The following is a 40,506-nucleotide window of genomic DNA, read 5'->3' as shown; positions in this document are numbered from 1 at the left end:
GGACCCATTCTTGCGCCAATCAATCATTTTTTGGCAAATGATACCGCGGCGAGAGCGATTCACCCGAACGGTGATTGTAACATGGCAACCGGCGCTGACTGCAAGATGCGGAGACGCTGCCAGGCAAAATTACTCAAGATGATTGTTATACCTAAGGAACCAAAAAGCGGGAGACAGCAATCTTAATGTGGCAGCAACTCTAAGGTTTCAGTTCACTCGTAGGGACCGAGTTTACATATTGCTCAATGGCGGATTGTGTGAGTTCTGAAACTGTGGAGAACTCCAGGCCCATGAATACGCCGGGAACGATGTGGGCGACCCGCGCTTCTGCTTGAATCCGCGTGGCATGGCCGGGCAGGAAAAACGACACAGCCAGCACCTTGTCTTCGCTGCTCTGCTTTTCACTGCGAATCAGCAAACCAGTGACGCTAATGTTTTCCGCCTTACCCTGATAGACATCAAATCCATCCCGACACTCGATGGAAGCGCCCAGCGCAACTCGGCGGGCTTTGCGCTGCTCAGGTCCCGACCAATCACCCACTCGAACGGCGCACATGGTTTGATTACTCTCCGGTTCGGCAATTGCCGAATCCCGATTTTACTGCTTCTTGCGAGATAGTGAGCGGTAATACTCTTCAACCAGTGAGCGATACTTTTCCGGCACCCGCTCCTGCCCGCTAAGCCGTACCGCTTCGGGCTCCCCCATCTGCATTTCGCGGCGCAGGCGCAGCTCCAGTTCCTTCCATTTATCGGTCAACTCGCTGCGTAGACGGTCCAGCTCCGCCGGATCGCCAGGGAAGTTGCCCGCGTCCAGATTCTGCATGGAGCGGATCAGGTCCATCACCATTTTGCCAAACTCCGTATCATTACCCATCAGTTCGCGCAGCTCGCCGGCCTCGCGCGAAAGCTCGCCGAATTGACGATCCATCTGCCGCATCTGCTCGGGAGTATACTGGCCCGGATAAAACCCGCCGGGATTGTAGGACTCGCCAACATTTCCGCCCGCGAAGGATCCCGCGCGACCATCGCCTCGACCGCCGCCTATCTGACCGGGGTTACGCTGGCCAGACATCTGACCCTGACCATCACTCATTTGGCCATTGCCACCCTGACTACCCTGACTGCCCCCCTGTCCCTGTCCCTGGCCCTGGCCTTGCCCTTGTCCCTGTTGGCCGGACTGGCCCGGTTGTTGGCCCTGACCTTGTTGGCCTGGTTGCTGGCCTTGGTTGCCGGGTTGATTACCATTTTGATTTCCGCCGCGCTGGCCCTGCTGTTGTCCGGATTGTTGACCGGGCTGTTGACCCTGCCCCTGTTGGCCGGGTTGCTGGCCACCCTGTCCGGGCCGCTCCCCGGGAGGTTGACCGCCCATTGCTTCGAGACCCTGGCGAACGCGCTCCGCCGTTTCCAGCGCACGCGCCAGCTTGTCGCCTTCGCTCGCGCCGTCCTGCTGCGTGGCGCGCTGCGCGCCATCGAGACGGCGCGCTAATTCATCCAGATTCCCGCTCAACTCATCTTCCACCGGCGCAGCCGCTGGCCACAATCCGCGTTGAGAGAGATACGCGCCCTGCCGAATTTTGTCGCTGAGCCGCTCTTCCTGCATGTGCGAAGACGCTCCACGAAGTTGCTCGGACGTCTCGCGCTGACTGCCAGCCATGCGGCCGGCGGCGGCGTTGATGTCACGCTCCAGTTGCCGCAATTGCTCCAGCAGTTGAATCTTATCGTTGATGGTCTCCGACAGCGCCTGCCGCTCCTCCGGCCCCGGCGAGCGATTCTCGCCACGGGCGGCCATGCGCCGCGTCTCTTCAGCGATCCCTTGCTGGAGGTTGGCGATATCCTTGGCGCGATTGGACATTTCGCTCAGGCGCTGACCCTCCATGCTGCTACGCTGTCCAGCCAGCGCGTTGCTCGCCTCGCGCAGACGCTCCAGCGCTCGCTCGCGTTCGCTGCCGCCCCGTTCGCCGCCCTGCTGATTGCGCGCGTTCTGCTGATCGCCCTGCTGACCAGATTGTTGGCTCTGCTGCTGACCTTGCTGGCCTCGACTCTGCTGGTTCTGCTGATTCTGACTATTCTGCTGCTGCCCGCCCTGGCCCGATTGTCCGCCTGGCTGACCTTGTTGTCCGGCCTGCTGCATGTCGCGCGCGGCCTGCGAGAGTGAGCGACTAGCCTGCTGCATCTGCGAAGAGTTCGACTGACGCGAGAGCTGCTCCAGCTTTCGCGCCAGCTCCTCCGTCTCGCGGCGCAGCATCTCCTGCTCCCAGCGATTGGCCGAGCGCATCGAGTCCTTCTGATTCTCCTGCTCGCGGCGCGCGATCTCCTGTTGACGGCGGGCAAGCTCCTGCAGCTTGCGCATGATCTCGTCCATCTCCTGACCGGGCATGGCTCCGCCCGCGCCTCCTGCGGCCATTTGCTGTAGCGTCTCGTACTGATTCTTGTCGGTGTCGAGTTCCAACTGGAACAGGTCGCTCAGGTCGCGGCCCGCGCTGGCGCCGCCGCCACCGCCACCGCCCTGCTGTCCGAAGGCAACTTGAATGTCGCGATAAGTGGCCTCGGCGCGCAGCAAATACTGGAGCGCGGTTTGTTCCGGCGTGAGCGCATCCTCAAACTTCTTCCCCTTGAGCATCGCAATGGCCGGGTCCATGGACTCGACCGCTTTCTTGAGGTTTTCCGCCAGCGCGTTGAATTCCTGGTTGACACCGGTAAGCTCGCGCCGCCCGATGCGTGTTTGCAAAGTCTCGGCTTGCTCCTTCACGGTCTGCTGCACGGTCGAGAGGACTTCAGCGGCCTCGGCTAGTTGGTCGGCGCGCTGCTTGTCTTTGCCGCGCAGCACATTCCACGTGGCGGAGATCACTTCTTTCTGGCGCTCGGAAAGGAAACTATCTTCCTGCCCGCCGCCTCCACCGCCACCACCGCCGCCCTGCTGGCTTTGCGTGTAGTTGCGCTCAAAGGGACGCACCTGCAGGAAGAACATATCCGTCGGGGTGGCGTTTCCGGCGGCGTCTTTCGCTTCGGCATAGTAGGAGATCAGGTCGCCGGGTTGCAGCGTATAATTCTCCAGCGCGATCAGGTGAGATTCAGTTACCTGCTGCGTCTTTCCATTCTTCACTAGCGCGACGGTCTTCTTTTCTTTGCCGTTCACGATGTATTGCAGGTCGAGGTTAGAGAGCCTCACGTCGTCCTGCGCCTCGAAGTTAATAATGACTTCCTCGACCGGAGTCGGCTTCAGATCCTTGCCAGGACGGACCAGGCGCACCGTGGGCGCCATGTCGTTGACGGCCTGCATCAGATATTCTTCGCTGGCCCGCGCTTCGCGGCTCTGCGGGTCTTGCAGACGCACGTGATAGAGAGCGTCCTTGGATAGCTTGAAGACGGCCTGCAATTGTTTCTCGCCCGTCTTCTTCAATTCAATGGCGGAGTTGTCATCCAGCACCAGCCTTCCGCCGGGCGCGGGCGTGTCGGTGTGGACGGTGAGTGTGATCTCCGTGCCCTTCAGCGCGATGATGTCGCCGCCAGCCTGCTCGGTAACGTCCTCCATGCCGGCGTAGGGCGGATAGTGAAACTTCACTTCCAGGCGATCTACGCGCGGCACGGCGATCACCGAGATGGTGTGCTGCGCGGTGCGCACGCCGTTGGACTCAACGTAATACTGGATCGGCTCCTGAATGTTCATCAACAAAAAATGGAATCCCGCGCCCTTGTCGCCGGGCAGCATGGAGGCTTCTTCCCAAGCGGCATTTTTGCCGTAGAGCACGTGCAACTTCATGTCGGCGGGCAGGAAGCCCTCGGCGGTGGCCAGAATTTCCTGATCCGCGTCGCGACCGACGGTAACGTCGCCGGGAGTCAGGTTAATCAGATACAGCGGATTGTTCTTGGCCTGTGCCCAGCCGATCCAGAGCGTCTTGGTCCCATAGCGAAACACGCCCGGCCCAAATAATCCTAGAAATAAAATGATGGCTACCGAGCCCAGGCCCCAAGTCAGCGGCTTCCAGATGCGTTTGGGATCGACCAGCGAGTTGGGCGGAGCAGTCGGCGTTTTGCGCATCGCTTCTTCCGCAAGGATGCTTTGGAAAATCTGTGATGAGGCATTGGTCGCGGCGTTTTGCTGCAATTCGACAGCGGTTACCAACTGATCCTTGAACTCGGGATGCTTCTCCTCGACGAAGCGGGCAATACGCGCGTCGGTGATGCGCTGCAGCAGCGGACGCACCAGAAAGTAGGCGCCGGCGGCGAGCAGCGCGGTCCACAGGAAAATGGATCCCATCGTGACTGCCGACTCCGAAAAACGCCAGTGATTCACGGCCAGAACGGTACCGACGGTGGCAACGAGGGCCACCACGCCGCAGACACCCAGGCCCTGCGCCGCCGTCTGCCATTGCAGGCGACGCCGCACATCGCCGAGGTAACCGGCGATCTGCTCGTTGGGGTGCCCACCCGTTTGCCTGGATCGCTCCGGCGGTTTTGAAAACGACTGGAAAGTCTGCATTAGATTTCCTCGCCTTCCATCGCGGGCTGGGATTCAACATTCGCCAGCACTCGCTGCTTGGTCAGGAACGGAAACGCCAAAACCATTTCGATCAGCGCTGCCGCCAGCGCCATTACCATTAGTATCCACCAAAACGACTGCTTTTTCTCAGATTCCGGGGCGCCGGTTACAGCGGCGGGACCTTGCGTGTCGGTTGCAGGAGCGAGCAGTTTGCGGTCTTCTTCCGGCAGCGGTTGCAGATCGGACTCCGACGGGTCAATATTGGCCGCGATCAGATGCTTCTCGGCGCGTTGCGTGATCTCGTAGAATCCCGGTTGACGCAGCAGCAGGAAGTCGGCGCGGTTCTCCTGAGCAAAGGCGACTACGCGCTTGCCGTCCGGACCAATTGCGTCCCAGGCCTGCCCGGCTTGCCCGGCGCGAGCAAAGTTTTGCAGCGACAGCGTGCTGGGAATTCGATAGGCCGGCGGGTCGGAGGGATAGCCTCCGGCGTAGCGCATCATCTGATGCACGAAGGGAATGAACACGGGATGCAGCGGAAAGTCATTCCAGATATTGTCGAGCGCGGTGGCCAGCAGCAGCACACGCCCGCCCATGTATTGCCGCTCGACCAGCGCCGGATCGGCATTGGCAAAGCGCATCAATACTTTCGACTCTGGACTCCCATCGGTCTGAAGGCTTAGATACCCGTAGGCTTGCACGGCGCGCAATGATTCGCCACCGGCGTCTTCCAGATCGCGGAAGATGGCGTGGCTGCGCTCGTACTCGCCGAGCAGGATCAGGCGCTCGGCGTCGCGTGTGAGCAGGCGCTTCTGCGTGGCGTGCGCCGGCCAGAAGGCGGCGAGCTGCTGCTCCAGCTCCGGAGCGGGGAAGCGATTGCCCGCGGTGATTATGATCCCGCCGCCGCGTTGCACCAGCGCGCGCAGGCCATCAGCCAATTCGTTGGGAATGCGCGGCACGTTGCTAAGAATTACCAGCGCGTATTGATTCAGCGGATGCGTGGTGTCGTCGCCCGGAGTGCGCACTTCCAACTGCCACGGCGAATTGGCCTCGGCGGCCAACGCGTTGCGAAAATAGAACAACTCGCCTTCATCGCCCGTGTTGCGCAGGAAGAGGACTCGAAACGGCTCGCGGCGCTCCAGAGAAAACTGGAAGACATCGTCGGCGGGCAGCTCGTCGGCGGTTACGGCACGCACTTCGCCGCGATTGATTCCCTGCGGGACATCGAATGGATCGAAGCTGACCAGCGCCATTCCAGAGGCCGGCACCGTAACCGTTTTGCGCTGGATGACTTTTCCCGTGACGGAAAGGGTGAAGTCCCGCGTCGCGACCTCGGTGCCGAAGCCCCGCACTTGTGCCACCAAGCGCTCCGGGTAGCGACCGCCAAAGACCAGCGGGCGCACGCGCACGTCCGAGACCGCAAAGTTCGGCGTGGCCGCCGAGCCCACATCGACTACCTTGAACTCAGCGACGGGAGGCACGGACAACCCTTGCGCGTTGCCACCCGCGCCGGACTTCTGCAGATCGGAAATAAAAGTTACGGCCAGCGCGCGGCCGGAGTCTTCCTGAATGCGCTCAATGGCGCGGAAGGCATGTTCGTAAGAGGTGGTTCCAGCGGTGGGTTGCAATCCCGCGAGCGTGGCGCGCAACGCGGCGCGGTCGGCGGAGGGAAGATTTTGAATTTCAAAGTCGGAGGAAAACGTAACGATCTGGCCGACGTCGTTCTCACTGACATCGTCAATCACTTCGCCAGCGGCCTGCGTGGCGCGCTGCCAGCGGTCGCCGATCTGCATACTTAAGGAAGTATCGAGTAAGATGACGCGATGCCGGCTGCCGGAACCGGTCAGCAGCGACGGCGCGCCTCCCGGAAAAAATGGTCGCGCGAAAGCCAGCGCCAGCAGGACCAGCAAAGCGGTTCGCGCCGCCAGCAATGCCAAGTGCTTCAGCTTCTGCCGCGAGGCGGATTTCAAGGGCACCTTGCGCAGAAACATCAGCGAGCTGAAGGCAATGCGCTGCGCCTCTTCACTGCGGATGAGATGCACCCAGATGGGCACGGCCACCGCAAAGGCTCCCAGCAAAAACCATGGCGAAAGAAATTGCATTGTTTTAGCAGCCTCGTTAACAGAGCCGCGACCGGAAGGGAGCGGTCACGCTCGACGATTATCGGTACCCATTAAGGACCGCTCCCTTCCGGTCGCGGCTCTGTCACGCTCAGCCTCGGCGCTGTCGCGCGGACAGGTAGTGGAACAGCGCATAGTCAAGCGGGCGCGACGTGGGCACCAGCTCATAGTCAATGCGCGCGGACCGTGCATCCTGGCCAATGCGCCCGATGTGTTCCTCAATCAGCTTGCGATACTGCGGCCCGGCGTACTCTGGATTCACTTCCATGCGGTCGCCCGTCTCGAGGTCTTCCAGCAGCACCGGCTCGTCCAAATTAAATTCCAGTTCGAGCGGGTCCATCAGATGGAACAGGATCAAGTCGTTGCCGCCGAAGCGCAGACGTTGCAACGAGTCGGAGATCTTTTCCGGCTGTTCGTAGAAGTCCGAGATCAGCACGATCACGCCCCGGCGGTGCAACATGCCAGCCAGCTTGTCGAGCGCTCCCGCCAGATTAGTCGTCTGGCCCGGCTTGGCATTGTCCAGCGCGTGCAGGATGCGCGGAAGCTGACCGCGCCTCATGCGCGCGGGGATGCGCTCGCGAATCTCCGAGTCAAACAGAATCAGCCCGGTGGCGTCGCGCTGCTGGCTGGCAAAGTAGGCGAGCGAGGCGGCGAGATAACATCCGTACTCATACTTGCTGATGGCCGGCGCGTCCTCCGCCCCATTCACATTTTTGTAGTTGCCGCCGAAGCCCATCGACGCGCTGACGTCCAGCAGGATGGTCAGCTCGGTATTGGTCTCGCCGTGATACTTCTTCTGATAGTGGCGGTCGCTGCGAGCAAAGACGTTCCAGTCGATGGAGCGCGGATCGTCGCCGGGCGTGTACAGGCGGTACTCGGCGAACTCAATGGAGACGCCGGTGAAGGGCGAGCGGTGCAGTCCGGTGAGGAAGCCCTCGACCACGCTGCGCGCGACCAGTTGCAGATCGGAGATGCGGCCCAGTATGCGCGGATCAAGGAAGCGCGTCGGCCCGGTGGTGGAGCCGCCCGCAGGCCCTCCAAACCCGGCCTTGCGCGCGGCCTGCTCAACGTTTGATTGTAGATTGCCCAGGAAGCTCATGCGGCCTCAACTCGACTCGAACGCCCGGCGAACCTTGCGTGTTGCTGTCATGTTTCTTAATGAGGTTGTCATTCCGAGCGCAGCGAGGAACCTGCTGTTCACAGCGCACGATAGAACAGCAGGTTCCTCGCTGTGCTCGGAATGACGACTTCAAAAACAATCAACCGGCTTATGACAATCCGACTTCCGCGACTTCTTACGACAAGCCTGATTTCGGCACGGGCACTGCCTCGATCAGGCGGCGCACCAGCTCGTCGGTGGTGATGCCGTCGGACTCGGCGTGGAAATTAGTCAGGATGCGGTGGCGCAGAATGGGCGCGGCCAGCCGCTGGATATCCTCGACGGAAACGTTGAAGCGGCCATCGAGCACCGCGGAGGCCTTGCCGGCCAGCGTCATATATTGCGCGGCGCGCACGCTCACTCCATAGTTCACATACTTCTTCACAAAGTCGGGCGAGGAGGGGTCCGTGGGTCGCGTGGCGCGCGACAACTGCACGGCGTAGCGCGCGACGCTGTCGGCCACCGGTACTTTGCGGATTAACGCCTGAAAGAGGCGGACCTCTTCGGCGTTGGTCATCGGCTCAATCTCCACTGCCAAGCCGGAGGTGGTGGCGTTGACCACGTCCACTTCCTCCTGCTCGCTCAAATAGCCAATCACAATGTTGAACATGAAGCGGTCGAGCTGCGCTTCGGGCAGCGAGTAGGTGCCTTCCAGCTCGATGGGGTTCTGCGTCGCCAGCACCAGGAAGGGCCTGTCGAGATTATAGGTCTTGCCCAGCACTGTAACGCTGTACTCCTGCATGGCTTCGAGCAGCGCCGACTGCGTCTTGGGCGGCGTGCGATTGATCTCGTCCGCCAGCAGCACCTGCGTGAAGATGGGGCCGGGGACAAACTTCCAGACGCGGTGCCCCGTGGCCATGTCTTCTTCAATGATGTCGGTGCCGGTGATGTCGGCAGGCATCAGGTCGGGAGTGAACTGAATGCGCTTGAACATCAGGCCCAGCGCGGAGGCCACGGACTTCACCAGCAGCGTCTTGGCCAGACCGGGCAGGCCGGTGATCAGCGTGTGTCCGCCGACCAGCAGGACGACCAGAACCTGGTGCACGGCCTCGTCCTGGCCGATGACCATCTTGCGAATCTGTTTGGTGATTGACGTGCGGTATTCGTGCAACCGTGCGAGGTGCTCGCGTACATTGCTTTCGGTGATCTGTGGTGTGCTCGTCAGCGACATGCGTGGTCCGTCCCTCTCGTGTAAAAGTGCGGTGATTCAGTCAATGCTAAAGCCCATGCCCGAGCCAATGTCCAAGTAAGTTCGATGCTACTCGGCTCCGGCCAATTCTAAAAGCAATTTTTGCGCCGGGCGATACCCGGGCGCGATCTCCAGCGCGGCCAGCACCTGCTCGCGGGCTTCGGCGGTCTTCGATAATTTCATGTATGCCGTGGCAAGCTTGTAGTGCGCGGCGGCCTGGTCGGGAGGATTCAGCGCCAGCACGCCTTGAAAAGCGCGGATCGCGGTGGCATTGTCGCCTTCTTCCAAACTCCAGTCGCCCAGACTCTGATGCGACTTAATATCGTACATGGCCACCTGGAGCGAGTCTTCCACCACCTGCATGGCTTCCTTGCGACGGCCTTGCTCGTGCAGCAGATTGGCCAGCTTGCTGAAGGCCTCGGGATTGCGTCCGCGATGGCGCCGCCACTCCAGCAACTCCGCCACGGCCTTTTCTTTTTGGCCCTGCTCAATGTAGATGTCGGCCAGCAACTCGTACGCGTTGCCATCCTCTGTGTAAGGGGGCAGCATGGCCTTAGCTTCCTCGGCGATCTGGATCGCTTCCTTCAGCTTCTTCTCTTTGCGCAGCCGGGAAGCCGTGCGCAGCTTGCCGATGAAGTCCTGCGAAGTACCCTGCGCCTCTTCAAGTAGACCTTTCACGAAGGCTTGCGGATCGCCCTCTTCTTCTTCCTCACCCTCTTCTTCGCCCTCTCCGCCCGTTCCTGGAGGATGGACAAAGCGAGCCTCGATCGACTGGTCCTCCATCTTTGAGAAATCGACTGCTTTGCCGAAGTCGTAGGTTTTCTCCCGCGCATATTCCTTGAAGAGCTTGTCGAACTCTTCGAGGCTCACGCCAAGTTTTTCCTGGAATACCTGCGCGTCCGTCTTGGCCTCGCCATAGGCCCGCAGCATTTCGTTGATCTTGGCGAAACCGTGCTTGTCGATGATGTATTCACAGATCAGCCCCGACTGGAAGTAGGCGAAGACGACCTGATTGGGATACTTGGGCCGGACGAACACACCGTTCAGTTCGTTCATGGCCACCAGGCCATATTTCTGCAAGGCATGGAATGTCGTAAGGCTCAGAGGATCGCCCCAGCCCAGCTTCGAGTGCGCCTCTTCATAGACCGAGAGGCCTTCGGTGAACCAGCGCGGCACGCGGTTCTTGGTGATGCCCAGCGTGATGACGTGGGCCAGCTCATGCCATAGCGTGCTGCCCCAGTGGAACTCTCCCGTCGGTCGCGCCGAAGGTGCGTCCATCGCCACCACCGGGCCAAACGACGCGCCTAGCGCGCCTAGTCCGGGGATGCCGAGAGTACGCACGGCGAAGTCTTCATGGTCCGGGAACATCTCAAACACTACTTTTTGAGTCGGCGTGTAATTATATCTTTTTGTTATTGTTTCAAGACTTTCTTTAAGTATTGATTCCACATATGGCCGCAGCAGAGCGGACTCTTTCTGGTGCAGTCTGACGCGAAACTTGTCCGTCTCGAACGAGTCAAAGCGCGAGTAACTGTCCATCAGCCGCAGCGTGTTCACGGTCCAGATGTTGAAGCGGTCGCGCTCGTAGGCCGCCTCTAAAGTGCGTTTGGCCTCCTCTTCCTTGCCGAGGCGAAACAGGTTGATGCCCAACGCCGAGCGCGCCGCGTCGAGCCGCTCGTTCTTTTCGAGCGCACGTTTATAGTAGCCAACCGACTCCTCATACAGGCGATGCGTAACGCCGAGATCGCCGAGCAACTCGAACACTTCTCCGTAGCGCGGATTTTCTTTCAGGATGCGCGGCACCCAGGTCTGCTCCACTTCGCTGGTCTTGTCCTGAAGGAAGGCCAGCCCCGCGCGCAGCGCCCAGCTTTCGAGCGAACGAGGGTTTACCTTGTCCACTTCGTCCAGTTCTTTTGACGCCTCTTCCCATTTTTCCTCTTCCAACTTCATGCGCGCCGCCAACAGCCGCGCCTCGGCCAGATTCGGATTCACTTCCAGCAGCTTGGCGATCAGCTCGCTGCCTTTGCTACCGAACGCATCGGCAATCTGCACGCCCATGCCCACCATCGCCACGGGATGATTGGGGTTGATCTGCAACGCTTCGCCGAACAATGCCCCGGCAGCGGAGGGATTATTCTTCGCCGACATCAGTTCGCCCCAGCGCGCCTTCACTGTGGCGTTTTCGGGAAACGCCTTTTCCAGCGCCTGAAAAACTCCATTGGCGTCCTGATAGCGACTCAACTCGACCAGAGAGTCGGCAACCGTAAGCTGGTCGGCTGAGCTGGGAATGGTGCTGCGGGCGGCGCGGGCGACGACCTCTTCAAAGTCGCGGTCGGACTGGTCCCACTTGCCACGCCGCGCGGCCAACTTGCCGCGCATCCAAAGTCCGCCGATGGTAGTGGGATTGGCCACGCGCTGCTCGGCCTTCTCGTATTCTCCCACCCGCGACCAGGCCTCGGCGACCGCCACCATCACGGGTGGTTCGGCGCGGCGCGCTAGATACTCCTCGCCGCGCTCGGAGGCTTTGCGATATTCGCCTGTTGCCAGCCACGCTTCCATCAGCAGCGGCATGGACTCGGTGGGACTGGTGTTCTTCGCCAACAATGCTTCGAGCTGCTCGATGGCGGTTTTGTACTCGCCTTTTTCCACGTTCTGGCGCGCCGCTTCGAGCGGGGTCGAGGGCGGGGCAGCCTGCGTCGCGGCAGCAGGCGCGGGAGTGGTCCCCTGCGCAGGATTCACTAGAACGCGGGGAGTCTGCGCGAGGCAGGGAATCGCCAACACGCAGAGGATGGCGATCGTGGCGAACATTCCAGGCCAAAGTTTGCTTACATTGCGCAACATGTTTCTTAACTTTCTTAACCACCCACCACTTTCTTAACTACCCACCACTACAAACCGTCGTCATTCCGAGCGTAGCGAGGAACCTGCTTTGCTCCGTCACCGCGCCAACGCAAAAGCAGGTCCCTCGCGGCGCTCGCGATGACGACAACAAAACTGGAGCGTTAATAACTTACTTAGCGCCCGCGCCGGCCGCTTCTTCCAATTTGTCCAGCGCCGCCTGGGTGCGCGCCAGCTCCACCAGAAAGCCTTCCAGCTTCTTCAAATATTCCTTGGTGTCGAGCGACGCCTTAGTGTATTTCAATTGCTCGATGGCCTCCTCGATGCCGCGCTTCCTGGAGCGAATCGCACGAATTTCCGGCGTCTCCAGAGCTTCGCTCGCCTTGCCTAGCCGCCGCACGGTTACGGCCGCGGCCAGAAGACCCTGGCCATTTTCAGCGGTCGGCTCGCGGACTCCGTCGGTGTCGCCCTTGTCCTCAATAATGGCGTGCTCGGTGGCGATGCGCTTGGCAGCCTCATAGTAGCGGGTTACTTCCCGTATCGCGTAGCGATAGGCCTCCAGGGCGGAGATGGCCTCGTTCTTATCCGCATCGGCGGCGGCGTCCTGCACGCCGGCGACGAAGTAGCGTGCGAAGACGGAGAAGTTACGCTCCTGTCCGGCGGTAGTGGAGGAGATTAGCGCGCGGCCCTTGCGCCGCAGGTCATGGATGGAACCGCCGCTGGCGGAGGTCATATTAACAACGAGCTGGCGTTCGGCCTTGATGGGCGCAAGCAGCGCGGCAATTTCACCGGAGGTGAGATCGGGTCCCGGCAGATTGAACCGGTAGTCGTAGTCGTCGTGGCTGCCATGCCCGATCAGATACAGACTCAGCACATCTTGCTGACGCAGTCGCCCTGCGAGCGAGCCCATTAGCTTGGTGATCTCCGCCTTGGTCGATTCCGCGTAGGCGCCTTCCTGCTTCTTGCCCGCCAGCCAGAAGAGATTGGCATTGTTCACTCCGCTGAGGCTGGTGGTCATCCCGCTCGCGCTGAGCGTGCTGTAGAGATCTTTGCCCCAGCCGTCGATGATCTTTTCGTAATCGGCGTCACCCCCAATGCCGGATAGTATTACCGCCACGGTCTGCGGGTTGGCGGCGTCGGACGCAGCCGTTGGCGCTTGCGCGCGGGCGGTCTGAGCGGCGCCCATGGCGAAAAGCACCAGCACCGGAAACATCCGTAGCGGCCATTGAAGTCTAAACTGCCTTGAAGCTGACGCCATCGTTTTACATGCCTCAACCAATACTGGGAAAAAACCTAAAACGTCGTCATTCCGAGCGCAGCGAGGAACCTGCTTTTCCTGCCGTCACCCCAAGATCAAAAGCAGGTTCCTCGCTGCGCTCGGAATGACGACCCCATTAATTTTTCATCTCCTGTTTACTGCTACACCGTGCGCCAGCGCTTGCGCATCATCCACTCAATGCCCTTCGCCATCAATATCAGTAGGAGCCACAACGGCATGTCCCAGAGATCGCGCACTTCCGGCACCGACACTCCGGCGGGCGAATAGGTGAGCTGCTCGGGAAGCTTCCCAGCCTCCGCCAGCGGATAATACTTTCCGCCGGTCTGCTCGGCCATGCGCGACAGAAACGGCGCATTTAGTTCCGGGGAGAAATGTTCCACCACGCCGTCGGCCCGCTGGAAATATGCCGAACTGGTTCCAATCTGTTTGTCCGCTAGTTTAGCGCTTAACTCCACATTGTAGATGCCCGCCGGCGCGGCTTTCATCTCGCCATAGAAGACTCCATCCTCTTCCACCGAATGAGTCATGAGGACTTCCTGCTTCGAGCCGTCCGGGAAATTCACCGTGGCCACCGCCTCGGCGGCATTGACAGGCTCGAACTGCTCGTCATAGACATGGCCCACCAGGCGAACCGTTTCTTCATCGGCGTAGAGCGGCTTCTCCGGCATAACGCTGACGAAGCGCGGCGTTTCGGTGACCATGGAACTCAGTAACTGCCGCCAGAAGAATTCGTGCGAGTGGTCCTCCGAAGGCATCTGCATCTGCCAGCGCCAGGAACTGTCAGTGGCAAACAGCGCCGTGCGACCGCGCCCGAAATGCTCGGCGATCAGCAGCGGCACTATATCTCCGCCCTCGTTCACGCCTTCGCCCAGGACCACCGCGCCGGGCTTGGGCTTGCCTGTGGTCTGATAGTTGGCTAGCTGCGGAAGTTTGTCCCAGGCAAGCTGCGAGGCTGTATCATCGCTGGCCGTGCCGGTGTTGATCTGAATTTTCTCCATGCCACGCGCAGTCAGGCGAAACTTCGCTGGCAGGCGATGCAGCGTCGAAGTAGCTCCACGATTGTCCAGCTCCACGGGCAGCAGGTCGGCCAGCGTGGAAGCTTGATAGCCGCCGTCGGCGAAGGCCATGCGTCCGCCCAGCATTAAGAGTCCGCCGCCGCGCCTGCTGACGAATTCGTAGATGCTGCGCTGCTGCTCCGGCGAGAAGAATGATGCCTGAATGCTGCCCAGTATTAAGCCGTCATATTGAAACAGTTCCTTCATGCTGGGAATGCCGGTGGCCAGTTCCTTGGGATTCTCGATTCCCTGACGATAGAATTTGTTCTGCGAAGTACGCAGCACGCTGGCGATCTGGAAACTCTTGTCCTCCTCCATGGCGCGGCGCAGGAACTTATACTCCCAGCGCGGCTCACCTTCTATATAGAGGATCTTAGCCACGCGGTCCTGGACCTCCACCACGCGCGATTGCGCGTTGTTCTCCATGATCGGCTCGGGACCGCCAGCGGGAGAAACGACCACGGTGTACTCGCGTATGCCCTTGGTCTCAGGCGTGAAGTTGATGTTGACCGTCTCCACGGGCGAGGGGCCGAACTCCACGGTGCGGCTCTTCAAGAGGCGGTTGCCTTCGCGCAATTCCACCTTCGCTGCGCGCCCGATGTAGCCATGCTGGCGCAGAGAAACGGCAGCCGTAACCGTAGAACCGGGCAGCGCCGTGCGCGGCAGCACAATGTCGGTTACTTCAATGTCGCGCTCCATCTGAGGATTACCCACGCCCAGCGTGTAGATAGGAATCTTGCGCGCCAGCATCTCCTGCAAATTTTCCGGCGAAGGCTTGCCGGCATTTTGCGCGCCGTCGGAGACCACCACGACGCCCGCCAGCGGCAGGTGGCGCAACTCGCCATAAATCTGTCCCACGGCTTCTTCCACGCGGGAGGACTTGCCGGATGCCTGCAAGTCGGCGGCGGTAATTAGTTTGCGGGGTTGATTGGAGAAGGAGTATGTGCGGACCTGAAATTTTTCGCGCAGTTCGGCGAGCAACGCGCCATCGTCGGCAAAGGTCTGGCGAACCTGCTCGACGCGCGGGATTGTGCCTTCATCGGTGAGCGCCATGCTGGAAGAGTCATCCACCAGCACAGCCAGCACGTTGCGCTGCGGAACTAATGAGGATAACACCAGAGCCGGTCGCCACAGCAGGAGCAGCAGAATCGCCAGCGTAATCGACTGCGCGCCCCAGACCATCAGCTTGCTGGTAAGCGGGAGCCGCGACTTTTGCCGCCACAGGAAATATCCCAGCGCCGCCGCGCCGCCCAGCGCGAGGATTATCAATAGCCAAACGGGCCAGCCGGAGGCCAGCGTCACCCGCCCGCGCTCGAAGGCGATCGGCGGATATTTAAACAGAAATCGGAAGATGGCCTCGCCCATCCGTGCTCCTCAAGCGCCAGTCAAAACTTTCCCACCTAATGCTCCACCAACTTGCCGTTGGATGCAATTCTGACCGCAACGGTGGCCGCGCGCAATGCTTTTCTGCGCATCACGGCGCCACCCCGTCGCAGCCTTGCAGCCGCTTTCTTCCAATTGTCAATTATTTTGTTGAACGGCCCTCGGCAAAACGCGACTCTGTGACGCGACGGCGCGCAATTACTGCACCGGCATGTTCTGCATCAGCTCGGCATCTATTCTGCGTGGCCAGTTCTGCACCACGTTGATCTTGGTGGAAAATTCATCTAGTCGTAGCCAATGCCCGCTTCAGTTCGTGGATGTCTTCGGTGGCCGTGCGCCAGACGATCTCCAAGTCCACATCCAGATAATCGTGGATCAGGAAGTCTCTCATGCCGGTGATTCGGCGCCAGGGAAGGTTGGGATGAGCGTTCTTGAATTCCAGAGACAGTCGTTTCGACGCTTCTCAAACGTAATTTTGCATTCCAGCGCGCGCATCAAACCCCAAACCCAGGCGGCCGCAGCGTATGGTTCCATAGGCCCGCTCGCTCACGCGCGCGGCACTGTGACGTGGTTCAGTGGGTGAGGGCGTAGACGATGTAGTTCACACCGAGGCGGTAGGCTTGCGAGGTGTAGCGCTCGGGGTATTGCGGCAGGTCGGCCCACTCCCAGGCATCGCCCATGTCGACGTTGTGGTTGATCATCACCAGGATGCGGCCGGTGGCATCGCGGATGGCGGCGTAGCGCGGCGCGCGGCCGTCCTTCTCGAAGATGCGTCCCGAATATAAAAATTGCAGGCCTGGCAGCTCGAACAGCTCCTCGATATTGAAGAAGCAATGGAAGATGGGGTCGGAGACGTTGATGTCCTCGATCTCATATTCCGGGAAGACCTTCTTCATCTGCGCTTCGAAACTGTCCCACTCGCGGGTGCCGTGGAAGTCGTCGACCATCATGAATCCGCCGCGCAGCAGATATTGGCGCAGGCGCTGGGCTTCGTCGTTAGAGAGCTGCATGTAACCAACCTCGACGGCATAGACGAAGGGGAAGTCGTACAGCTCATCCGCAGTGGGCCGCACGACGTGCTCCTGCTTGCGGCCTTCGATGGCGGTGTAGCGCAAGAGGCCTTGCAGAAACTGGCGATCCGCTTTGGGGTAGTCGGTGGGCCAGGCCTGGCCATCGTTGCTCAACTGGAATCCCGGCGAGTAGTGGGCCAGGCGGGTGAACAGAAATTCGTAGTCGGTGGTCGGACCGTCGGTAGTCATGTCGAGGGGAGTTTCATCTTCCGGAGGGAGCAAAGGAGGCGGCACCTGTCGAGACCCGGGAGAGGGTGGGGTCTGGCTCCAAATTTGGAATGCTCCGCGCCCGGCGACAGCTCCCGCGCAAATTACCAGACCTAAGGCAAGCGCCAGACCCATGCCGTACTTTGCCCTTGCTCGGTCCGACTTATACATGAACCTTCCACGATTACTGGGATGACTTCCACCCAGCATACCAGTCCAGACCATTCCGTGGCCAGTCCGGGCGTCTCGCGGGGAGGGTGCAGGGAAAAATCAGCGGGAGGCGACATATTTGGAAAATTCCGTGAAAGTGTGCAATTTGTGCACAACCGCAAATTTGGAATATTTGGGCAACTGAATTTGTCGCGTTGCCGCAAGGATTCCTCGACACTGGAGGCACCCTTCCGTATGATGGTTAGATAATGACATCTGGAACAGTTAAGCGTGTCCGCGCGCGGTCAGTGAATTTTCCCAAGATATGCATTGCGGCGACCGGCACAACCATCAACGAGCTGATGGTGTGCGCACGTCGCGCGCTGGCGCACAGTCCCTTCGTGGAGCTGCGTCTCGACTGGCTCACTCGGCCCTCCGATGCGATTCCGCAAATCGCCAATCTAATTGCATCCTCGCCCGGAGCGATTCTCCAGGCCACCTGCCGGCGCGAACCCAATGGCGGCAAGTTCTCCGGAACAGTGGACGAGCAACTCCGTCTGCTGATCAGCGCCGCCGAGGCGGGCTGCCGCCTGGTCGATGTGGAGATTGAAAGCGCCGAGGCGGCCCAATCAAGCACGGCCGGCGCGGCGGGGGACTTGCTGGAAGCCTTGAGAAAAAAGGCCGCCGTCATCCTCTCCTTTCATGATTTCAAGAAGACTCCTCCGCTCGGCCCGGTGGTCAGCAGACTACGCAAGATACCAGCCAATATATATAAGATCGTTCCCACGGCCAAGGGTCAGAGCGATGTCGTGCGCCTGCTGAATGAATTGCAAGAACAAGCGAAGGTAAATGACGCCCAATGGGTGGGGTTCTGCATGGGCGATGCAGGCATCCCGAGTCGTGTCCTGGCTCTTTCGCGCGGCAGCGCCTTTATCTACGCGGCGCCCCCCGCAGCCGAGGAATCTTTCGTTGCAGCTCCCGGCCAAGTGGACGCGGAGCTGTTGCGGCGGCGGTATCGCGCGGACAAGTTGAGCAGTAAAACGAAACTCTATGGCGTGCTCGGCAATCCGGTGAAGCATTCCATCGGCACTGCGGTGCATAATGCGTCCATCAGCGCGCTGGATCTCGACGCGGTATATCTGCCGCTGCAGTCCGATGATGTGCGTGAATTTCGCCAAGCGGCTCTCGACTATCCGCTGGCGGGTTTCAGCATCACGCTACCGCATAAGCAAGCCATATTGCGCTACATTGATAGTCCGGATAAATTGGTCCAAGCCGTCGGCGCGGCCAACACTGTTCGGGTTCGCCGAGGTAAGTGGGAGGCCATCAACAGCGATGTGGCGGGGATCATTGAGCCCCTGAAGGTGCGCTACGAATTGACCGATAAGCAGAAATTGCCGGCTGATTTCTCTGCGATCATACTGGGCAATGGGGGTGCTGCCCGTGCCGCAATCGTTGGCTTACGAAGTCTAGGTTGCCGTCGTATTCTGATCGCTGGCCGTAATCCGCTGAATGTAAGCAAACTGGCCAAAGAGTTTCGTTGTGGGGAGATCGCTCTGAAGGATTTAGGCGATGCCAAGGCGGACCTGTTGATTCAGGCCACCTCAGTCGGTATGTGGCCGCAGCGCGATGCGTCGCCGCTGACGCCGGTTCAGATCTGCGCCGAAACTGTTTTTGATTTGATCTACAATCCGCATGATACCAAACTGCTGCGCATGGCTCGGGCCAAGGGATGCCAGACCATCTCCGGCATTGAAATGTACCTGGCGCAGGCTGCGCGGCAGTTTGAATATTGGACGGGCCACGAAGCACCGTTGACCAGAATGCGGCGGACCGCGGCGGAAGAGCTCGATCGCATGCGTCAGCAGCAGCATAAGTAGCCGCCTTACATCAACTCGCATTGAAATAGATTCCAACAATCGCGATGCCCATTGCCTCAGACCTGAAAACTTTTCACCAGCTTGCCCGGCAGGCTAACTGGGTGCCCGTGTGGACCACGGTGTCAGGCGATCTGCTGACACCCGTCTCCGCGTATTGGAAGCTGACCCATTCGGAAGCGAAGGCGCCGACCTCCAGCAGGAACCGTTTCAGTACACTCAGGGACGGCAATTACTCGTTCTTATTCGAGAGCGTCGAGGGTGGCGAGAACATAGCCCGCTATACATTTCTTGGGGCGGGCCAAACCGCGAGCGCGTCCCGCCATGCGGCACCCTTGCTTATCTTAAAGTTTTGGTTGAAGGAAAACGACTCAGCCAATTCAAAAAAGAATGGCTCGACCAGCGGCAGTGGCCGCATCGAGATTTGGGAAGGCGGCCAGCGGAGGGAAGTGTCAGGCGATTTCCTTTCCTTTGCCCGCCGCATGTTTTCCCGCTTCCGCCCGGCTCGCATTGAGGGATTACCTCCATTGGTTGCGGGAGCGGTCGGGTACATGGGTTACGACTTGATTAGTCTTCAGGAGCCCATAAAACTTCCAGCGCGTGAGCGCGTGACTGGCAGTGAAACACCCATGCCGGATGCCGTGCTGATGCTGTTTTCAACCTTGCTGATCTTCGATCATGTGAAGCACCAGATTTGGATCGTGCGCAACGCTTTTCTTCCTGATGGCTCAACGAAGAAGCAGATTGATGCGGCCTATAAGGACGCGCAAGAGGATATCGCCAGAGTCGTGAAGGCGCTGGAATCGCCAGCGGTTCCTTCGGTGAGCACGTCAGCTACAGCGACAACTTCGAAGCGGCTCAACCTGAAGGTGCGCTCCAATACTTCACGACAAAAGTTCCTGAATGCTGTCGTCCGGGCCAAGGAGTACATCCGGGCCGGGGACATATTTCAGGTGGTTTTGTCGCAGCGATTGGAAGTTGCAATCCATTCGCATTCCTTCGAGATCTATCGAGCGCTGCGACGCGTGAATCCCGCGCCTTATCTTTTCTATATGCAGTTAGGAAAGGACTGTGTGCTGGGATCCTCGCCGGAGATGCTGGTGAAAGTGACTGGTGAAGATATTGAGTACCGGCCCATTGCCGGCACTCGCCACCGCGGCGCCACGCCCGAACAGGATGACGCACTGGAACGGGAACTTCTTGCCGATGAAAAGGAACTGGCCGAACACACCATGCTGGTGGACCTGGGCCGCAATGACGTTGGCCGTGTCGCCCGTTACGGCACGGTGAAACCTGCGCGTCTGAAGTTCATTGAACGCTATTCCCATGTGATGCATCTGGTGTCGAGCATTGAAGGAAAACTTCGTCCGGAACTGGATGCCTGGGACGCGCTGCTGGCCTGCTTTCCCGCCGGCACGGTAACCGGCGCGCCGAAGGTTCGCGCCATGCAGATTATTTCAGAGCTGGAACCCACGCGGCGCGGTATCTACGCCGGAACGGTCTTGTACTATGACCTGACGGGGAATCTCGACTCCTGCATCGCCATCCGCTCGATTGTGGTGCGCAACGGAAAAGCCAGCGTGCAGGTTGGCGCGGGCATCGTGGCCGACTCAGTGCCAGAGAATGAATACGAAGAAACTATGAATAAGGGCCAGGCCATGTTGGCGGCAATTGACATTGCCGAACAGCAAGCAGCCGGGGCGGCTGCCCAGCGGAGACGCAATCGAAAATGATCTTCGTTCTCGATAACTACGATTCCTTCACGTATAACCTGGTTCAGATGCTGGGCGAACTGGGCGCCACGCTGGAAGTTCGCCGCAACGATCAGGTGACCGTGGAGCAGATTGCGGCTATGCGCCCGCAGGCCTTGGTCCTTTCGCCGGGGCCGGGACGGCCCGAGGATGCTGGCATTCTGGTGGAGTGCATCCGCCATTTCGCGGGCAAACTGCCGATGCTCGGTGTCTGTCTCGGACATCAGGCGATGGGCATGGTCTTCGGCGGACGCGTGATCGCGGCACCTTCGCTGGTTCATGGCAAGGCCACGAAGATTCATCATGACGGCAAGGCGCTCTTTCACGGCCTTCCCAACCCATTCGATGCGGGCCGATATCATTCCCTTGTGGTGGAGCCATCCACGATGCCCAACGTTCTGGAGGTATCCGCATCCACTCCGGACGGCATCGTCATGGGCATGCGCCATCGCTCGCTGCCTATCGAGGGCGTGCAGTTCCATCCTGAGTCCATCCTCACTCCCACCGGCAACACACTTCTCAAGAACTTCCTCGCCTGGGCAGGACAGCCCGCTGCGATTCTTTGATCGCTTCCAGTAGATTCGCTTTTTATTCGTATTACTTTTCAGATTGATTTGCGGGTCCGATGATATATAATGCCCGTTCGCGCTTTAACTTACGATTAGCACTCATTCTTTGAATTGTCCTCAGGGGGAATCATGGCCGAGAAACCGGCGGATAAACAGTCGGAACGAACACGCGCCGTTGATTTGGCGCTGGCGCAGATTGATAAACAGTTTGGCAAAGGATCGGTCATCCGGCTGGGCGCGAAAGACGTGGTGCCGGTTATGGTGATTTCCAGCGGCTCCATCGCCCTTGATGCGGCGCTGGGCGTTGGTGGAGTTCCGCGCGGTCGTGTGGTGGAGATATTTGGCCCGGAAGCGAGCGGCAAGACGACTCTCGCGTTGCAAATTATTGCAGAGGCCCAGAAACTGGGCGGACTGGCCGCCTTCGTGGATGCCGAGCATGCGCTGGACCCCGGGTACGCCAAGAAGTTAGGCGTGGATGTGGACAATCTTTATGTCTCGCAGCCGGATTACGGCGAGCAAGCGCTGGAGATTGCCGAGGCCATGGTGCGCTCGGGTGGCATGGATGTGGTCGTGGTGGATTCGGTGGCGGCACTGGTCCCTAAGGCTGAGTTGGACGGCGAAATGGGCGATTCGCACATGGGCTTGCAGGCGCGGCTGATGTCCCAGGCGCTGCGCAAACTAACGGGCATCGTTTTCAAGTCGAATACCTGTCTGATCTTTATCAATCAAATTCGCGAGAAGATTGGAGTCATGTTCGGCAATCCGGAGACAACTACCGGAGGCCGCGCGCTGAAATTCTATTCCTCCGTTCGCATTGATGTCCGCCGCATAGCAGCGATTAAAGAGGGCGAGAAGGTCGTCGGCAACCGCACCCGCGCCAAGGTGGTCAAGAATAAAGTGGCTGCGCCATTCCGAGAAGCTGAGTTCGATATCCTCTACGGCGAGGGCATCTCCAAAGAGGGCGAGCTGCTGGACATGGCCGCGGACAAAAATATCCTTGAAAAGAGCGGGGCGTGGTACTCCTATAAGGGCGAGCGGATCGGGCAAGGAAGGGAAAACGCCCGCACCTATATGAAAGAGAATCTTGCGGTCCGCGATAAGCTCGAAATCGAGCTGCGCGCCGCCCTTGGATTACCGTCCAATAATTCCGCAGCAGCAGCGCCGGCTGCGGTGGCGGAGGCCGCTCCGGCCAAAGGCCGCGGATAATCGGTCCCTCAGACGCGGGCAAGTGTTTACGAAAATGGCACACCCACTTAGGCGAACTGTCCAATCCCCTTTGATTCTGGGGCTAACACATCGAAGTTGGATTCAACCATTCAGTGGGCAGCTCTTTTTCTATGGACGAGATGGGCGGGTATCCGATAACAATAGAGGGTACCCTCTCGATTCTCCTGAAGTTCGTTAGGTGTTTCGCACTGGAACCAAAGGAAGGCAAAAGCAGGATGAGGATGGCGAAGAGAACCCGAGCCTCAATAGTTTTGACGACCGTACTCATTGTGTGTTTGACGCAATGGCAGGCCCGTGCCAGCGAAACGATCCTTGCCAGAACGGGAACCGCCGCGCCTGTAACTGTCAAGTCGAAAGTTATTAAACCAAAAATTACGGCACAAAAAAAGCAATCAAAGAAAGTAGTGGCCAAGACGGGCGCTGCTTCGGCGACCAAGCCTAAAGCTGTTACTCGTAAGAAAACTACAACCATAGCCCGCCGCACGCTGCGGCGAGTGCGCCCCACGCCAGTCGGCAAAATACCGACCTATGGTGTCCCCAGTCAGGATGATGATCCCAGCCGGGATGATCCAATCGTGCGCGCCGCTGCGGTTGAGGCGCTGGGCAAGCTGATGGGCGCCGTGGTCGTGGTGAATCCTGAAAACGGGCAGATTCTCTCCATCGTCAATCAGAAACTCGCGCTCGAATCAGGTTACCAGCCGTGCTCAGCATTCAAGCCCGCCGTCGCGCTGGCTGCGCTGGGAGATGGCATCATCAACAGTGAAACCAACCGACTGAAGCTGGGGCGCAAGTGGTATCTGACGCTGGAGCAGGCGCTGGCGAAATCCAACAACCTGTATTTTGAAGAATTGGGCCGTTCCCTCGGCATCGAGCGGTTGCAGTACTATGGCAGACTGTTCGGATTTGGGGAAGCAGCCTCCTTCGGGATTAATCCCGAATCGCAGGGCGCATTTCCCGAGAAGGCACCCGCGAAGAGTGCTGGCGGTGTTGGCAAAGTTGCCAGCTTTGGTCAGGGAATTTCCATGACGACCTTGCAACTGGCATCGTTCACCAGCGCCATGGCCAACGGTGGCAGACTTTACTATCTGCAGTATCCAACTGCCGGAGAAGAATTTGTTCCCATGCTGAAGCGCGAACTGCCGATCAGCGAAACGATTGATTCTGTCCGCAATGGCATGGAAAGCGCCGTTTTGGCCGGGACCGCTCGTCGCGCGAATATTCCGGATATTCACATTCTCGGCAAGACTGGCACCTGTTCGCAGGATGGTGCGCGGCTGGGATGGTTTGCCGGCTATAGCGATTCGCCGGCGAAGCTGGCCGTGGTGGTCCTGTTGCGTACAGGAGTAAAGCTGGGCGGCGGCCCGAAGGCCTCTGAAGTTGCAGGCCGGATGTTCCGCAAACTCGGCGAAGGAGACTACTTCGCCAGCCTTGTCCAGAAAACCAAGACAGCTCGGATTTTGCCTGCTGCCATTACTTTTCCTTCCATTAAATAACCAAAGTTTACCGTTCATTTCCTGAACGATTCCTCTAAGGATGGCATTCCTATTTGGATGCCACCTCCGGCATCGGTATAATCATCTATTGTGATTACCAACAGCGGGGAGAACCGTATGCAGTGGCAAGAGTTGGCCGTGCAGGCACTCGGCGGCAAGCTGATCTCGCGGGAGGACGCCCGCGCCGTGCTCAGCGTGCCAGAGGAAGAATTACTCGATCTGGTTTCAGCCTGCTACCGCGTGCGGCGCCACTATCATGGCAAGCGCGTCAAGCTCAACATGCTGATCAATGCCAAGAGCGGCCTGTGCCCCGAAGACTGTGGCTATTGCTCCCAATCCGTACTGGCGCAATCCGGCGTGGATCGCTACCCGCTGCAATCGAAGGAGACGCTGCTCGAAGGCGCGCGTCAAGCCATGGAAGTAAAAGCTCATACCTATTGCATCGTCATCAGCGGTCGCCGTCCGTCCTCTCGCGAACTGGAGCACGTGGCCTCGGCCGTGCGCGAAATCCGGGCGACTTATCCGCTGCGCATCTGCTGTTGCATGGGGCTGCTCAATGAGGATGAAGCCCGCATCCTGCAAGAGGCTGGTGCTGAGCGCATCAACCACAATCTGAACACATCCGAGGAGCACTACGGCGAGATCTGCACCACGCACACCTATAAAGACCGGGTCGATACGTTGGGAGCAGTGAAGAAAGCGGGAATGTCTCCCTGTTCCGGCGGCATCCTCGGCATGGGTGAAACGGACGATCAGATCATTGACCTCGCGCTTTCGCTGCGTGCGCTGGATGTCGATTCCATCCCGCTGAACTTCCTCATCCCAATCGCCGGAACTCCGCTAGGGGGGGTGGAAACACTCACGCCGCAGAAGTGCCTGGCCATACTCTGCCTGTTCCGGTTGGTGAACCCATCAAAAGAGATTCGCATCGCAGGCGGGCGCGAGTACCATCTGCGCTCTCTGCAACCGCTGGGCCTGTATGTGGCCGACTCGATTTTCATCGGCGACTATCTCACGACTCGCGGCGAAGTTCCTGCAGCCGATCTGCAGATGCTGGAAGATGCAGGCTTTGTCGCCGCGACGGCGCCACGCGAACCGACCAGGAAATTTCAGCCGGATTACGCACCTGGACTCGCCCCGGCTTTGAGCGGCAGCGCGGCAGAAGCGGTTATAGCCGAAACCACCGTAGGCGGGAACCCGTAGGCCCGCCAGTTTGTTTGTTCGTCTGTTTATTGCGGCCTTTGATCATAAAAGCCGCAGATAGTCCATTCACGTGATGGCTTCCACATTGTTCCGCGAAGAATTGATCGCTCTGCGCAAGCAGGGCATGTTCCGATCCCTGCGCGTGTTGCGCGGCGAGCCCGGCCCGTTCATTAAAGTGGGCGCGCGGCAGGCCCTGCTACTTTGCTCGAACAACTACCTCGGACTCGCTCATGACGAGCGAGTCAAGAACGCCGCCTGTCAGGCGGTTCATCGCTATGGAACCGGGTCCACCGGGTCTCGACTAATCAGTGGAAACATCGAACCACACATCGAGTTGGAACAGGAATTGGCGAGCTTCAAGGGCACTGAGGCGGCGCTGGTTTTTGCTTCAGGCTATCACGCCAATATCGGGACCATCCCTGCCTTGGTCGGACCGGGCGATGTCATCTTCAGCGACGCGCTGAACCATGCCAGCCTCATCGATGGCGCGCGATTGTCGCGCGCGGAGATCCGCATTTATCGCCACGCCGATGCCGCCGATCTTACGGATCAATTGCAGCGGCAAACCTCTGCGCGGCGGAAGTTAATCATCACCGAATCGATATTTTCCATGGACGGAGATCAGGCCCCGCTCACTGAAATCGCAAAAATTGCGCGCGCGCATGGAGCCATGACGATGGTGGACGAGGCTCATGGCACCGGAGTGTTCGGCCCCAGCGGTGCGGGTCTGGTGGAGGAGTTGGGATTATCGCGCGACGTGGATGTCCAGATGGGCACTTTCAGCAAAGCGCTCGGCAGTCATGGCGGGTATGTCGCTGGAAGCCAGGGACTGATCGAAATTCTCGTGAATCGCGCGCGCAGTTTTATTTTCACTACGGGCTTGCCACCGGCCGTCCTGGCGGCATCTGCGGAGGCGATCCGAATCATTCGGAGTGAACCACAGCACAGAGTCCAACTTTGGCGCAATGTTGGCTTGCTCCGAGAAGGCTTAATTGATTTGGGATTCACCACGGGCCCTACGAAGAGCCAGATCATTCCTGTCATAATTGGCGACGAGCGTCGTACCATGTCAGCTTGCCGATTTCTTTTGCAGCAAGGAGTATTCGTGCAGGGAATCCGTCCGCCGACAGTTCCCTCGGGGACGGCGCGGCTGCGTCTGGCACCGATGGCCACGCATACGGAAGCTCAACTCCAGAAAGCGCTCCGCGCCTTTGAAAAAATGGCGCAGCTGATGAATGCCCCAAAAAGAAGAAGGAGTGGACCGTAGCCTTCATGCCAACCTCCGAATCGCCGCAGCCCTGGAAGCAATGGGACCATGAGCATTCCTGGCATCCATTCACGCAGATGCGCGAGTGGATGGCCGAGGACCCGCTCTTCATTGAACGAGGTGATGGCAACTATCTTATTGCCAGCGACGGACGTCGATATTTCGATGCTACATCCTCGCTGTGGTGCAACCTGCATGGGCACGGCAGGCCGGAAATCGTTGCTGCCATCGCCGGACAAGCCGCGCAATTAGCGCACTCCACGATGTTGGGCCTGTCCAATCTTCCTGCTACGGAACTGGCCAAGCGCCTGATCGATATCGCGCCCAAGGGACTCACTCGGGTTTTCTATTCCGACTCCGGAGCCACCGCTGTCGAAGTGGCGCTGAAGATGGCTTTCGCCTACTGGCAACTGCGCGGAGAACCGGGGCGCGATGTGTTCGTCAGTTTGAATGAGGGCTACCACGGCGATACCATCGGCTCGCTCAGCGTCGGGTACATGGAGCTGTTCGACCGCCCCTATCGCCAATTGCTATTCCCCTGCGTGAAACTCAATCCGCCGCACTACTTTCGGTACTATCGTCGCCAGTCCATGGAGGAAGCAGTCAGCAGCGCGTTGGCCGAGGCGGAGATTACGCTCACACGCGACCGCCGGCGCATCGCCGCGCTCATCGTTGAGCCACTCATGCAGGCTGCGGCGGTGATGTGGAATCATCCTGTGGATTACCTGGCTGGACTCGCGCGCCTTTGCCGGCAGAATAATATTCTGCTGATTGCCGACGAGGTTGCTGTTGGTTTTGGCCGCACTGGAAAAATGTTTGCCTGCGATCACGCGGGCATTACTCCCGACCTGATGTGCCTGGCCAAGGGCATCTCCGGAGGCACTTTGCCGCTCGCGGCCACTCTGACTACCGAGGAAGTCTTCCACGCGTTCCTTGGCGATTTCGCGGAGCGCAAGACTTTCTTCCACGGCCATACTTATACGGGAAACCCGATTGGGTGCGCGGCGGCGCTGGCCTCGCTGGATATTTTCGAGAAGGACAATGTCCTGCAGGAGCTGCCATTCAAAATACATGCCCTGGAGGAGGCCCTGCATCCATTGCGAAACCTGCCGCACGTGGCCGACATCCGGCAATGGGGAGTGATGGTGGGTATTGAAATAGCCGAGGATGCGAAAGCACGTCGGTCATTTCCGTCAGGACTGCGCTTGGGTAAACGCGTGATAATGGCCGCGCGTCGTCGAGGAGTGATCCTGCGTCCGTTGGGAGATGTGGTTATCCTGAATCCTCCCTTGTCCACTACCATTGCGGAAATGCAGCATATCGCCGCAGTTTCCGCGGAGGCCATTAGCGAGGCTTGTGCCGAGGTTATAAAGGGTTAGACGAAACACCAGGATTGCATATGGCTGCGTCATTGCTGATTACGGGAACAGATACAGGAGTTGGGAAGACCTTTGTCGGCGCTGGCCTGGCGGCGGCGTTGATACGCGATGGATTTCATGTGGCCCCTTTCAAGCCGGTGGAAACCGGATGTTTTTTTGATCCCGCAACGCATTCGTTAATTCCTTCCGATGCCAGATTGCTCGAAGCGGCAACCGCAACGAAATCGCCGCTCGACACCATTTGCCCGTACCGATTTGCTCTTCCAGCCGCACCGTGGGTGGCCGCTGAGCGGGAAGGAAAAACGATTGATCCCACCGTGCTGGAGAGGTGCTATCGGGAATTAGCCCAAGGGCATGATTGGGTGCTCGCTGAATCCGCCGGGGGAATATTGGTCCCTATGGCACGGGATTTCCACTTTGCCGATTTGGCAAAGCGTCTCGATCTTCCCGTATTGGTGGTGGCTGGTTCAAGACTTGGCGTGCTCAACCAAACATTACTTACAATGGAGTTTCTCCAGCAGAAGGGATTGACGACTGTCGGCTGCGTACTCAATCACCCTTATGGTGATGCCACAGGCTCGCCGCTTGATCCGCAGCATCTCCCCGCGCTCGATACAAATGCCGACACACTGCGCCGGCTCACGAGTGTTCCCGTGTGGGTGATCCCCGATGCCGCGCGGACAAGTCAGCCGGAGATGGATATAATTTTCGACCGTTTGGCAGATGATATTATTGCCCGCGTACCGCGCGCCGTGGCGTAGTTGGCATGTAGTGGGCCTGTAGTTGGCTTATAGTTGCGCCTACCATTGCGCCAGGCCGATTGCGGCTGGCAGATGGTCTGATCTATGATACTTTGAGCAGCACGCAGCGAAGTGTGAGTTTGAAATCTATGCCGACACAACGAATGAATCGAGAGCAGGCGCGTGAATTGTTTCACGGCGATCTTGCGTCTCTTGGTGAAGCGGCCTCCGCGATTCGTTTCGCAAAGCATCCCGAACGACTGGTCAGCTACACCATCCAGCGCACCGTCAACTACACAAACGTGTGCAACGCCTACTGCTCCTTCTGCTCCTTTTACCGACCACCGGGTAGCAAGGAAGGCTACGTTTTGAGCGAGGATATGATCTTCCAGAAAATTGAAGATGCCATCTCGTTGGGCGCTGTGGGCATCTTTATTCAAGGCGGAGATCATCCTGATTTGAAAATTGAATACTATGAATCGCTCTTGCGCAAAGTCAAACAGCGGTTCGGAATCTGGCTGCATAGTTTTTCAGCATCAGAAATAGCTAACCTGGCGGCTGTCTCCGGCCTGACGCTGGAGCACGCCTTAGGGCGGCTTCGCGATGCCGGCCTGGACTCAATTCCCGGCGCCGGCGCGGAGATTCTGGACGATGAAATTCGTCAACGCATCAGTCCGCTGAAGATCAACACGGAGCAGTGGCTCACCGTGCATCGCACCGCGCATCGCTTGGGCATCCGAACCACTGCGACGATGGTGTTCGGCTTTGGCGAGACACTAGAGCATCGACTGAATCACTTCGATCGGTTACGCCAGTTGCAGGATGAAACGGATGGATTTGTCGCTATGATCGTTTGGCCATACCAGATCGGAGCGCAACATCCGTCCATACTCCCCAAGCAGAAACCATCAAATGAAGAATACTTGCGGATGCAGGCCTTGGCGCGAGTCTATCTGGATAACTTCGAGAATCTACAATCGTCTTGGCTGACAGTAGGCTTGGAAACGGGTAGACGGTCTCTGGAGTTCGGCGCGAATGACACGGGCAGCGTGGTGCTGGAAGAAAATGTTGTCGCCGGAGCGCCCGATAGTCTGGTCGCGGAAGAGGCGGAATTGCGCCGTAATATTGAGTTGGCGGGATATCTCCCGGTAGTCCGGGACTCAATTTATTCACGTCGTGAGCAAAGCGCCGAAGCCTTCCGCCTCACTCCAATACAGCCCGTGCTGCGCTAAACTATCCACTATCATTTCTCGCAGGGCAGGGAGTCTCCACCCGCAAATCCAGTTCATGCTAGGCTTCCCATCTGCGCAAGTCTATTTTTTAAAGGAATCGGGGATGCGGTACAGATAGATGTAATGTTGTATGCCATCTGATTTCATCGACAATTCTTCGACCGGTTTCCAGTCCGGGATTCGTATGTCATGCGCCACGACACGAGTTCCGGGCTTGAGGTCTTTCTCTAATATTGGCGATAGCTGCCGGTTGGCAGCCTGCAAGAGATAGACCGTAACCACACTGGCCGGTTTTACGTTGGTCAGGAATAAATCGCCCTGAATGATCGTTACCAGTTTGTCCAGGTTGCGGCGCTTTGCTTCTGCTTCGGACTCCGTTGCTAGGTCCCTATCCAACTCCACGCCCACAGCCTTCGCTCCGTATTTTGCGGCGGCGGTCAGGACAATGCGCCCATCACCCGAACCGAGATCATAAACAACATCGGCGGAGGTTACCTTGGCGATCTCCAGCATTTTCTCAACCACATCCATTGGTGTCGGCACAAAGGGCGCCACCTTGCCTACTTCTGCTGGATTGGAGGACGCAGGCCCACTGTCATTGCTGGCTTCATTTGGCGAAGCGGCACCAACTGGCGCGGATTCAGACCTGGGTGGGATATCGTCATTGGTATAAACACGCAGGGCTCGCGGCGGGTTTTGTTGAACGCCACCGACACTTATAACGGGAATCATTGTGAAAAGCAGGATCAATGCGAAGACACTCTTACTTGAGGCAGGCATTTCAGATAGACGAATATTCATTCGAGCAGCTCTGACAGTGCGATTCAATTTATTTAACAGCAATCTCCTGCTCCTTGTATTGAAGTTGATAAAGCCGCCAGTATAGCCCTCTCTGCGCCAACAACTCTTGATGGGAACCCGATTCCCGAATTTCGCCCTTGTGCATCACGATTATACGATCGGCGCGCTGAATGGTGGAAAGCCTGTGCGCGATGATAATGGAAGTGCGATTCGTGATCATTCGAGTCAGCGCATCGCGCACGCGCAATTCGGTTTCGGTATCGACGCTGGAAGTCGCTTCATCGAGAATCAGAATCTGCGGGTCGTGTGCCAGAGCGCGCGCGAAGCTGATCAATTGTTTTTGACCTACGGATAGTGAGCTGCCTCGCTCGCGAACTTCCTCCTGATGACCCTCAGGAAGCGATCGAATAAACTCCGCCAAGTTTACTTCTTCTATCGCATCCTCCACATCCTGGCGCGTGATGTCGGGGGTTCCCAGTCGTATGTTACTCTCAATCGTTCCAGAAAAGAGATAGGGGTCCTGAAGCACCACACCGAAACGGCGGCGGAGTTCCTGCAGGTTCCACTGCCGGACGTCGCGGCCATCAATCAGCACCTGACCTTTCTGCACGTCATAAAAACGCAGCAGCAGGCTAGTCAGCGTTGTCTTTCCCGCGCCGGTATGGCCCACTACGGCGATGGTTTGACCGGAGTCAATCGTCAGGTTGATGTTGCGTAATATCCAGTTCTCGTCTTCATAGGCAAACCAGACATTGCGAAATTCGATTTGTCCTGTAGACTGCTCGCCAGATGGCATTGCGGTCGGCTGCACGGGAGACTCAATGGTGACGGGCTCATCGATCAGCCGGAATATTCGTTCGGAGCTGGCCATGGCTCCTTGCAAAATATTGTACTTCTCGCTCAAGTCCTGAATGGGGCGGAAGAAGCGCTGCGCATATTGAATAAAGGCAACCAGGATTCCGATGGTCAGTGAGCCGTCCAGTACTTGATGGCCGCCGTACCAAAGAATCAAGGCAATCGCGGTTGCGCTTAGAATTTCCACGGCAGGATAAAAGACCGAATGGGCAAAGACGGAATCAAGAAACGCTTTCTTGTGATCCTGGTTGATCTGGTCAAATTCCGCGAAACTCTTGTCTTCCCGATTGAACAGCTGCACCACGCTCATGCCTGTAACATGCTCGGCGAGATGTGCATTGATGCGGGCGACCGCGGTGCGAATTCGCCGGTAACAGTCGCGCACTACACGGCGGAACAGTGCCGTGGCCAATATGATCAGTGGCAGCACGGAGAATGTTGCCAGGGCCAGCGATGCATCCATTTGCAGCATGACGATCACAATAAAAAGCAATGAGAAGAAATCACCGAAGACGGCGACCACTCCGGAGGTGAACATCTCATTCAGCACATCCACGTCGCCTGTAATCCGGGTTACCAGTCGGCCGACGGGATTATGATCGAAAAACTGTGTCGGGAGCCGGTGCAGATGGCTGAACATCTGCGAACGCAGATCGAACATGGCGTGCTGGCCAACCATTTGCATGAAATACGTCTGCAGATATTCCAGTCCGAAAAGAACAATCAAGGTGGCGAAATATAGCAATGTTATCTGAGTTAATCCAGATAGCGACTCGGGACTTAAATAGGAATCAAGAAAAGTAGGTTGGCGGTCAGTAGCAACCAGATAGCGATCCACCGCGATCTTCGTCAGGAAAGGCCCGACGACCTGCAGGAGCGAATGAAGTATCATCGCCAGGGAAGCCACTAGAACGGTTGGCCAGTAAGGGATTAAATACGTCAGCAACCTACGCATGAGCCGGCTATCATAAGCTTTCCCCAATACTTCCTCTTCGCGGTGATCTCCCCTGCCGGCTTGGCCTCCCTTTCCAGGGCTGCCTGCCAGCTTACCGCCGCCACTGCCGCTGCCACCTCCACGCATTGCCGAACTCCTATGCTTTCTCTAATTCTTCCTCAAGAAGTTGCTTCTGATAAAGCTCCGGGTAGTATGTCCCGCTCTGCATCAACTCGGCGTGAGTCCCCCGCTCCACAATCGCGCCGTCCACGAGAACGACAATCAGGTCGGCATGCTTGACAGTGGAGGTACGGTGCGAAATGATGACAGCCGTGCGTCCGCGCAGAACGCGTTGCAGGCGCATGAGGATCAACTCTTCCGTGTAAGTGTCCACGCTGGAGAGCGCATCGTCGAGAATCACAATCCGTGGGTCACGCACTACTGCACGAGCAATAGCCGCTCGCTGCTTCTGACCACCTGACAAAGTAATGCCGCGTTCTCCCACCATGGTTTCAAAACCGCGCGGGAAGCCATCAATGTCGCTGAGAAGTCCGGCTACTTCAGCTGCCTGTCGGACCTCTTCCTCACTGGATTGTTCGACGCCAAAAGCGATATTCTCCCGAACGGTTTCACTAAACAAAAATGTTTCCTGAGGCACGAAGCCGATCATGCGGCGCAGGTCGGCGAGGCGATATTGATGAATCTCCACGCCGTCGATCAGGATGGTGCCGGTGGGTACCTCGAACAGACGCGGAATCAGATTGACCAGAGTCGATTTGCCACATCCAGTTGGTCCGACAATAGCTACCGTGCTGCCCGCTGGTATCAACAGATTGATCTCCTGCAGAACGCGTCTGTCCTTGCGACTCTGCGTTCCTTTCCCACTTTGCTCCGAGAGTGCCGCCGCACTGGTTGCCGGAACGCCGTTGTAAGAAAACGATAAGCTACGAAACTCAATCGACGCACCTTTGGTTTGCTCCGACACGCCGTCCTTCGGCGCTGGCATCGAAATGAGGTGAGCCATCGGATCATCGGCTATCTCAGGGGCTTCGCTAAGAATGGTATCGAGTCTCTTGAGTGAGGCTAGGCCGCGCTGGTGCAGATTAACCACCCATCCCAGCGCCACCATAGGCCACGCCAGTTGCGCCATATAAACATTGAAGGCGACAAAGTCGCCAATGGTGATTGCACCCCGTGCGACTTCGCGCCCTCCAGCCCACAGCACCGTAACTGTAACCAACCCCATAAGCACTTCCAGGATGGGGTAAAACATCCCCCAGACGCGAATCAGTTTGCGATTCCGCTCCATGAAGTCCCGATTGAGCGTCTGAAACTGGGCGAGGTCTGACTCCTCCTGCGCGTATGCACGAAGAACGCGAATGCCCGCAAGACTCTCCTGAACACGAGCGCTGATATCCGACATCATCGCCTGGATGGCCTCGAAACGGTGATGAATACGTTTTCCAAAGTAGACTACGATGCCGGCGATGACGGGGGCGAGTGTGAATGTGTAGAGTGTCAGCTTGGGGCTGATGTGGGCCATAATGGCGATCGCTCCGGCCATAATCACCAGCGTGCGGCCCGAATACATGATGCCAGGGCCGAGGAGCATGCGCACCGCATTTAAATCATTGGTCGAGCGCGACATGATATCACCAACCCGATTGCGCTGAAAGAAACTGAGCGACAGGCGCGTCAAATGACGATATAGATCGTTGCGCAACGCATACTCAGCATCCCGTGAAATTCCGATAATGATCATGCGCGTCCAATAGAGGAAGAAACCTTTGCACAGCGCGGCCACAAACAGCAAGGCCGCGTATTGAATTAATTTGTCCGAACTAACGCCTTGCGTGAGATCGTCAATTGCGAAGCGGATGATCTGTGGAACGGCAACCCAGAAAAACACTTCGGCCAGCAGCGATCCTAAGCCGAGCAGATACCGCTGACGATAGGGGCGCAAGTAAGGAAACAGAGGTCTTAGGTCTTGCCAGGTTTTCATGGCCATGCAAATGCGCTGATCCTTTTAGTGTCAATGATAGTTCGATTATAGGGGGTCTGCGGGACACTGGTGCGTGATTTTCGCTTCAGGCTGACCGGGCACGTTGATTACCTTGGCGAAAATGGAAAGGAGCCATGGTGCCATCGTTTACACTCCCGACTTTGTATGTCCACGGAAGCGCGGCTACGGAGTTCAGATATAATCTTTCTTCCTATGAATCCACTGCGCAAACTAGCGGGACAGCTTCTTACTATCGGCATCGAGGGTCAGGATGCGGGTGCTGAGTGTCGTGATTTGATAAGCACGGTTGAGCCAGGCGGCGTAATTTTCTTCCAGCACAACATCGCAAACGAACAACAGTTTGCGATACTAGTTTCTCAAGTTAGCGAGCTCCTTTCGGACACGCACCCCTATCTGGCACTCGACCTTGAAGGCGGCTTGGTGGACCGCTTTCGCGAATTGATCGGGCCACTGCCTTCGGTGCAACGGGCCGTGCAGGCGGGGCTAGCAGCGGAATTGGGCGAAGTGGCGGGCAGGGAACTGGCGGCGTTTTCTCTGAATGTCGATTTCGCTCCAGTTCTCGATCTGGGATCGGATGAATCGAAAGAAGTCATGGGCACCCGAACGGCAGGGTCGTCACCCACACGGGTCGCTTTATTCGCACAGGACTTTCTGGATGGACTCGAGAAGTTGGGCATCATCGGATGTGGCAAACATTTTCCAGGACTCGGAGGAGGCACGATAGACTCCCATATGGGAATGCCCACCATCGTAAAGAATCTTTCTGCGCTTTGGGATCAGGACCTGTTGCCCTACCGTGAGCTGTCCGGCCAGTTGCCGATGGTCATGGTGGCGCATGCCTGGTATCCCGAGGTGGAACGTGAACTATGCGGGACCACCTCGCCGCGACCCGCCACGTTGTCCCCGGCCATCATCAACCAGTTGCTGCGCAAGCGAATTGGATATGAGGGGCTGATCGTCTGCGATGATCTGGAGATGGGCGGCGCGCTGGTCGGTCGTTCCATTGAAGAAGCAGCCGTCGGCGCGATTCGCGCCGGTTGCGACATCTTACTGGTGTGCCATAACGCCGCGAACGTAGAGAAAGTTCATACCGCACTCGTCATCGAGGCGGAGCGCTCCACGGAGTTTCGTGGACTAATCGAGAAAGTGGCTGCACGAATCACTGCTGCCAAAATGCGGCACCTGGGAATTTCGACTCCTGGGAAGGCAGCCGAACGAGACTTTAATGATTTGCGCAATCGTTTGCAGCAACTCACCGAGTTGATCGATAAGCGAATAGCGGACTCCTCTCAGCGTCCCGCGATCACGGGCAAGTAAAAAGGTGCAACCCATGCTGGTAGCGGGAATGATGAGCGGGACGTCGGCCGACGCGATCGATGTTGCGATTGTGGAGATTCGCGGTCGTGCATGGAATGCTCGTGTAAAACTTCGAGCGTTCCAATCTTTTCCATACAGCGACGCAGTGCGTACCCGCATACTTGCCATCGCGGGCGGGGAAGCCTCCTCGGCCGGAGAAATTTCTCAGCTTAATTTCCTGTTGGGAGAGTTATTCGCCCGGGCCTGCCTATCTACATGCCGCCGTTCCAGGATTCCCATTGCATCCGTCGGTCTAGTCGGATCACATGGGCAGACAATTTATCATCAGAGTAAATCATCGAATGAGTTGGGCATCAAGGTCCGCTCGACATTTCAGATTGGCGAACCGGCAATTATCGCAGAGCGAACCGGAGTCACGACCATCGCCGATTTCCGACCGTCCGACATGGCCAGCGGCGGGCAGGGAGCTCCGCTGGTTCCCTATTTCGACTACTTGATCTATCGCCACAAAACGCGCGGCCGGGTTGCGTTGAATCTCGGAGGGATTGCAAACCTCACGGCCATACCGCCTGGCGCGCCATCAGAAGATGTATTCGCATTCGATACAGGGCCAGGCAACATGCTAATGGATATCCTGGCTTCCAAAGCCACTAACGGAAGATTGCGTTATGATCACGACGGACTCATGGCCTCCCGTGGAAAAATATGTGAACGGATGATTCGTGAGTTAGTGCGACAAAAGTACTTTAACCGAAAGCCTCCAAAGTCCACCGGCCGCGAACAGTTCGGCGCTGACTACTTACAGGAGCATTTTGTGAGAAAGATCGGCGGGAGCGGTGGTTCATTGATGGATGCTTTGGCGACAGTAACGGCGTTCACAGCAGAGACGATTGCTCATGCAATTGGAAAGTTCGTGTTAACTCAGTTCCCGATCAGGGAGTGCTTTGTATCCGGTGGGGGTGTCAACAACCCATTCCTGATGAACCAACTGGGAATTCGCTTACAGGAGGCTACAAGGAAGTCCGGTGCGACCATGCCGATACGCATCATCAATACCGAAAACTCGGCGATTCCTTCCAAGGCAAAGGAAGCGACAGCTTTCGCAATGCTGGCCTATCAAACCTTTCATCAAGAGGTCTCGAGTCTTCCAAGCGCTACGGGTGCGAATCATCCGGCGATATTGGGGAAAATTATTCTTGGCCAAAAAAGTAGAGTAGATTACCAGTAGCGATGAAGTTACTTAATTCAATTGTGGGCTTTGTACAACGGAAGTATATGGGTGTTGCTTGGTCTGTACTTTTATCAATTTTGATCTCCACGGGATGTCAATCAAAACGCGACCCTGGCACTGTCGTAATGCTAATCGAGTCGAGCCCCATTAGCCTCGACCCTCGCGTCGGTACGGACGCGCAGTCCGAGCGAATTGGCGAACTAATCTTTGATAGCCTGCTACGTCGCAACGACCACTCTCAATTGCAGCCAGCATTGGCAACTCACTGGGAATCACCTGATCCACTTACACATGTTTTTCATCTGCGAAATGACGTCCGATTCCACGATGGCCGGCCTCTACGAGCGCAGGATGTTCGCTATACGTTGCAATCGCTGCTCTCCGGCGAGGTCAAGAGCGTCAAGACCGCCAACTTCAGTCGTGTTGCTTCCGTTGAAGCACCTGATGACTGGACTGTTATCATTCGACTGAAGGAGCCTTACTCATCATTTCTCTGGAACCTTACTCAGGGTGCCCTCGGAATAGTTCCGGAAGGTTCGGGATCGGGCTTTGCAAGCAGCCCAATTGGATCAGGGCCATTTCGGTTTGTGTCTTCGCGGCAGGACGAGTCGGTTACCATCGAAAAGAATTCTGATTACTGGGATACGCCGCCATTTATCGAACGGGCGGAGTTCCGAATCGTCCCGGATGCAACCACTCGCGCACTGGAACTGCGCAATGGAAGTGCGGATATTGTGCTGAATTCATTGCCTGCCGACACCGTGGTCTCCTTGCAAAAAGAACCGCACCTGCGGGTGTCTCAGCAACTGGGCAATACCTATCAATATTTAGGACTAAACCTTGCAAGTCCACAGTTAACCATTCCTGTCCGTCAGGCCTTGGCATATGCAATTGATCGGGACGCTTTAATTAAGCATCTATGGCGAGACTTGGTTCGTCCGGCCAATAGTGTTCTTCCAATCGGTCATTGGGCCCATGCTGTTGATCTTGAGTCACAAAGGTACGACCCACAACGTGCTATCGATCTGCTGGAGAGGGCTGGGTATCACACGGGCGGGGACGGCAGTAGGCTTACATTGGTGATGAAAACTTCAACCGATCAAGCCGGACGGGAACTATCAGCCGTACTGCAAGATCAATTGCGCAAGATTGGAGTAAAGATAGAGATTCGATCCTATGAATTCGCGACTTTCTATTCAGACATCACCAAGGGAAACTTTGATCTGTTTTCCTTGCGCTGGATTGGAGGAAATAACGATCCGGACATTTTCGAATACTTGTTTCACTCTGAAAAGACTCCACCTGCCGGAGCTAATCGGGGCAGATATCACAACCCCAATGCCGACAAGCTGATCGAGCGTGGACGTATGACGAGTAATCTTGCGGAACGTCGTGATGCTTATCTCAAGTTGCAATCGTTATTGAATCAAGACTTGCCATACATCCATCTTTGGTATTTGGATAACGTCGCCGTTTACGATGAACGGATAGCAGGACTTCAAATAGATCCAACTGGTAACTATCACTTTATGATGGAACTACAGCTTATTAATTGAAGGATAAGGACCATAAACAGCAGTATCTAGCTGAAACCACAAACAACAAACTGCAATTTTCCTACCACCACCAAATTAACAACGTCTGATAATATATATTATGTCATATATAGAAACTTTCTCTTATTGCTGTATCTAGCACTGATACAATCAGTTGCAAGATATTTAATGACTCTAGAAAAGAGCTATCGTCCTGCCGGACTGTTCTCAAAAAGCAATGGGGGTGCGGTCGCCGGCAGACGTGGAGTCTCCGCTAATTGATATGCCGGCATCGGCACATGATGCTGGCCAACCTCAGGATGATTGACTAACGCCCAGTGCTCACGGTGCTGGAGTTGTGGATCAGAAAACAACTCTCGCATATTGCTTACTCGAGCCGCGTGGACGCGATGGCGCTGTAACTTTTCCATCAACGATAGCGCGTCATAGTGGATGGTCTCAGCCGCCAACAAACGGTCTAATTCCGCCGCTGATTCCTGGCGCGCGAGTTGCGTGGCGAACCGCCCGCTTTGGGCCCACGCGGGGCTCCCGAGCGTCTCGATCAACCTCCCCCACTCGTCATCATCATGAACGCTGATAACGCACCAGCTATCCGTCTCGGCGCAGGGAAAAGCGTTGTGCGGCGCGGCAGTCTCGTCCTGATTTCCACATCGCCCCGGCGACATTCCCGTTAACTGCGACTGCAATATTCCCGGCGCAACAAAATGCACTCCGCTCTCATACTGCGCCAGATCAACATACTGCCCGCGCCCGGTCCGCCGACGAAACTCCAACGCGGCGAGTATGGCAATGTACGCGAACCCAACCGCAATGTAGTCGATATAAGGCCCATAAACAATGGCTGGCGTGCGATCCGCCGTGCCAATTAAACTTGTGAATCCACACAGCGACGTTAGCTGCGATCCAAATCCTGGATGTTGCGCGCGCGGCCCGCTCTGCCCCAGATTGCAGGTGCTCAGCATCACCAATCGCGGATTAAGCGCGCGCAATTCCTCATAGCCCAAACCCAGCCGCGCCATTGTGCCGGGCGTAAAATTCTCAATAACCACATCGGCCCCGGCCACCAGAGCGCACGCCCGCTCCAGACCTTGCGGAGTCTTCAGATCCATCTCTACGCTCTTTACGCCATCGTTGTTCATGGCGAAGACACCGCTACGGTTTACGCCGACGATATTGTCCTTGAACGGCGGATAGTGTGTGCGAAATCCATCGAGGGCGCGGCGCGACTCCACCTTCACCACATACGCTCCGTGATTCGCCAGATACTTCCCCACGCACGGTCCCGCGGCGAACGAAGCAAACTCGATGACCGTCAAATTTCCCAGCGCCTGTTTTGGAGTTTCCATGGCCATTTAAGAATACCATTCACACCATTCTTGAGGCTGACAACTTGACCAAATTGTCGGCAAAACCAAAATTGCACACGTTCATGGTTTTTTCCAAATTGACCACAAACGACCACCCCAATGGGGCGCCTGCCTGCAACCAAAAATCAAACCTCCAAATCGCCCGTTTTCGAGTCTGATAATAACTCTTATGTAATTATCGATCTCTTCCCCGCCCTTGCACACGCTCTTTTTGGCGGTCCCACCCAGCCGCAAATTCTGATTATTTGGTGAATCTGTCATCTGGGTCCGGCGCGGCGGTGCCCGACGAGTCAAACTTTTCCTAAAGGCGCGTGGGCCTATACGTACTGGGCCTGCGAAATTAAAACTAGCATTTCCGTTTCACAATGCTCAGTCTGAAGGATAATGGCTCCCTCGACGCCAATTGATTTCGGCGGCGGGAATCTCTATCAGCTACATTTTGGGAATCAAGTGAAGAAGTACATTCAAAGGAGAGCGACTCTCATGCGCATCCGCACCCTAAATTCCAGTTCCTCACGCATCGCAACAACCCTGGCCGAAATTACCCTGGCGATACTTATGGTTTTGTCCCCGATGGCCACCGCATTGCCCGCGGCGGAGAACTTGTCTGTGCCGGGGCAGATTCAATTCAGCGGAAACGTCTTAACCGCGGAGGGCGCAGAGGACACGGAGGTAAAGGCATGAGCGCGCGGTGTCACTTTCGCGCTGTTCGCCGAGCAGACGGGCGGGACGGCGCTGTGGATCGAGACGCAGAATG

At 57.4% G+C, this 40,506-nt stretch carries 26 protein-coding genes and 1 pseudogene; 13 read left to right on the top strand and 14 right to left on the bottom strand.

The features are described from left to right. Positions 1-199: 199 nt before the first annotated feature. From EXQ56_08650 to EXQ56_08605, 10 genes and pseudogenes are all read right to left on the bottom strand, one after another. Positions 200-556, bottom strand: coding sequence for a PilZ domain-containing protein (locus EXQ56_08650; GenBank protein MSO20518.1), 357 nt, complete (start codon positions 554-556; stop codon positions 200-202). Positions 557-598: 42 nt separating this feature from the next. Further along, positions 599-4,480 carry a hypothetical protein gene (locus EXQ56_08645; GenBank protein ID MSO20517.1) on the bottom strand — a complete coding sequence of 1,294 codons (3,882 nt, stop codon included), beginning with the start codon at positions 4,478-4,480 and terminating at the stop codon, positions 599-601. After that, a complete protein-coding gene (locus tag EXQ56_08640; protein MSO20516.1) occupies positions 4,480-6,579 on the bottom strand; it encodes a VWA domain-containing protein in 2,100 nt (699 codons plus the stop codon). Before EXQ56_08640 ends, EXQ56_08645 begins: the two co-directional genes overlap by 1 nt. Positions 6,580-6,688: 109 nt before the next feature. Further along, a complete protein-coding gene (locus EXQ56_08635; GenBank protein MSO20515.1) occupies positions 6,689-7,696 on the bottom strand; it encodes a DUF58 domain-containing protein in 1,008 nt (335 codons plus the stop codon). A 196-nt stretch (positions 7,697-7,892) separates the two neighbouring features. Continuing rightward, entirely contained in the window at positions 7,893-8,927 is a 1,035-nt protein-coding gene (locus EXQ56_08630) for a MoxR family ATPase (GenBank protein MSO20514.1), read from the bottom strand. 87 nt (positions 8,928-9,014) lie between these two features. Continuing rightward, on the bottom strand, positions 9,015-11,786 hold the full coding sequence (locus EXQ56_08625; GenBank protein MSO20513.1) for a tetratricopeptide repeat protein: 2,772 nt from the start codon (positions 11,784-11,786) through the stop codon (positions 9,015-9,017). Between the two features lie 169 nt (positions 11,787-11,955). Next, complete coding sequence (locus EXQ56_08620) at positions 11,956-12,987, bottom strand: hypothetical protein (protein ID MSO20512.1); 1,032 nt, start codon at positions 12,985-12,987, stop codon at positions 11,956-11,958. 215 nt (positions 12,988-13,202) lie between these two features. Beyond that, positions 13,203-15,482 carry a hypothetical protein gene (locus tag EXQ56_08615; GenBank protein MSO20511.1) on the bottom strand — a complete coding sequence of 760 codons (2,280 nt, stop codon included), beginning with the start codon at positions 15,480-15,482 and terminating at the stop codon, positions 13,203-13,205. 298 nt (positions 15,483-15,780) lie between these two features. After that, positions 15,781-15,981, bottom strand: a pseudogene (locus EXQ56_08610) (DUF86 domain-containing protein). 91 nt (positions 15,982-16,072) lie between these two features. Further along, entirely contained in the window at positions 16,073-17,002 is a 930-nt protein-coding gene (locus tag EXQ56_08605; GenBank protein MSO20510.1) for a DUF4159 domain-containing protein, read from the bottom strand. 194 nt (positions 17,003-17,196) lie between these two features. Between EXQ56_08605 and EXQ56_08600 the strand changes: the two genes are divergently transcribed. The 10 genes from EXQ56_08600 to EXQ56_08555 all read left to right on the top strand — a co-directional run bounded on the left by EXQ56_08600 (position 17,197) and on the right by EXQ56_08555 (position 29,665). Further along, positions 17,197-18,807 (top strand): type I 3-dehydroquinate dehydratase, encoded by a 1,611-nt coding sequence (locus EXQ56_08600; GenBank protein ID MSO20509.1) that lies wholly within the window; start codon positions 17,197-17,199, stop codon positions 18,805-18,807. A gap of 44 nt (positions 18,808-18,851) precedes the next feature. Next, positions 18,852-20,537: an anthranilate synthase component I gene (gene trpE, locus EXQ56_08595; GenBank protein MSO20508.1), complete on the top strand. Its 1,686-nt coding sequence runs from the start codon at positions 18,852-18,854 to the stop codon at positions 20,535-20,537. Beyond that, a complete protein-coding gene (locus EXQ56_08590) occupies positions 20,534-21,121 on the top strand; it encodes an aminodeoxychorismate/anthranilate synthase component II (GenBank protein ID MSO20507.1) in 588 nt (195 codons plus the stop codon). The genes trpE and EXQ56_08590 overlap by 4 nt, the downstream gene beginning before the upstream one ends. A gap of 132 nt (positions 21,122-21,253) precedes the next feature. After that, positions 21,254-22,330, top strand: coding sequence for a recombinase RecA (recA, locus tag EXQ56_08585; GenBank protein ID MSO20506.1), 1,077 nt, complete (start codon positions 21,254-21,256; stop codon positions 22,328-22,330). A 131-nt stretch (positions 22,331-22,461) separates the two neighbouring features. After that, positions 22,462-23,844, top strand: coding sequence for a penicillin-binding protein (locus EXQ56_08580; protein ID MSO20505.1), 1,383 nt, complete (start codon positions 22,462-22,464; stop codon positions 23,842-23,844). 117 nt (positions 23,845-23,961) lie between these two features. After that, positions 23,962-25,047 carry a biotin synthase BioB gene (bioB, locus tag EXQ56_08575; protein ID MSO20504.1) on the top strand — a complete coding sequence of 362 codons (1,086 nt, stop codon included), beginning with the start codon at positions 23,962-23,964 and terminating at the stop codon, positions 25,045-25,047. 73 nt (positions 25,048-25,120) lie between these two features. After that, a complete protein-coding gene (bioF, locus tag EXQ56_08570; protein MSO20503.1) occupies positions 25,121-26,314 on the top strand; it encodes an 8-amino-7-oxononanoate synthase in 1,194 nt (397 codons plus the stop codon). A gap of 5 nt (positions 26,315-26,319) precedes the next feature. Then, entirely contained in the window at positions 26,320-27,693 is a 1,374-nt protein-coding gene (bioA, locus tag EXQ56_08565) for an adenosylmethionine--8-amino-7-oxononanoate transaminase (GenBank protein MSO20502.1), read from the top strand. Next, positions 27,669-28,454 carry a dethiobiotin synthase gene (bioD, locus tag EXQ56_08560; GenBank protein ID MSO20501.1) on the top strand — a complete coding sequence of 262 codons (786 nt, stop codon included), beginning with the start codon at positions 27,669-27,671 and terminating at the stop codon, positions 28,452-28,454. The genes bioA and bioD overlap by 25 nt, the downstream gene beginning before the upstream one ends. Positions 28,455-28,597: 143 nt before the next feature. Next, entirely contained in the window at positions 28,598-29,665 is a 1,068-nt protein-coding gene (locus tag EXQ56_08555; GenBank protein MSO20500.1) for a CofH family radical SAM protein, read from the top strand. A gap of 81 nt (positions 29,666-29,746) precedes the next feature. Here the strand turns inward: EXQ56_08555 and EXQ56_08550 are convergent, their stop codons facing one another. The 3 genes from EXQ56_08550 to EXQ56_08540 are packed head-to-tail and all read right to left on the bottom strand — an operon-like array spanning position 29,747 to position 34,257. Further along, entirely contained in the window at positions 29,747-30,508 is a 762-nt protein-coding gene (locus EXQ56_08550; GenBank protein MSO20499.1) for an SAM-dependent methyltransferase, read from the bottom strand. Next, positions 30,495-32,402: an ABC transporter ATP-binding protein gene (locus tag EXQ56_08545; protein ID MSO20498.1), complete on the bottom strand. Its 1,908-nt coding sequence runs from the start codon at positions 32,400-32,402 to the stop codon at positions 30,495-30,497. Before EXQ56_08545 ends, EXQ56_08550 begins: the two co-directional genes overlap by 14 nt. Positions 32,403-32,412: 10 nt before the next feature. Then, the gene (locus EXQ56_08540) at positions 32,413-34,257 is read right to left on the bottom strand and encodes an ABC transporter ATP-binding protein (protein ID MSO20497.1); all 1,845 of its coding nucleotides are present in this window, start codon (positions 34,255-34,257) and stop codon (positions 32,413-32,415) included. A 165-nt stretch (positions 34,258-34,422) separates the two neighbouring features. Here EXQ56_08540 and nagZ point away from each other — a divergent pair, with 165 nt between their 5' ends. The 3 genes from nagZ to EXQ56_08525 are packed head-to-tail and all read left to right on the top strand — an operon-like array spanning position 34,423 to position 38,382. Further along, the gene (gene nagZ / locus EXQ56_08535) at positions 34,423-35,595 is read left to right on the top strand and encodes a beta-N-acetylhexosaminidase (GenBank protein ID MSO20496.1); all 1,173 of its coding nucleotides are present in this window, start codon (positions 34,423-34,425) and stop codon (positions 35,593-35,595) included. Between the two features lie 13 nt (positions 35,596-35,608). Further along, positions 35,609-36,823, top strand: coding sequence for an anhydro-N-acetylmuramic acid kinase (locus EXQ56_08530; GenBank protein ID MSO20495.1), 1,215 nt, complete (start codon positions 35,609-35,611; stop codon positions 36,821-36,823). Positions 36,824-36,870: 47 nt separating this feature from the next. Beyond that, positions 36,871-38,382: an ABC transporter substrate-binding protein gene (locus EXQ56_08525; GenBank protein ID MSO20494.1), complete on the top strand. Its 1,512-nt coding sequence runs from the start codon at positions 36,871-36,873 to the stop codon at positions 38,380-38,382. Between the two features lie 185 nt (positions 38,383-38,567). Here the strand turns inward: EXQ56_08525 and EXQ56_08520 are convergent, their stop codons facing one another. Further along, on the bottom strand, positions 38,568-39,734 hold the full coding sequence (locus EXQ56_08520) for a CoA transferase (protein MSO20493.1): 1,167 nt from the start codon (positions 39,732-39,734) through the stop codon (positions 38,568-38,570). Between the last annotated feature and the right edge of the window lie 772 nt (positions 39,735-40,506).

It is taken from the genome of Acidobacteriota bacterium (genome assembly GCA_009691245.1).
GTDB lineage: Bacteria > Acidobacteriota > Terriglobia > 2-12-FULL-54-10 > 2-12-FULL-54-10 > SHUM01.
Note: the sequence above shows the minus strand (reverse complement) of the source record. Positions and strands in the feature narration are given on the sequence as shown.

Coding starts and splice junctions, on each gene's coding strand:
- EXQ56_08520 (MSO20493.1), bottom strand. CDS start 39,734: ATGGCCATGGAAACTCCAAAACAGGCGCTGGGAAATTTGACGGTCATC.
- EXQ56_08625 (MSO20513.1), bottom strand. CDS start 11,786: ATGTTGCGCAATGTAAGCAAACTTTGGCCTGGAATGTTCGCCACGATC.
- EXQ56_08630 (MSO20514.1), bottom strand. CDS start 8,927: ATGTCGCTGACGAGCACACCACAGATCACCGAAAGCAATGTACGCGAG.
- EXQ56_08600 (MSO20509.1), top strand. CDS start 17,197: ATGACATCTGGAACAGTTAAGCGTGTCCGCGCGCGGTCAGTGAATTTT.
- EXQ56_08640 (MSO20516.1), bottom strand. CDS start 6,579: ATGCAATTTCTTTCGCCATGGTTTTTGCTGGGAGCCTTTGCGGTGGCC.
- EXQ56_08580 (MSO20505.1), top strand. CDS start 22,462: ATGGACGAGATGGGCGGGTATCCGATAACAATAGAGGGTACCCTCTCG.
- EXQ56_08590 (MSO20507.1), top strand. CDS start 20,534: ATGATCTTCGTTCTCGATAACTACGATTCCTTCACGTATAACCTGGTT.
- recA (MSO20506.1), top strand. CDS start 21,254: ATGGCCGAGAAACCGGCGGATAAACAGTCGGAACGAACACGCGCCGTT.
- bioB (MSO20504.1), top strand. CDS start 23,962: ATGCAGTGGCAAGAGTTGGCCGTGCAGGCACTCGGCGGCAAGCTGATC.
- bioA (MSO20502.1), top strand. CDS start 26,320: ATGCCAACCTCCGAATCGCCGCAGCCCTGGAAGCAATGGGACCATGAG.
- EXQ56_08615 (MSO20511.1), bottom strand. CDS start 15,482: ATGGGCGAGGCCATCTTCCGATTTCTGTTTAAATATCCGCCGATCGCC.
- EXQ56_08650 (MSO20518.1), bottom strand. CDS start 556: ATGTGCGCCGTTCGAGTGGGTGATTGGTCGGGACCTGAGCAGCGCAAA.
- EXQ56_08635 (MSO20515.1), bottom strand. CDS start 7,696: ATGAGCTTCCTGGGCAATCTACAATCAAACGTTGAGCAGGCCGCGCGC.
- nagZ (MSO20496.1), top strand. CDS start 34,423: ATGTCCACGGAAGCGCGGCTACGGAGTTCAGATATAATCTTTCTTCCT.
- EXQ56_08545 (MSO20498.1), bottom strand. CDS start 32,402: ATGCGTGGAGGTGGCAGCGGCAGTGGCGGCGGTAAGCTGGCAGGCAGC.
- EXQ56_08645 (MSO20517.1), bottom strand. CDS start 4,480: ATGCAGACTTTCCAGTCGTTTTCAAAACCGCCGGAGCGATCCAGGCAA.
- EXQ56_08540 (MSO20497.1), bottom strand. CDS start 34,257: ATGAAAACCTGGCAAGACCTAAGACCTCTGTTTCCTTACTTGCGCCCC.
- EXQ56_08555 (MSO20500.1), top strand. CDS start 28,598: ATGAATCGAGAGCAGGCGCGTGAATTGTTTCACGGCGATCTTGCGTCT.
- EXQ56_08530 (MSO20495.1), top strand. CDS start 35,609: ATGCTGGTAGCGGGAATGATGAGCGGGACGTCGGCCGACGCGATCGAT.
- bioF (MSO20503.1), top strand. CDS start 25,121: ATGGCTTCCACATTGTTCCGCGAAGAATTGATCGCTCTGCGCAAGCAG.
- EXQ56_08605 (MSO20510.1), bottom strand. CDS start 17,002: ATGGTCTGGACTGGTATGCTGGGTGGAAGTCATCCCAGTAATCGTGGA.
- EXQ56_08525 (MSO20494.1), top strand. CDS start 36,871: ATGGGTGTTGCTTGGTCTGTACTTTTATCAATTTTGATCTCCACGGGA.
- trpE (MSO20508.1), top strand. CDS start 18,852: ATGCCCATTGCCTCAGACCTGAAAACTTTTCACCAGCTTGCCCGGCAG.